51 protein-coding genes and 1 pseudogene (1 of these 52 running past the window's edge) are annotated in these 57,671 nt (G+C 62.1%); 49 read left to right on the top strand and 3 right to left on the bottom strand.

What is annotated here, in order from left to right:
• From F6X61_RS15220 to flgA, 3 genes are all read right to left on the bottom strand, one after another.
• Positions 1–369, bottom strand: partial view of a flagella synthesis protein FlgN gene (locus F6X61_RS15220; RefSeq protein ID WP_153787310.1) — the 5' portion only. The gene continues 99 nt to the left of window position 1, outside the view; the window shows 369 of its 468 coding nt (coding positions 1–369); it begins with the start codon at positions 367–369; the stop codon falls past the left edge of the window.
• A gap of 47 nt (positions 370–416) precedes the next feature.
• Positions 417–728, bottom strand: a complete 312-nt coding sequence (gene flgM, locus F6X61_RS15215; protein ID WP_153787309.1) for a flagellar biosynthesis anti-sigma factor FlgM — start codon at positions 726–728, stop codon at positions 417–419.
• Between the two features lie 175 nt (positions 729–903).
• A complete protein-coding gene (gene flgA / locus F6X61_RS15210) occupies positions 904–1,653 on the bottom strand; it encodes a flagellar basal body P-ring formation chaperone FlgA (RefSeq protein ID WP_153787308.1) in 750 nt (249 codons plus the stop codon).
• A gap of 63 nt (positions 1,654–1,716) precedes the next feature.
• On the opposite strand from flgA, the gene F6X61_RS15205 reads away from it, so the two are divergent.
• From F6X61_RS15205 to F6X61_RS14965, 49 genes and pseudogenes are all read left to right on the top strand, one after another.
• The gene (locus tag F6X61_RS15205) at positions 1,717–2,646 is read left to right on the top strand and encodes a chemotaxis protein CheV (RefSeq protein ID WP_153787307.1); all 930 of its coding nucleotides are present in this window, start codon (positions 1,717–1,719) and stop codon (positions 2,644–2,646) included.
• Between the two features lie 51 nt (positions 2,647–2,697).
• Complete coding sequence (cheR, locus tag F6X61_RS15200; protein ID WP_153787306.1) at positions 2,698–3,525, top strand: protein-glutamate O-methyltransferase CheR; 828 nt, start codon at positions 2,698–2,700, stop codon at positions 3,523–3,525.
• Between the two features lie 271 nt (positions 3,526–3,796).
• Positions 3,797–4,204 carry a flagellar basal body rod protein FlgB gene (flgB, locus tag F6X61_RS15195; protein WP_125464992.1) on the top strand — a complete coding sequence of 136 codons (408 nt, stop codon included), beginning with the start codon at positions 3,797–3,799 and terminating at the stop codon, positions 4,202–4,204.
• 2 nt (positions 4,205–4,206) lie between these two features.
• Positions 4,207–4,650: a flagellar basal body rod protein FlgC gene (gene flgC, locus F6X61_RS15190; RefSeq protein WP_110991889.1), complete on the top strand. Its 444-nt coding sequence runs from the start codon at positions 4,207–4,209 to the stop codon at positions 4,648–4,650.
• Positions 4,651–4,663: 13 nt separating this feature from the next.
• Complete coding sequence (gene flgD, locus F6X61_RS15185) at positions 4,664–5,362, top strand: flagellar hook assembly protein FlgD (RefSeq protein WP_153787305.1); 699 nt, start codon at positions 4,664–4,666, stop codon at positions 5,360–5,362.
• Positions 5,363–5,392: 30 nt separating this feature from the next.
• A complete protein-coding gene (gene flgE, locus F6X61_RS15180; protein WP_153787304.1) occupies positions 5,393–6,715 on the top strand; it encodes a flagellar hook protein FlgE in 1,323 nt (440 codons plus the stop codon).
• Positions 6,716–6,779: 64 nt separating this feature from the next.
• Entirely contained in the window at positions 6,780–6,974 is a 195-nt protein-coding gene (locus F6X61_RS15175; protein ID WP_153787303.1) for a hypothetical protein, read from the top strand.
• A 162-nt stretch (positions 6,975–7,136) separates the two neighbouring features.
• Positions 7,137–7,877, top strand: coding sequence for a flagellar basal-body rod protein FlgF (flgF, locus tag F6X61_RS15170; protein WP_153787302.1), 741 nt, complete (start codon positions 7,137–7,139; stop codon positions 7,875–7,877).
• A gap of 48 nt (positions 7,878–7,925) precedes the next feature.
• A complete protein-coding gene (gene flgG / locus F6X61_RS15165) occupies positions 7,926–8,711 on the top strand; it encodes a flagellar basal-body rod protein FlgG (protein WP_153787301.1) in 786 nt (261 codons plus the stop codon).
• A gap of 79 nt (positions 8,712–8,790) precedes the next feature.
• Positions 8,791–9,486 carry a flagellar basal body L-ring protein FlgH gene (flgH, locus tag F6X61_RS15160; RefSeq protein ID WP_125464986.1) on the top strand — a complete coding sequence of 232 codons (696 nt, stop codon included), beginning with the start codon at positions 8,791–8,793 and terminating at the stop codon, positions 9,484–9,486.
• Positions 9,487–9,498: 12 nt separating this feature from the next.
• Positions 9,499–10,608 carry a flagellar basal body P-ring protein FlgI gene (locus F6X61_RS15155; RefSeq protein ID WP_153787300.1) on the top strand — a complete coding sequence of 370 codons (1,110 nt, stop codon included), beginning with the start codon at positions 9,499–9,501 and terminating at the stop codon, positions 10,606–10,608.
• An 11-nt stretch (positions 10,609–10,619) separates the two neighbouring features.
• Entirely contained in the window at positions 10,620–11,795 is a 1,176-nt protein-coding gene (gene flgJ / locus F6X61_RS15150) for a flagellar assembly peptidoglycan hydrolase FlgJ (protein ID WP_153787299.1), read from the top strand.
• Positions 11,796–11,805: 10 nt separating this feature from the next.
• A complete protein-coding gene (gene flgK / locus F6X61_RS15145) occupies positions 11,806–13,845 on the top strand; it encodes a flagellar hook-associated protein FlgK (protein WP_153787298.1) in 2,040 nt (679 codons plus the stop codon).
• Positions 13,846–13,857: 12 nt separating this feature from the next.
• Positions 13,858–15,420 (top strand): flagellar hook-associated protein 3, encoded by a 1,563-nt coding sequence (locus F6X61_RS15140; RefSeq protein WP_153787297.1) that lies wholly within the window; start codon positions 13,858–13,860, stop codon positions 15,418–15,420.
• 269 nt (positions 15,421–15,689) lie between these two features.
• Positions 15,690–16,619 carry a ketoacyl-ACP synthase III gene (locus F6X61_RS15135; protein ID WP_153787296.1) on the top strand — a complete coding sequence of 310 codons (930 nt, stop codon included), beginning with the start codon at positions 15,690–15,692 and terminating at the stop codon, positions 16,617–16,619.
• A gap of 243 nt (positions 16,620–16,862) precedes the next feature.
• Positions 16,863–18,275: a flagellin gene (locus tag F6X61_RS15130; protein WP_153787295.1), complete on the top strand. Its 1,413-nt coding sequence runs from the start codon at positions 16,863–16,865 to the stop codon at positions 18,273–18,275.
• 75 nt (positions 18,276–18,350) lie between these two features.
• A complete protein-coding gene (locus tag F6X61_RS15125) occupies positions 18,351–18,704 on the top strand; it encodes a flagellar protein FlaG (RefSeq protein ID WP_153787294.1) in 354 nt (117 codons plus the stop codon).
• An 83-nt stretch (positions 18,705–18,787) separates the two neighbouring features.
• A complete protein-coding gene (fliD, locus tag F6X61_RS15120) occupies positions 18,788–20,173 on the top strand; it encodes a flagellar filament capping protein FliD (protein ID WP_153787293.1) in 1,386 nt (461 codons plus the stop codon).
• 128 nt (positions 20,174–20,301) lie between these two features.
• The gene (gene fliS / locus F6X61_RS15115) at positions 20,302–20,703 is read left to right on the top strand and encodes a flagellar export chaperone FliS (protein ID WP_153787292.1); all 402 of its coding nucleotides are present in this window, start codon (positions 20,302–20,304) and stop codon (positions 20,701–20,703) included.
• Positions 20,704–20,722: 19 nt separating this feature from the next.
• A complete protein-coding gene (gene fliT / locus F6X61_RS15110) occupies positions 20,723–21,019 on the top strand; it encodes a flagellar protein FliT (protein WP_153787291.1) in 297 nt (98 codons plus the stop codon).
• 166 nt (positions 21,020–21,185) lie between these two features.
• Positions 21,186–22,661, top strand: coding sequence for a transcriptional regulator FleQ (gene fleQ / locus F6X61_RS15105; RefSeq protein WP_153787290.1), 1,476 nt, complete (start codon positions 21,186–21,188; stop codon positions 22,659–22,661).
• Between the two features lie 319 nt (positions 22,662–22,980).
• Complete coding sequence (rfbF, locus tag F6X61_RS15100; protein WP_153787289.1) at positions 22,981–23,751, top strand: glucose-1-phosphate cytidylyltransferase; 771 nt, start codon at positions 22,981–22,983, stop codon at positions 23,749–23,751.
• Positions 23,733–24,809 carry a CDP-glucose 4,6-dehydratase gene (rfbG, locus tag F6X61_RS15095; RefSeq protein ID WP_178125825.1) on the top strand — a complete coding sequence of 359 codons (1,077 nt, stop codon included), beginning with the start codon at positions 23,733–23,735 and terminating at the stop codon, positions 24,807–24,809. Before rfbF ends, rfbG begins: the two co-directional genes overlap by 19 nt.
• A complete protein-coding gene (gene rfbH, locus F6X61_RS15090) occupies positions 24,802–26,124 on the top strand; it encodes a lipopolysaccharide biosynthesis protein RfbH (protein ID WP_153787288.1) in 1,323 nt (440 codons plus the stop codon). Before rfbG ends, rfbH begins: the two co-directional genes overlap by 8 nt.
• Positions 26,124–26,816 carry a sugar phosphate nucleotidyltransferase gene (locus tag F6X61_RS15085; RefSeq protein WP_153787287.1) on the top strand — a complete coding sequence of 231 codons (693 nt, stop codon included), beginning with the start codon at positions 26,124–26,126 and terminating at the stop codon, positions 26,814–26,816. Before rfbH ends, F6X61_RS15085 begins: the two co-directional genes overlap by 1 nt.
• A complete protein-coding gene (locus F6X61_RS15080; protein WP_153787286.1) occupies positions 26,813–28,177 on the top strand; it encodes a CBS domain-containing protein in 1,365 nt (454 codons plus the stop codon). Before F6X61_RS15085 ends, F6X61_RS15080 begins: the two co-directional genes overlap by 4 nt.
• Positions 28,174–30,072: an N-acetylneuraminate synthase family protein gene (locus F6X61_RS15075; protein WP_153787285.1), complete on the top strand. Its 1,899-nt coding sequence runs from the start codon at positions 28,174–28,176 to the stop codon at positions 30,070–30,072. The genes F6X61_RS15080 and F6X61_RS15075 overlap by 4 nt, the downstream gene beginning before the upstream one ends.
• A 26-nt stretch (positions 30,073–30,098) precedes the next feature.
• Entirely contained in the window at positions 30,099–31,904 is a 1,806-nt protein-coding gene (locus tag F6X61_RS15070) for a thiamine pyrophosphate-binding protein (protein ID WP_256671369.1), read from the top strand.
• Positions 31,901–32,659 carry a TylF/MycF/NovP-related O-methyltransferase gene (locus F6X61_RS15065; RefSeq protein WP_153787284.1) on the top strand — a complete coding sequence of 253 codons (759 nt, stop codon included), beginning with the start codon at positions 31,901–31,903 and terminating at the stop codon, positions 32,657–32,659. Before F6X61_RS15070 ends, F6X61_RS15065 begins: the two co-directional genes overlap by 4 nt.
• Entirely contained in the window at positions 32,649–33,707 is a 1,059-nt protein-coding gene (locus tag F6X61_RS15060) for an FkbM family methyltransferase (protein WP_153787283.1), read from the top strand. The genes F6X61_RS15065 and F6X61_RS15060 overlap by 11 nt, the downstream gene beginning before the upstream one ends.
• A 70-nt stretch (positions 33,708–33,777) precedes the next feature.
• Positions 33,778–34,764: a hypothetical protein gene (locus F6X61_RS15055; RefSeq protein ID WP_178125824.1), complete on the top strand. Its 987-nt coding sequence runs from the start codon at positions 33,778–33,780 to the stop codon at positions 34,762–34,764.
• Positions 34,755–36,035 carry a hypothetical protein gene (locus F6X61_RS15050; RefSeq protein ID WP_153787282.1) on the top strand — a complete coding sequence of 427 codons (1,281 nt, stop codon included), beginning with the start codon at positions 34,755–34,757 and terminating at the stop codon, positions 36,033–36,035. Before F6X61_RS15055 ends, F6X61_RS15050 begins: the two co-directional genes overlap by 10 nt.
• The gene (locus F6X61_RS15045) at positions 36,035–36,949 is read left to right on the top strand and encodes a hypothetical protein (RefSeq protein WP_153787281.1); all 915 of its coding nucleotides are present in this window, start codon (positions 36,035–36,037) and stop codon (positions 36,947–36,949) included. Before F6X61_RS15050 ends, F6X61_RS15045 begins: the two co-directional genes overlap by 1 nt.
• Before the next feature lie 92 nt (positions 36,950–37,041).
• Positions 37,042–38,361, top strand: a complete 1,320-nt coding sequence (locus tag F6X61_RS15040; protein ID WP_153787280.1) for an FkbM family methyltransferase — start codon at positions 37,042–37,044, stop codon at positions 38,359–38,361.
• A 62-nt stretch (positions 38,362–38,423) separates the two neighbouring features.
• A complete protein-coding gene (locus tag F6X61_RS15035) occupies positions 38,424–39,485 on the top strand; it encodes an NAD(P)-dependent oxidoreductase (RefSeq protein ID WP_153787279.1) in 1,062 nt (353 codons plus the stop codon).
• A gap of 49 nt (positions 39,486–39,534) precedes the next feature.
• The gene (locus tag F6X61_RS15030; RefSeq protein WP_256671368.1) at positions 39,535–44,691 is read left to right on the top strand and encodes a glycosyltransferase; all 5,157 of its coding nucleotides are present in this window, start codon (positions 39,535–39,537) and stop codon (positions 44,689–44,691) included.
• Positions 44,692–44,935: 244 nt separating this feature from the next.
• Positions 44,936–46,153, top strand: a complete 1,218-nt coding sequence (locus F6X61_RS15025; protein WP_153787278.1) for a PAS domain-containing sensor histidine kinase — start codon at positions 44,936–44,938, stop codon at positions 46,151–46,153.
• A complete protein-coding gene (locus F6X61_RS15020) occupies positions 46,153–47,529 on the top strand; it encodes a sigma-54 dependent transcriptional regulator (RefSeq protein ID WP_153787321.1) in 1,377 nt (458 codons plus the stop codon). The genes F6X61_RS15025 and F6X61_RS15020 overlap by 1 nt, the downstream gene beginning before the upstream one ends.
• Positions 47,530–47,635: 106 nt before the next feature.
• Entirely contained in the window at positions 47,636–47,968 is a 333-nt protein-coding gene (gene fliE, locus F6X61_RS15015) for a flagellar hook-basal body complex protein FliE (protein ID WP_110991860.1), read from the top strand.
• A gap of 15 nt (positions 47,969–47,983) precedes the next feature.
• On the top strand, positions 47,984–49,762 hold the full coding sequence (fliF, locus tag F6X61_RS15010; protein ID WP_153787277.1) for a flagellar basal-body MS-ring/collar protein FliF: 1,779 nt from the start codon (positions 47,984–47,986) through the stop codon (positions 49,760–49,762).
• On the top strand, positions 49,755–50,774 hold the full coding sequence (gene fliG, locus F6X61_RS15005) for a flagellar motor switch protein FliG (RefSeq protein ID WP_110991858.1): 1,020 nt from the start codon (positions 49,755–49,757) through the stop codon (positions 50,772–50,774). Before fliF ends, fliG begins: the two co-directional genes overlap by 8 nt.
• Before the next feature lie 133 nt (positions 50,775–50,907).
• The gene (gene fliH / locus F6X61_RS15000; RefSeq protein WP_153787276.1) at positions 50,908–51,681 is read left to right on the top strand and encodes a flagellar assembly protein FliH; all 774 of its coding nucleotides are present in this window, start codon (positions 50,908–50,910) and stop codon (positions 51,679–51,681) included.
• Positions 51,671–53,026, top strand: coding sequence for a flagellar protein export ATPase FliI (gene fliI / locus F6X61_RS14995; protein WP_153787275.1), 1,356 nt, complete (start codon positions 51,671–51,673; stop codon positions 53,024–53,026). Before fliH ends, fliI begins: the two co-directional genes overlap by 11 nt.
• A gap of 6 nt (positions 53,027–53,032) precedes the next feature.
• Positions 53,033–53,485 (top strand): flagellar export protein FliJ, encoded by a 453-nt coding sequence (gene fliJ / locus F6X61_RS14990; RefSeq protein ID WP_110991855.1) that lies wholly within the window; start codon positions 53,033–53,035, stop codon positions 53,483–53,485.
• A 120-nt stretch (positions 53,486–53,605) separates the two neighbouring features.
• Positions 53,606–53,911 carry an STAS domain-containing protein gene (locus tag F6X61_RS14985; RefSeq protein ID WP_110991854.1) on the top strand — a complete coding sequence of 102 codons (306 nt, stop codon included), beginning with the start codon at positions 53,606–53,608 and terminating at the stop codon, positions 53,909–53,911.
• Positions 53,912–53,919: 8 nt separating this feature from the next.
• A complete protein-coding gene (locus F6X61_RS14980; protein WP_153787274.1) occupies positions 53,920–55,611 on the top strand; it encodes a fused response regulator/phosphatase in 1,692 nt (563 codons plus the stop codon).
• Positions 55,612–55,664: 53 nt separating this feature from the next.
• On the top strand, positions 55,665–56,012 hold the full coding sequence (locus F6X61_RS14975; protein WP_153787273.1) for an Hpt domain-containing protein: 348 nt from the start codon (positions 55,665–55,667) through the stop codon (positions 56,010–56,012).
• 73 nt (positions 56,013–56,085) lie between these two features.
• Positions 56,086–57,423 (top strand): flagellar hook-length control protein FliK, encoded by a 1,338-nt coding sequence (locus F6X61_RS14970; RefSeq protein ID WP_153787272.1) that lies wholly within the window; start codon positions 56,086–56,088, stop codon positions 57,421–57,423.
• 151 nt (positions 57,424–57,574) lie between these two features.
• Positions 57,575–57,671: pseudogene (locus tag F6X61_RS14965) on the top strand (flagellar basal body-associated protein FliL); the annotation flags it as partial.

Here is a 57,671-nt window from a genome sequence, read left to right as displayed (position 1 = left end):
GTTGGCCGTGGCACGCTGCTGTATCTGGATGACCTGGCCATTGGTCTCGTTGGCCTTCTGGCAGGCGTCCATCAATGCGCTGAGCGCATCGAGCCGTTGCAGCAGGGCCTCGCCATTGGGCGACTGTGCGGCCAAGGCTTGTACGCCTGCACGATCGGTGCTCAGACCGATGTCGTGCAGCAACTGGCTGCGTCGGCGACCCTGCTGCTCGAGCAAGATGATCAACGACTGCTTGCGGGCCAGGATCTGTTCCAGCAGCGGCATGTCCCGCCCGTGCAGGGCGATCGTCTCGCTCTGGAGCAGGTCGAGCAATTCCTGCGTTGGCGCGATGTCGTTTTCGATCAGTTGCAGCAGAGTGATGTCGTGCATGGCTAACTCTTGGCGTGTTGCGTCCTTGAAGTCAGCGCGCCTGGAGGTTAGCGCTGGGCTTCGAAATCAAGCAGTTTACTGGCGACGCGGTCGGCGTCCACCTTGTAGCTGCCGTCCGCGATCGCTTGTTTCAACTCGGCCACACGGGCGCTGTTGACGATCGGCTGGTCGCGCAGACTGTCGCTGATCTTCTGCAGCTGCTGGGCTTCTGGGCTGAAGTGTACCGCTTCACCACTGGCATTGGCGCTGGGCGCTACGCTGCTGGCGTCGGCTTTGTCGACGTTGCCAGGCGCGGCATTGCCGCGAACGCCACCCGTGCTGGGCGGAGAATTATTCACACGACTGAAGTCGATGACCATGATCAAAACCTCTGGGTATTTGTACGCATACCCTGTTTTCGGCCAACCCGAAAAAAACTTTAGGCAGGAATGCAGTGCTGTCTGGCAGCACGCTTGCGCAACCCGATTCCGACACAGTTTAGGGGGAGCGGTTCCCTGCCGCCAGCCTTCTGTCGTGATCCGGCGGTGAATATTGCTACATGGCCACCTCGACCTGCCCAGGCCCTGTGACCCGCGCTTTCACCACGCGCTTGGAGTTCAGGTTGCGTACCCGGATCTGTTCCTGCAGGCCGCCTTTGCTCAGGGCTTCGCCTGGCATGCGCACGCTGAGGGTGCCGCTGCGCGCGACAATCACCACGTGATCGCCTTTGCGCACCAGCTCCGCCTGCTCCAGGTGTTGCTGGGTCAACACCTGGTCAATCACGGTGGGGCGCAGCAGCTTCATGCCCACTGCCTGGTCCATTTGCGTCAGATAGCCTGGGCCCAGCGTGCCGACATCGCGTTCGCGCAGGGCAATATCGCCTTCGCCGACCACGCTTTCGCGCTTGAGCGGCCGCGTCATCACCACCACGTCGCGCAGCAGCCGTACCTGGGCGGGCACGAAAATGGTCCACGGGGCCGTGCCATCGCAGCGCACCTTTACCGTGACTCGGCCCAGCGGGGTCGGGCTTTCCAGTGAAGCGTCAAGTTGCTGGCTGCACAGCGGCATGCGCAGGCGCGGGTCGAGCCTGTTGACCTGGATCTCGTAGCGGCCGCTGGTCTGGGTGGTCGCCAGATAATCTTCCACGGTGAACTCAAGAAACCCTTGGGTGACACCGATAAGCTGTTCAGGCAAGGTAAAAGCATCCGCCAGCGTGCGAACACCGGGTGCCATGAGGCACAGGGTGGCCAGCGAGCCGGTCAGCAGGCGCGTCAGTCGTCGGGAAAATGTCGTTTTCGTGTACATGGCGCTCAAAAAAGCAAAGCCCGTGCCGATTTGGTATTCAGGCAATCGTTGGAGGGGTCCGGCATGGCTGGAGTGATGGATTCGGTCAACCAGCGCACGCAGCTGGTGGGGCAGAATCGCCTGGAGCTGTTGTTGTTTCGCCTCAATGGCGACCAGCTCTACGGCATCAATGTATTCAAGGTCCGGGAGGTGTTGCAGTGTCCGGATCTGACGGTGCTGCCCAAGTCGCATTCGGTAGTGCGTGGGGTGGCCAACATTCGCGGGGCGACCATCCCGATCCTGGACCTGTCGATGGCGACGGGCTTGCCGGGGTTGAAGGAAGATACGCGTAACAGCTTTGTGATCATCACCGAGTACAACACCAAGACCCAGGGCTTTTTGGTGCACTCGGTCGAGCGCATCGTCAACATGAACTGGGAAGAGATCCATCCACCACCCAAGGGGACCGGGCGCGATCACTACCTGACCGCGGTCACCCGGGTCGACAATCGCATGGTCGAGATCATCGACGTGGAAAAGGTGCTGGCGGAAGTGGCTCCGTCGTCCGAGTCGGTGTCCGAGGGCGTGATCGATGCCGAGGTGCAGGACAAGGCCGTGCTGCTGCGGGTGCTGACCGTCGATGATTCGTCGGTGGCGCGCAAGCAGGTCAGCCGCTGCCTGCAGACTGTCGGTGTCGAGGTGGTTGCGCTCAACGATGGTCGTCAGGCGCTGGATTACCTGCGCAAGCTGGTCGATGAGGGCAAGCGGCCGGAGGAGGAATTCCTCATGATGATCTCGGATATCGAGATGCCGGAAATGGACGGCTACACCCTGACGGCCGAGATTCGCAGCGATCCGCGCATGCAAAAGCTGCACATCGTCCTGCATACTTCGCTGTCCGGGGTCTTCAACCAGGCCATGGTCAAGAAGGTCGGGGCCGATGATTTCCTGGCCAAGTTCAAGCCGGACGACCTTGCCCAGCGGGTAGTCGACCGGATCAAGGCGACGCATTGAAACGGCCGGGGCCAGTCCCCGGCGCTAGCGATTTAGAAAGAGGCGGCAGCATTGTCTACGGGTAATTTGGATTTCGAACAGTTCCGGGTCTTCCTGGAGAAAGCCTGTGGCATCCTGCTGGGCGAGAATAAGCAGTACCTGGTCTCCAGCCGTCTCAACAAGTTGATGGAGCAGCAGGGCATCAAGTCGTTGGGTGAGCTGGTGCAGCGCATCCAGTCGCAACCGCGGGGTGGTTTGCGCGAGCAGGTGGTCGATGCCATGACCACCAACGAAACCCTGTGGTTTCGCGATACCTACCCCTTCGAGGTGCTCAAGAACAAGGTCATCCCCGAGTTCATCAAGGGTAACCCTGGCCAGCGCCTGCGTATCTGGTCGGCGGCCTGCTCGTCGGGGCAGGAGCCGTACTCCATCTCCATGGCCATCGACGAGTTCGAGCGCGGCAACCTTGGCCAGCTGAAGATGGGCGCGCAGATCGTTGCCACTGACCTGTCCGGCTCGATGCTCACCAACTGCAAGACCGGCGAATACGACAGCCTGGCCATCGCCCGCGGCCTGTCGCAGGAGCGCCTGCAGCGTTACTTCGACCCCAAGGGGCCGGGGCGTTGGGCGGTCAAGGCGCCGATCCGCAGCCGTGTCGAGTTCCGCTCGTACAACCTGCTGGACAGCTATGCGCCCCTGGGCAAGTTCGACATCGTGTTCTGCCGTAACGTGCTGATCTACTTCTCGGCCCAGGTCAAGAAGGACATCCTGCTGCGTATCCATGGCACGCTGAAGCCTGGTGGCTATCTGTTCCTGGGTGCATCCGAGGCGCTCAACGGATTGCCGGATCACTATCAGATGGTCCAGTGCAGCCCGGGCATCATCTATCAGGCCAAGTAACGCCTGAGGCGGTAAACCAAGGCCGGTGTCGTGAGACACCGGCCTTTTTCATGGGCGCGGCAAATGACGTCAATTTTTTGGATTGCCGCTTTTGCCGGGCGGCAATTGCCGCTTGCCTGCTGCGCGGCGGAAGCGATTTGCCGCTTTTCTGGCAATGGCGGCATGCCGAAAAGCCCTGGGGCCCAGTGAATGCGGGGCTTTGCAAAGCTGGCATAGGCCTTGCTAAAGCTTAGCCAACGAAATTCTGGTCACCTATGAAGGTTTCCCTGATATGAGCATCAGCTTCGACAAGGCGCTCGGCATACACGAAAAGGCATTGGGCTTCCGCGCCCAGCGTGCCGAAGTGCTGGCCAACAACATCGCCAACGCCGATACGCCGAACTACAAGGCGCGTGACATGGACTTCTCGTCGGTGCTCGCTGCCGAGGCCGACAAGCAGCAGAAAGGGCGCATCGCCCTGGACCGCACCAACAATCGGCATATCGAGGCCGAAGGGCTGGCAATGGCCGACGACACCCTGCAGTACCGTACCCCGATGCAGCCGTCGATCGACCAGAACACCGTCGATGCCCAGATCGAACAATCGAACTACACAGAGAACGCGATCGGCTTCCAGGCCAGCTTCACGTTGCTCAACAGTAAATTCAAAGGGCTGGTATCGGCCCTGCGCGGAGAGTGACCATGTCCCTTGCCAGTGTTTTCAATATCGCCGGTAGCGGCATGAGCGCGCAGAACACGCGCCTGAACACCGTTGCCTCGAACATCGCCAACGCCGAGACCGTCTCCTCGAGCATCGACCAGACCTACCGTGCACGCCACCCGGTGTTCGCCACCACCTTCCAGAACGCCCAGGCCGGCACCAGCCAGTCGCTGTTCGAAGACCAGGGCGAGGCCGGGCAGGGCGTGCAGGTCAAGGGCATCATCGAGGACCAGAGCAACCTCGAAGCGCGCTACGAGCCGAACCATCCGGCGGCCAACAAGGACGGCTACGTCTACTACCCGAATGTGAATGTGGTCGAGGAGATGGCCGACATGATCTCCGCCAGCCGCGCGTTCCAGACCAACGCCGAGCTGATGAACACCGCCAAGAACATGATGCAGAAAGTGCTGACCCTGGGTCAGTAAGCTCGGAGCCGCCATGACCACAACCAATACCAGTAACGACGTCGGTAGTGCCTACCTGAAGTCGTTGCAGAAGACCGACAGCAAGAACAGCAGCACGACCGGTCAGGCCGGCAGTGCGCTGGGCAAGGATGCGTTCCTGCAGCTGCTGGTGACGCAGATGAAGAACCAGAACCCGCTCGATCCGCAGGAGAACGGCGAGTTCGTCGCGCAGCTGGCGCAGTTCAGCAGCCTGGAAGGTATCCAGTCGCTGAACGATTCGGTCAACGGGATCCTGACCGGCATTGGCTCGTCCCAGGCGTTGCAAGCCACCTCGCTGGTCGGCCGCTCGGTGATCGTGCAGACCGACAAGGCCGTGGTGGACACCACTTCCAGCTTCAACGGCCAGGTCGTGGTGCCGCAGAGCATCAGTGACGGCAAGGTCACCATCAAGGACAAGGACGGCAACGTCGTCAAGACCATCCAGCTGGGCTCGCAGAAGGCCGGTACCGCCGACTTCATCTGGGATGGCACCAATGAAAAGGGCGAGAAAGTCGCCCCGGGCACCTACACCTTCGCGGCCGAGACCACGGTCGAAGGCAAGGCCAAGACGCTGTCCACCTTGCTCCCGGCAAGGGTCAACAGTGTCAGCTTCCAGAACGGCAGCGAGATGATGCTCGACCTGGCCGGCATCGGCAAGATCGGCATCTCCAAAGTCACCAGCATCGGAATCTAACGCCGCAGAATCGGCACAAGGAGCGAGTCAATGTCTTTCAATATCGGCCTGAGCGGTCTCTACGCGGCGAACAAGGCTCTGAACGTTACCGGCAACAACATTGCCAACGTCGCCACCACCGGTTTCAAATCGTCGCGCGCCGAGTTCGCCGACCAGTATTCGCAGTCGATCCGCGGTACTTCCGGCGGCAAGACCCAAGTCGGCAGCGGCGTGAAAACCATGGCCGTTTCGCAGATGTTCAACCCGGGCAACATCAATGGCACCGGCCAGGCGCTGGACATGGCCATCGACGGTAACGGTTTCTTCGCCCTGAGCGACAACGGTTCGCGCATCTATACCCGTGCCGGCGCCTTCTACAGCGACAAGGACGGCTACGTCGTCAACTCCAGTGGTGCCAACCTGCAGGGCTATGCGGTGGACGGCAATGGCAAGGTCGTCAAGGGCGTGCTGACCGATCTGAAGATCGATACCTCGAACCTGTCGCCCAACCCGACCGGTCGTGTGTCCGAGACCGTCAACCTGAACTCCAGCGCGATCCAGCCGAGCGTGGCGCCGTTCGATCCGGCCAACGTCAACAGCTACAACTACACCTTCAATACCGACGTTTACGACAGCCAGGGTAATGCGCACCAGCTCAACCAGTACTTCGTCAAGGATGCAGGTACCAACTCCTGGACCATGTACACCACCATCGACGGTCGCAACCCGGCTGACCCGACCTTGACCACGCCGCTGATCAACAAGCTGCCGTTCAAGACCGACGGCACCCTGAATACCGCCGGCATGACCGCAGGTGCGGTGCCGGGTGGCTTGACCATCGGTGCCGACAAAACCTTCCAGCTCACCGGCTGGGTGCCGGCCGAGAAGAACGCGGCGGGCGCCTGGGTTGCCAACGGCGCCACCGCACGCACGGGTGGCGTCACCCTCGATATGCTGGCTACCACCCAGTACAACGCGGCGTCGGCCACCACTGCCAAGAGCCAGGATGGCTATGCCACCGGTGAGCTCGCCGGCCTGACCGTCGACCAGAGCGGCAACCTGTTCGCCAACTTCACCAACGGCCAGGACAAGGTCATCGGCCAGGTGGCGATCGCCAACTTCGCCAACCTGCAAGGCCTGACCCCGGTGGGCGGCACGGCCTGGAAAGAGTCCTACGCTTCGGGCGTGCCGATCATCGGCGAGCCGGATACCGGTACCCTGGGCCGTATTGCCGGCAGCTCCCTGGAAGACTCCAACGTCGACCTGACCGGCGAGCTGGTCAACCTGATCAAGGCGCAGAGCAACTACCAGGCCAACGCCAAGACCATTTCCACTGAAAGCACCATCATGCAGACCATCATCCAGATGACCTGATGATCGTGGTTGGGCAAAGCCCCTGCTTGCAGGGGCTTTTTCACATCTGGCGGAGGGTGATGCCATGAGGAGAGTGTCGAGGATTGCAGGGTTGCTGCTGGCGCTGCTGGTTGCGTGCTCGCTGCAGGCCGCGCCAGCGCCCTGGTACCAGTGGCAAAGCCTGGCTACCGGGCGCTACCTGTGTTCGGCAACCAATCCGGGTGACGGCTGGAAGCTGCACTCGGGGCCTTACACCAATGGGGCATGCCGCAATGACTGATTCGGCGCTTGCCGCCAGCGGCAAAGATTCGCCGACAAACTGACGCTCAGCAGGCCTGCGCGGCCTTGAAAGCCCCGTATTGAAAGGCTTTGCCAGTGTGGTTCGATAATTGCTTAAGCCTTGCCAACGACAGCGCGGCAAGGTTCGCGCAGAGGAGATGCTGTGGACAAGATGCTTTATGTGGCCATGACCGGTGCCAGCCAGAACGCGCTGGCGCAGAAGGCGCATGCCAACAACCTGGCGAACGTTTCCACCAATGGTTTCCGGCGTGATCTGGAGCAGGCGCGTTCCATGCCGGTATTCGGTGACAGCTTTCCGGCGCGTGCCTTCGCCATGAGCGAGCGGCCGGCCACCGACTTCACCGGCGGTGCCCTGGTGGAGACCGGGCGTGACCTGGATGTGGCGGTCAGTGGCCAGGGTTTCATTGCCGTGCAGGCACCCGATGGCAGCGAGGCCTATGTGCGTACCGGCAGCCTGAACATTGACGCCCTCGGTATTCTGCGTGCCGGCAACGGCATGCCGGTGATCGGCAACGGCGGCCCGATTGCTGTCCCGCCTGAGCAGAAAGTCGAGGTCGGCGAGGATGGCACCATCAGCATCCGCGCCATGGGTGAAGACCCGCGGGCGCTGGCGCAGGTCGACCGGATCAAACTGGTCAATCCGGACATCAAGGGCCTGACCAAGGGGCTCGACGGCATGATCCACACCAGCAATGGCCAGCCCGCCAATGCCGACGTCAATGTTCGCGTGGTTTCCGGGTTCCTTGAGTCGAGCAACGTCAATGCGGTCGAGGAAATGACCTCGGTGCTGGCGCTGTCGCGGCAGTTCGAACTGCACGTCAAGATGATGAACGCAGCCAAGGAAGGCGACGAAGCCATGGCTCGGGTTTTGCAAATCGGCTAATCACATTTGAACGGGTGCCGTAAAACAGGCGCACGAGGAGAACACTAGATGCTTCCGGCTCTTTGGGTCGCTAAAACCGGCCTGTCCGCCCAGGACACCAACCTCACGGTCATTTCCAACAACCTGGCCAACGTCTCGACCACGGGCTTCAAGCGCGACCGCGCCGAGTTCCAGGACCTGCTGTACCAGATCAAGCGCCAGCCTGGCGCGCAGTCCACTCAGGACAGCGAGCTGCCTTCGGGCCTGCAGGTCGGTACCGGTGTGCGCATCGTCGGCACCCAGAAGAGCTTCACCGCCGGCAGCCTGCAAACCACCGAGAACCCGCTGGACATGGCGGTCGATGGCCGCGGCTTCTTCCAGATCCTGCAGCCCGATGGCACGGTGTCGTATACCCGTGACGGCACCTTCCACCTGAATTCCGACGGCCAGATCGTCACTGCCAACGGTTTCGCCCTGGAGCCGGCCATCGTCGTGCCGCCGGACGCCCAGACCTTCACCGTCGGCCGCGACGGCACCGTGTCGATCACCACGGCCGGCAACCCGGCAGCGCAGATCATCGGCAACATCCAGACCGCCGACTTCATCAACCCGGCCGGCCTGCAGGCGATCGGCGGCAACCTGTTCCTCGAGACCGCCGCCAGCGGCGCGCCGCAGGTCGGCACCCCAGGCCTGAACGGTTTCGGCACCACCCAGCAACAGACCCTGGAAAACTCCAACGTCAGCACCGTCGAAGAGCTGGTGAACATGATCACCACCCAGCGGGCCTACGAGATGAACTCCAAGGTCATCTCCACTGCCGACCAGATGCTGTCGTTCGTCACCCAGCAGCTGTAAGCCATGACGGCCCGCCAGTGCGGGCCGTTTGAACATCCGTTGGCTGTTGCCGCGGCCGTTACACCACGAGGTAAGCGTCATGAATCGTCTGTTGTCCGTTTTCGCCCTGGGGGGGGCGGTGTTGCTGGCCGGTTGCGTCGCGCCGACGCCCAAGCCAAACGACCCGTACTATGCGCCGGTGTTGCCGCGCACCCCGTTGCCGGCAGCGGCCAACAACGGCTCGATCTACCAGGCCGGTTTCGAGCAGGGCCTGTATACCGATCGCAAGGCGTTCCGGGTCGGTGACATCATCACCATCACCCTCAACGAACGCACCTCGGCGAGCAAGAACGCCGGCTCGCAGATCCAGAAGAACAGCAAGGCCGATATCGGCCTGACCTCGTTGTTCGGCACCATCCCCAACACCAACAACCCGCTGGGCAGCGGCGACCTCACCCTCGAGGCCGGTTACAGCGGTGACCGCACCACCAAGGGCGACAGCAAGGCGACCCAGGGCAACACCCTGACCGGTTCGATCACTGTCACCGTCGCAGAAGTGCTGCCCAACGGGATCATCGCCGTACGTGGCGAAAAGTGGATGACGCTGAACACCGGCGAAGAGCTGGTGCGCATCGCAGGCCTGGTGCGTGCCGATGACATCGCCACCGACAACACCGTGCCGTCCACTCGCGTGGCCGACGCGCGCATCACCTATTCGGGCACCGGCTCGTTCGCCGATGCCAGCCAGCCCGGTTGGCTGGACCGTTTCTTCATCAGCCCGCTCTGGCCCTTCTGAGTACGGATGACCATGTTCAACGCTAGGCGGTTGATTGCCGCGACACTTCTTCTGTCCTGTGCGTTCGGCGCCCACGCCGAGCGCTTGAAGGACATCGCCAGTATTTCCGGCGTGCGTGCCAACCAGCTGATCGGTTACGGCCTGGTGGTGGGGCTCAACGGTACGGGCGACCAGACCACCCAGACCCCGTTCACCCTGCAGACTTTCAACAACATGTTGTCGCAGTTCGGTATCAAGGTGCCGGCGGGCTCGGGCAACGTGCAGTTGAAGAACGTTGCCGCAGTGTCGGTACATGCCGACCTGCCGGCCTTCGCCAAGCCCGGCCAGGTGGTCGACATCACCGTGTCGTCGATCGGTAACTCCAAGAGCCTGCGCGGCGGCAGCTTGTTGATGACCCCGCTCAAGGGTATCGACGGCAACGTCTATGCCATCGCCCAGGGCAACCTGGTGGTCGGCGGTTTCGACGCCGAAGGCCGGGATGGCTCGAAGATCACCGTCAACGTCCCGTCGGCTGGCCGGATTCCGGGCGGCGCGAGCGTCGAGCGTGCAGTGCCGAGCGGTTTCAACCAGGGCAACAGCCTTACGCTGAACCTCAATCGGCCAGACTTCACCACGGCCAAGCGCATCGTCGACAAGGTCAACGAACTGCTCGGCCCAGGGGTGGCCCAGGCCCTGGATGGTGGCTCGGTGCGGGTGACCGCGCCGATGGACCCGAGCCAGCGTGTCGACTACCTGTCGATCCTGGAAAACCTCGAGATCGACCCAGGCCAGGCTGTGGCCAAGGTCATCATCAACTCGCGTACCGGCACCATCGTGATTGGCCAGAACGTCAAGGTGTCGCCGGCGGCGGTTACCCACGGCAGTCTGACCGTGACCATCACCGAAGACCCGATCGTCAGCCAGCCGGGGCCGTTCTCCAATGGCGAGACGGCGGTCGTGCCGCGTTCGCGGGTCAATGCCCAGCAGGAAGCCAAGCCGATGTTCAAGTTCGGCCCGGGTACCACCCTGGATGAAATTGTCCGTGCGGTGAACCAGGTCGGCGCAGCGCCAAGCGACCTGATGGCCATCCTTGAAGCCCTGAAGCAGGCCGGCGCGTTGCAGGCCGACCTGATCGTGATCTGAGGACGCCTGGGATGAATCCGAAAAGCCTGGTTTCCGGCCACGTCGACAGCGGCGCTTACACCGACCTCAATCGCTTGAGTTCACTCAAGCACGGCGATCGCGACAGCGAGGCCAACATTCGCAAGGTGGCCCAGGAATTCGAGTCGCTGTTCATCAGCGAGATGCTCAAGGCTTCGCGCAAGGCCAGCGATGTGCTGGCCGACGAAGAAAACCCGATGAACAGCAATACCACCAAGCAGTACCGTGACATGTACGACCAGCAGTTGGCCGTGAGCATGTCCCGCGAAGGGGGCGGCATCGGCCTGCAGGATGTGCTGGTGCGCCAGCTGAGCAAGCGCACGGCCAGCACGGTCAATAACAGCCCGTTCCCGCGTAGCGATGGGCCGGCCCCGGTGTTGTGGGGTGGCCGGGCGGCTGAGTCTGCGCGGGTCGAACAGCCCGCTGCCGGGCGTAACGATGTGGCGGCTCTCAATTCGCGGCGCCTGGCCTTGCCAGGCAAGCTCACCGACCGTCTGCTGGCCGGTATCGTGCCTTCCTCTGCCACCGGCGATGCGGCCCAGCATGCGCCGTCGCTGGCCGGCGTCGCCCGCGGCGACTGGCAGCCGGCGCGGACCTATGCCGCGCCCGCCGAGGGCATGCGTATCGTCGGGCGTGCGGTGGCCCAGCCGCCGCTGGCGCCCAACAAGGCCTTCGGCAACAGCGATGCCTTCGTCAGCACCATGCTGCCGATGGCCGAGCAGGCGGCCAAACGCATTGGCATCGATCCACGTTACCTGGTGGCCCAGGCGGCGCTGGAAACCGGTTGGGGCAAGTCGGTCATGCGCAACCCTGACGGCAGCAGCAGCCACAACCTGTTCGGCATCAAGGCCACCGGCAATTGGCAGGGTGGAGAGGCGCGGGCGATCACCAGCGAGTTCCGTGGCGGTCAGTTCGTCAAGGAGACCGCGGCATTCCGCTCGTACGACTCGTACCAGGACAGCTTCCACGACCTGGTCAGCCTGTTGCAGAACAACAGTCGCTATAAAGATGCGGTCGGTGCAGCCGATAACCCAGAACAGTTTGCAAGAGAGCTGCAGAAGGCCGGTTACGCAACCGACCCGGACTATGCCCGCAAGATCATCAGCATCGCCCGGCAACTGCAGCCCACCCAGCAATACGCCATGGCAGGCACTAACTCGAATCTATAAGGATTGAACCATGTCTCTGATCTCAATCGGGCTGTCCGGCCTGAGTGCCAGCCAGGCGGCGCTGTCGGTCACCAGTAACAACATCGCCAACGCTGCGACCTCCGGCTACTCGCGCCAGCAGACCGTCCAGGTCTCGGGCCCTTCGCACAACATCGGCTCGGGTTTCATCGGTACCGGTACCCAGCTGGCGGATGTGCGCCGTGTCTACAACGCCTACCTGGACAACCAGCTGCGTACCGCGACCTCGCTGAGCACCGATGCGGCCACCTACCTTGATCAGATCGGCAGTGTCGACAAACTGCTGGGCGACAGCAGCACCGGTATCAGCTCGGTGCTGACCGCATTCTTCTCGGCCTTGCAGACCGCGGCGGCCAAGCCCGGCGACGTGGCGTCCCGCCAGTTGCTGCTGACCCAGGCGCAAACCCTGAGCAACCGTTTCAATTCCATCTCCAGCGAGTTGAACAAACAGAACGAAAGCATCAACAGCCAGCTCGATACCCTTGCCGGCCAGGTCAACAAGCTCACCTCGAACATTGCCGACCTGAACAAGCAGATCACCCAGCTGTCGGCGTCCGGCGCCACGCCGAACACCCTGCTGGATGCGCGCAGCGAAGCGGTGCGACAGCTCAACGAGCTGGTGGGTGTCACCGTGCAGGAGCGTGACGGCAACTACGACGTGTACCTGGGTACCGGCCAGTCGCTGGTCACCGGCAACCGGGCCAACACCCTGACCGCCGGGCCGAGCACCGCCGACAAGAGCCAGTACAGCCTGCAGGTCAACTACCCGACCTTCTCGTCGGATGTCACCTCGGTCATCACCGGCGGGCAGATCGGCGGCCTGTTGCGCTATCGCCAGGACGTGCTCAACCCGTCGATGAATGAACTGGGGCGTGTGGCCCTGGTGGTGACCGACAGCATCAACAGCCAGCTGGGGCAGGGCCTGGACGCCAATGGCCAGTTCGGCAGCGCACTGTTCTCCAGCATCAACAGTGCCGCGGCGATCAGCCAGCGCAGCCTGGGGGCCACCGGCAACAGCGCCGGTTCCGGCAACCTGGACGTGACCATTGCCAACAGCAGCCTGCTGAGCACCCATGACTACCAGGTCACCTTCACCAGTGGCACCCAGTACAGCGTGCGTCGCTCCGACGGCACCGACATGGGCAGCTTCGACCTGAGCACCACGCCACCGCCGGTCATCGACGGCTTCACCCTGAAGCTCAACGGTGGCGGCCTGGCGGCTGGCGACAGCTTCAAGGTGATCCCCACCCGCGCGGCGGCGGGCTCGATCAGCACAACCCTCACCGATGCCAACAAGCTGGCGTTCGCCGGGCCGATCAATGCCACCATCGGCAGCGGCAACGACGGGACCGGCACCATCAGCCAACCGAATCTGGGGGCCAAGCTGGATATCTACGGCGGTGCCGACACCGCGTTGATCCAGGATTCGATCAAGCACTCGATGCCGGTACGCATGGTGTTCAGTGCGGCCAGCGGCGGCACCCAGGGCTACACCCTGTTCGATGCCAAGGGCAACAGCATCGGTACCGGCACCATCGTGCCGGGCCAGGAGAACAAGCTGACCATCAACGTACCGATGGTCGATGCTGCCGGGGCGCCCATTCTCGATGGCAGCGGCAACCCGCGCTCGTTCAGCCTGGAGACCTCGGTCGGCGGCAGCCCGGCGGAGGATGACTCGTTCAGCATGGGCTTCAACGTCAACGGCAAGTCCGACAACCGCAATGCCCAATCGCTGCTCGACCTGCAGACCAAGGCTACGGTCGGTGTCGATTCCGGTGGCGGCAGCAGCTTCACCTCGGCCTATGCCTCGATGGTGGAGCGGGTCGGTGCCAAGGCCAACCAGGCAGAGATCGATACCACGGCAACCAAGGCCGTGTACGACTCGGCCAAGGAAGCCCGCAACGGGGTTTCCGGTGTCAACCTGGACGATGAGGCGGCCAGCCTGATCAAGTTCCAGCACTACTACACCGCATCTTCACAGATCATCAAGGCGGCGCAGGAAACCTTCGCCACCCTGATCAACGCATTGTAAGGAGTAGCCATCGTGCGTATTTCCACTGCTCAGTTCTATGAGTCGAGCGCTACCAGCTACACCAGCAACTTTGCCAACCTGATGAAGGTCAAGCAGCAGATCGATACCGGCGTGCGCATCCAGTCCGCCGGTGACGACCCGGTCGGCGCCGCGCGCCTGCTGCTGCTGCAGCAGCAACAGGCCCTGCTCAAGCAGTACGACGGCAACATGACCACGGTGAACAACTCGCTGCTGCAGGAAGAGAGCGTGCTGGCCACCATCAACGACGCCATGCAGCGCGCCAGCGACCTGGCCATTCGTGCAGGCGGCGCCGGGATCAGTGCGGCCGACCGCACCTCCATCAGCAGCGAGCTCAAGGAGATCGAGGCGAACATCTTCGGCCTGCTCAACTCGCGCGATGCCAACGGCGACTACATGTTCGGCGGCACCAAGACCTCGTCGCCGCCCTATGTGCGCAACGCCGACGGTACCTACAGCTACCAGGGCGACCAGACCCAGCTGAGCCTGCAGGTGTCCGATACCTTGAAACTGGCGACCAACGACACTGGCTTCAGCATCTTCGATTCGGCCAAGAACAAGAGCCGTACCGAGTCCGCCCTGGTGGCGCCGCCGGTCGATGATGGTCGTGTCGCGGTCTCGCCGGGCCTGCTGACCTCGAGCAGCGCGTACAACAGCAACTTCAATGCCGGCCAGCCGTACAAGGTCACCTTCACCAGTGCCACCCAGTACACCGTGACCGATGCCCTGGGTAACGACATCACTGCCGAAACCCCGACCAATGGCACCTTCGACAGCAAGGCCGAGGGCGGTAACCGCATCGCGTTCCGGGGTGTCGAGTTCGAGATCACCGTCACGCTGCAGGAAGGCGATGACCCCAATGCTGCCGTCGCCGGCCATGAGTTCTCCTTGCAGGCGCGTCCCGACTCCCTGACCACCGTCCGTGGCGCCGGCAACCCCTCGAGCGCGCAGATCACCAGTGGTGCTGTAACCGACCAGGCGGCCTACCGCAGCGCGTTCCCCGACAGCGGGGCGGTGATCAAGTTTACCGGTGCCAACACCTATGAGCTGTATGCGCAGCCCTTGACCGCCGACAGCAAGGTGGTGGCCAGCGGTACCTTCACCGCACCAGCGCTGACGGTGGCAGGTGTCACCTATCAGGTGTCCGGCACGCCGCAGGCGGGTGACCAGTTTGCGGTCAATGCCAACACCCACCAGAACCAGAGCGTGCTGGAGACCATCAGCCAGCTGCGTACCGCGCTGGATGCGCCGGGCACCGGTGATGCGGCGAACACCGCGCTGAAGAACTCCATCGCTTCGGCGGTCGCCAACCTGGCCAGTGCCCGCGAGCAGGTCGATATCACCCGCGGCTCCATCGGTGCGCGCGGTAACTCGCTCGATATCCAGCGCCAGGAAAACACTAGCCTCACCACCGCCAACAAGGCGACCCAGGACGCCATCGGCAACACCGACATGGCTGATGCGTCGATCATGCTGGCGCTGCACCAGGCCATGCTGCAGGCTTCGCAGCTGAGCTTCACGCAGATCTCCAAGCTGAGCCTGTTCAACCAGATGTAATTGACCAGGTGTCCAAAAGCCCCGGCCAGCCCCGTGCTGCCGGGGCTTTTTTGTGCCTGGGGAACGGCGCTGAGGGGCGGTTGGCAATAAATGAGTGTGACCAATGAGTCAAATCGCGCATCTTCCCTGTATTCTATGCGGCAGCTGCTGCAGCAATTTGTTACCGGTTCGCCAGCGACCAGCCTGATGTCGGCTTGTCACGGATCCGGTAGTGGGCGCCCTCAATTCACCGAGTGGCGGTCTTTGCCTGTTTTCATTGGGAAGCCAGAATGATTGGCATCAAAAGCATCGCGAGTTACGTGCCCACCGCTGGCCTGGACAACTACGTTCAGGGTGCGAAGTTTGGCAAGGACGAAGAGTTCATGTTCGGCAAGATCGGCGCGTCGTTCCTGCCGCGCAAGGCCGAAGAGCAAGAAACCTCCGACCTGTGCGTCGAGGCTGCCCGGGCCTTGTTCGCCAGCAATCCCGAGCTCGATCCGCAGTCGATCGATGTGTTGATCGTGGTCACCCAGAACGGTGACGAAGAGGGGCTGCCGCACACCGCGGCCATCGTCCAGCACAAGCTGGGCCTGTCCACCCGGGTGGCGGCGTTCGACGTTTCGCTGGGCTGCTCCGGCTACGTCTACGGCCTGTACGCGATCAAGGGCTTCATGCAGGCGGCGGGGCTGAAGAACGGCCTGCTGATCACCGCCGACCCGTATTCGAAGATCGTCGACCCGGAAGACCGCAACACCACCATGCTGTTCGGCGATGCCGCCACCGCCACCTGGATGGGCGAGGACGCGGTATGGCAACTGGGCGAGGCGCGTTTCGGTACCGACGGTTCCGGTGCCGAGCACCTGAAGGTCACCAACGGCAATTTCTTCATGAACGGCCGCCAGGTGTTCAACTTTGCCCTGGTCAAAGTGCCGGCGCACCTGCATGAGCTGCTCGAAGCCAGTGGCCTGCAGTCGGCCGATATCGATGCCTTCTGCATCCACCAGGGCAGCGCGGCGATCGTCGATGCGGTGGCGCGACGCTTCGAAGAGCAGCATCCGGAGAAGTTCGTCAAGGACATGCTCGAAACCGGCAATACCGTCTCTTCGAGCGTGCCGCTGCTGCTGCAGAAGCACATGCTCGACAGCAGCTGGAAGCGCGTGGCCATCAGTGGCTTTGGCGTGGGCCTGTCGTGGGGCTCGGCGATTCTCTATCGCGGCTGATCCGACGCGGTCAAAAAAAGCGCCTGGCGTATTCCGCCAGGCGCTTTTTTTTGCCTTCGAATCGGTGTTGAGAAGCCATAACCCCCTGATTTCTTAGGGGTGGCAGCGTGATGGCATTTTTTTTTTGCAAATGCCCTCAAGCAACCCCCGCAAACGACGATAAACATTACGAAGGTTCTCTAGGCCATACCCGGCGGATGCCAGGGCCGGAAGCCGCAGTACCCATCCAACGAGGATTTCGTCATGGCTTTAACTGTAAACACCAACATTGCTTCGGTTACTACTCAGGTTAACCTGAACAAGGCCAGCACCGCCCAGACCACTTCGATGCAGCGCCTGTCTTCCGGCCTGCGCATCAACAGCGCCAAAGACGACGCTGCCGGCCTGCAGATCGCCAACCGTCTGACCAGCCAGATCAACGGCCTGGGCCAGGCAGTGAAGAACGCCAACGACGGTATCTCGATCGCCCAGACCGCCGAAGGCGCGATGCAGGCTTCGACCGACATCCTGCAAAAAATGCGTACCCTGGCTCTGTCCTCGGCTACTGGCTCCCTGAGCGCCGACGACCGTAAGTCGAACAACGACGAATACCAGGCTCTGACTTCCGAGCTGAACCGTATCTCCGCTACCACCACCTTCGGTGGCCAGAAGCTGCTGGACGGCTCGTACGGCACCAAGGCCATCCAGGTCGGCGCCAACGCCAACGAAACCATCAACCTGAGCCTGGAAAACGTTGCTGCCAGCAACATCGGTTCCCAGCAGGTCAAGTCCACCGCCATCGCCCCGAGCGCGAGCGGCCTGGCTGCTGGCAGCCTCTCCGTAACCGGCAACGGCCAAACCGCCACTGTCGCCTACGCTGCTGGTGCCTCCGCCAAGCAGATCGCCAGCGATCTGAACGGCTCGATCGGTGGTCTGACTGCAAACGCCAGCACCGAACTGCAACTGGACGTTACCGCTGCTACTCCAGCCAACTTCAAGCTGTCTGTCGGTTCCAGCGGCACTGTTGACTTCGTGGGCGTGACTGACAAGGCCGGCCTGGCCGACCAGCTGAAATCCAACGCTGCCAAGCTGGGTATCAGCGTCAACTACGACGAAGTCAAGAAAACCCTGAGCATCAAGTCGGACACCGGTGAGAACATCAGCTTCTCGGGTGCTGACGCCAACGCCCAGGCCAACATCTCGATCGCTGCCAAAGACGGCTCCGGCAACTTCGCTACTCCTGCTGCTCTGGGTGCTGCTGCCATCGTCGTCACCGGTCAGGTCTCGCTGGACTCGGCCAAAGGCTTCTCGCTGGGCGGCGCTACTGCTCTGTTCGGTGCTGCAACCGTTACCTCGGCCAAGACCACCATCTCGCAAACCGACGTCACCGACGCCACCAAGGCCCAGAACGCCCTGGCCGTCATCGACAAGGCCATCGGTTCGATCGACAGCGTCCGTTCGGGCCTGGGTGCTACCCAGAACCGTCTGACCACCACCGTCGACAACCTGCAGAACATCCAGAAGAACTCCACCGCTGCCCGTTCCACCGTGCAGGACGTGGACTTCGCTTCGGAAACTGCAGAGCTGACCAAGCAGCAGACCCTGCAGCAGGCTTCGACTGCGATCCTGTCGCAGGCTAACCAGCTGCCATCCTCGGTCCTGAAACTGCTCCAGTAATTCAGGCGCCTGAGTAAGAGGTGGAAGGGCGCGTTTACGTGCCCTTTCACCTTTTTGACATGAGGAGTTCGAAGCATGGACATGAGTGTCAAGTTGAACCAGATGTACCCTTCGATGCCGCCCCAGGCTGCAGCGACGGCCAAGGACCCGGTGGTGGCGCCTGTCAAGGTGCAGGAGGCTGCGCCTTCTGAAGACAAGCCGCACACCCGTGAGGACCTGGAGAAAGCGGTGGGCGATATTCGTGATTTCGTCCAGTCGAGCCAGCGCAAGCTGGACTTCTCCATCGATGATTCAACCGGCCAGGTAGTGGTCAAGGTCATCGCCACCGAATCCGGTGACGTGATCCGCCAGCTGCCGTCGGAAACCGCGCTGAAGCTGGCACAAAGCCTCAGCGAAGCTGGCAGCCTGCTGTTTGACGGCAAGGCATAGGCTGGCATGATTTTTGTTGCTGTCGGTCATTTGATGGATTTATCCGCCAAGGATCCGGCAGCTACTGAACAAGGAGAGCAATGATGGCAGGTACAACAGTCAGCGGTATCGGATCGGGCATCGATACCCAGGCGATTGTGAAGTCTCTGGTGGACGCGCAAAAGGCGCCGAAGCAGACACAGATCAATACCCAGACACTGAAGGCAACCACCACGTTGTCCTCTATCGGCAAGATCCAGGCAGCACTGGATGCCTTCCGTGGCGCCCTGACCAGCATGACCACCGGCAACAGCTTCGGTGGCCTGAGCCTGAAGTCCTCGGATGAAAAGGTTGCGACCATCACCGCAGGGGCGGGCGCAGCCAACGGCTCCTTCAACCTGGTGGTGACCCAGCTGGCGTCGGCTTCCAAGGTCTCCACCAAGGTGTACGCCGGTGGCGCGACCAGCGTGGTCAACGCCGGTACCAGTACGACCAAGCTGACCATCACCCAGAACGGCAAGGCTCACGACGTGAGCATTCCCCCTGGGGCCACGCTGCAAGACGTGCGTGAGAACATCAACAGCCAGTTCGGCACGGCGGGCTTCAGTGCCAACATCCTGACCGATGCCTCGGGTTCGCGCCTGGTCATTACGTCCACCAAGATGGGCGAGGGCTCCGAGATCACGCTGGGCGGGAACTCGGGTGTCGACCTCGGGTATACCGAGGTGGATAAGCCCAAGAACGCCGAGTACACGCTCGATGGCATCGCCATGACGTCCAAGAGCAATGACATCACCGATGCGGTGAGTGGGCTGAACATCAAGCTGGTGGGCAAGTCGCCGGAAGATACCAAAGGCAATATCACGCCAACCACGCTTTCGCTGACCACCAGTTCGATTGCGTTGAAGTCTGGCCTCAAGGGCTTCATCGATACCTACAACGCATTGATCAAAGTGGTCAACGCAGAGACCAGGGTCACCAAGAATGCCGACGGCAGCGTGACTGCGGCGGCCCTTACCGGTGATGCATCCATGCGTGCGCTGATGACCTCCATCCGCGAAGAAATGAATGCGCTGTCCGGCAACGGCACCTTGAAGTCGCTTGCTGCGTTTGGCGTCACTACCGCCCAGGACGGCGGCTCGCTGAGTCTGGACGACAAGAAGTGGGACAAAGCCGCTGCCACCAACGCCGCTGACCTTACCAGCATCTTCAACGGCAAGGACGGCCTGATTGCGCGCCTGCAGAATGTCACCGAGCCCTACGCCAAGGCCGCCACCGGCACCCTGGCCGAGCGCAGCAAGACCCTGACCGAAAGCCTGACCAAGCTCAAGTCCGAACAAGACACCTTGGACACGCGCATGGAGGCCTTGCAAAAGAGCCTGCAGGACAAGTACAACAACATGGATACCCTGGTCACCCAGTTGCGCCAGCAGCAGAACAACGTGCTGGGCACGCTCAACGCCCTGAACAACGCCAAGAGCGACAAGTAATCAGTGATGGATGCGAATGGCCGGGCCTGATGCCCGGCCTTTTTGCACCGGCCGGTAAAGTTTTGACCTTCCGGCCCGATACAGGGACTATCGAACCTTAAGTTTTTTGCCCGTTACGAGGTCGCAAGATGAATCCCATGAGAGCCCTTCGTCAGTACCAGAAGGTCAATTCCCATGCCCAGATTTCCGAAGCCACACCCCATCGCCTGGTGCAGATGCTGATGGAAGGTGGCCTCGATCGCATGGCCCAGGCCAAGGGCGCGCTGGCCCGCGGCGACATCGCCGAGAAGGGCCTGATGCTGGGCAAGGCCATCGACATCATCATCGGCCTGAATGACGGCCTGGATGCGCAGAAAAGCCATGATCCAGCGTACATCGAGCAGCTTTCCAGCCTCTATGCCTATATGACCAACCGGTTGATGCAGGCCAATATCGACAACGACCCGGCCATCATCGACGAAGTCGCGCAGTTGCTGATCACTGTCAAAAGCGGTTGGGATGCCATCGCCGACGCGCAACCGGCCGAATGAGTCGGTAGGAGAGAGCAAGGTGAATTGCGAGCTGCAACGATTCGACGAAACCCGTGAGGCTCTGCTGGCCGCCCTGGGCGCGCGCGACTGGGACGCGATCGGCAAGCTCGATGAGAGCTGCCGTGGCTGTATCGACGACATGCTCAAGGCGCCGGAGCTGGACGAAGCGGTGGTCAAGGCGCGCCTGGAAGACTTGCTGCAGGTCTACCGCGAACTGCTCGACGTCACAATGGGCGAGCGCCAGGCCATCGCCGATGAAATGACGCAGATCAATCAAGCAAAGAATGCGTCGAAGGTTTACCATTTGTTCAGTTAAGATGCACCGAACTGGGGAAAAGGCGCCATAAATTTGACTATGCAGGCCTTTTTGACTTAACTAGTGGCTGTTTTCGAATTTCAGACGTCCGAACACTGACCATTCAGTCGGGATGATGTCGCGCACGCCCGCCGGGCGCCGATATGACTAGGGAAGTTGCTATTGCATGTGGCGTGAAACCAAGATTCTCCTGATCGATGACGACAGCGCTCGCCGCCGCGATCTGGCGGTGGTCCTGAACTTTCTCGGCGAAGAAAACCTCCCGTGCTCCAGTGATGACTGGCAGCAGACGGTAGAGTCCCTTGCCTCCAGCCGCGAAGTGCTGTGCGTGCTGATCGGGGCGGTGAAGTCGCCGGCCAGTGTGCTGGGGCTCCTTAAGACAGTGGCCGCGTGGGATGAGTTCCTTCCGGTGCTGTTGCTGGGTGAAATTTCTTCTGCCGAGTTCCCCGAAGAGCTGCGCCGTCGCGTGCTGTCCAACCTCGAGATGCCGCCGAGCTACAGTCAGGTGCTCGATTCGCTGCACCGCGCCCAGGTGTACCGCGAGATGTACGACCAGGCCCGCGAGCGCGGCCGCCAGCGCGAGCCCAACCTGTTCCGTAGCCTGGTGGGCACCAGTCGTGCCATCCAGCATGTGCGGCAGATGATGCAGCAGGTGGCCGATACCGACGCCAGCGTGCTCATCCTCGGCGAGTCCGGCACCGGCAAGGAGGTGGTGGCGCGCAATCTGCACTACCACTCCAAGCGCCGTGAAGCACCCTTCGTGCCGGTCAACTGCGGGGCGATTCCGGCAGAGCTGCTCGAAAGCGAACTGTTCGGCCACGAAAAGGGCGCCTTCACCGGGGCCATCACCAGCCGTGCCGGGCGTTTCGAGCTGGCCAACGGCGGTACGCTGTTCCTCGACGAAATCGGCGACATGCCGCTGCCCATGCAGGTCAAGCTGTTGCGGGTGTTGCAGGAGCGCACCTTCGAGCGTGTGGGCAGCAACAAGACGCAAAGCATCGATGTGCGCATCATCGCTGCGACCCACAAGAACCTCGAGAGCATGATCGAGGACGGGACCTTCCGCGAAGACTTGTATTACCGGCTGAACGTGTTCCCCATCGAGATGGCGCCATTGCGTGAGCGGGTTGAAGACATTCCGCTGCTGATGAACGAGCTGATCTCGCGCATGGAGCACGAGAAGCGCGGCTCGATCCGTTTCAACTCCGCCTCGATCATGTCGCTGTGCCGGCATGGCTGGCCGGGTAACGTGCGCGAGCTGGCCAACCTGGTGGAGCGCATGGCGATCATGCATCCGTATGGGGTGATCGGCGTGTCGGAGCTGCCGAAGAAATTCCGCTACGTCGACGACGAAGACGAGCAGTTGGTGGACAGCCTGCGCAGCGACCTCGAAGAGCGCGTGGCGATCAACGGCCACACGCCGAACTTCTCCAATCACGCGATGCTGCCGCCAGAGGGCCTGGACCTCAAGGACTACTTGGGCAGCCTTGAGCAGGGTCTGATCCAGCAGGCGCTGGACGATGCCAATGGTATCGTTGCGCGCGCGGCTGAACGTTTGCGTATTCGTCGCACCACCCTGGTCGAGAAAATGCGCAAATACGGCATGAGCCGCCAGGGCGGCGAGGACCAGGCGGAGGATTGACGCCCGGTATCCCGATCTTTTCGCGAGCTTGCCCGCGAAAAGATCGGTAAAGGTAGCCTGCATACCCATCTGCGCCGCGACCGTCGGCAGCAATCGATTCTGTGCCGCTTGGCCGTGCGAGAGAGCACGACGCCCCAGGCCGAGCCGCGCTCGCAGAGCTGCTCAAGCGGCACTGACACTCATTAAAAAGTCCGCAGGGACAAAACCGATTCCGCAGCGTCCGCTGTCTTAAAGCAGGCATGCGTTTTGCTTTGGCTAGCATAAAGGGCCAGGGGACAGTTTTTTGTCACCCCTCCGACCAATGCGGACCAACAGCATAATGAAAGCAGTCATTCTGGCCGGTGGGCTGGGCACACGCATCAGCGAAGAATCCCACCTGCGCCCCAAGCCGATGATCGAGATAGGCGGCAAACCGATCATCTGGCACATCATGAAGATCTACTCGCACTACGGTATCAACGACTTCGTCATCTGCCTGGGCTACAAGGGCTACGTGATCAAGGAGTATTTCGCCAATTACTTCCTGCACATGTCGGACGTGACCTTCGACATGGCGCAAAACCGCATGGATATCCACAACCGCCATGCCGAACCTTGGCGAGTGACGCTGGTGGATACCGGGGAAAACACAGCCACCGGTGGCCGCCTCAAGCGTGTCCGTGAGTACGTTGGCGATGAAACCTTTTGCCTGACTTACGGCGACGGTGTGTCCGACGTCGATCTCCCGCGACTTATCGACTTCCACCGGCAGCACGGCAAGCTGGCCACGGTAACCGCCGTGCAGCCGCCGGGGCGTTATGGCGCGCTGGATGTGCAGGGCGAACAGGTACGCGGCTTCCAGGAAAAACCGTTGGGAGACGGTGGCTGGATCAATGGTGGCTTCTTCGTGCTCGAACCGGCCGTGCTCGATTACATCGAGGGCGATGCCACCACCTGGGAAAACGAACCCATGCGTCGTCTGGCCGAGGACGGCCAGCTGATGAGCCACCTGCACCGTGGTTTCTGGCAACCGATGGATACTCTGCGTGATCGCATGCTGCTCGAAGCGCACTGGAAGAACGGCGAAGCCGCATGGCAGCTATGGCGCTGAATCCGGCATTCTGGGCGGGGCGCCGAGTCCTGCTGACCGGGCATACCGGCTTCAAGGGCGGTTGGCTGGCCGTATGGCTGCGCCAGCTGGGCGCCGAACTGCGCGGCTTCGCCTTGCCTGCCGCAACCACGCCATCGCTGTGGCAGGTTGCGCAGTTGCAACAGCAGGTGCCCGGTGATTTCGCCGATATCCGTGATGCCTCGGTCCTGGCCCGAGCCCTGCAGGATTTCCAGCCCGAACTGGTGCTGCACCTGGCGGCTCAGCCACTGGTGCGTGAATCCTATCGTGCGCCTGCGGACACCTACGCAACCAATGTCATGGGGACGCTCAACCTGCTCGAAGCGGTGCGCGCCACGCCCTCCGTCCGTGCTGTGCTGGTGGTGACCACAGACAAATGCTACGAGAACCGCGAGTGGCCCTGGCCCTACCGGGAGCAGGATGCCCTGGGCGGCTTCGATCCCTATAGCAGCAGCAAGGCCTGTGTCGAGCTGCTGTGCGCGAGCTACCGCGACTCTTTCCTGCGCTCCTCTGGCGTTGCCCTGGGCACTGCGCGTGCGGGCAACGTGCTGGGTGGCGGGGATTGGTCTGCCGAACGCCTGTTGCCGGATATCTTTCGTGCCTGGCAGGCCGGTCAAGAGGTGACCTTGCGTTATCCCGATGCGACGCGACCCTGGCAGCACGTGCTCGACCCGCTGATGGGCTACCTGCAGCTGGCGCAGGGGCTGCTCACCGATGCCGAGCAGCATGCCGCAGCCTGGAACTTCGGCCCTGACAGCGCCGGGCTGGCCACCGTCGGCGAGATCGTCGAACGCCTTGCCAGCCGTTGGCCAGGCGAGGCTCGCTGGTCGGTTGCCAGTGATGCCCAGCCGCACGAAGCCGGTCTGCTGGCCCTGGACTCCAGCAAGGCGCGGCAAAAGCTTGGCTGGGCGCCGCGCTGGTCGCTGGATGACACCCTGAAACATACCCTGGACTGGCATCTGGCCTGGCGCGCAGGGCGTGACATGAACATCGTTACCCGCGAGCAGCTCGCGGTTCACCAAGGCGGAACCCATGAGTGACAGTACGGCGCAGCAGTTGCGCCAACAGATTGCCGAACTGGTCGGGCGTTACGCCGAGCTGCAGATGGCACCCAAACCCTTCGTGCCCGGGCAGAGCAGCGTTCCGCCTGCCGGCAAGGTGATCGGTGCGGGCGAACTGCAGGCCATGACCGAGGCCGTGCTGGATGGCTGGCTGACCACCGGGCGCTTCAACGAGGCGTTTGAAAAGCGCCTGGGCAAGTACCTGGGGCGCCGCTGCGTGCTCACCACCAACTCCGGCTCGTCGGCCAACCTGCTGGCGTTTTCCGCCCTGACCTCGCCACGCCTGGGTGAGCGAGCGATCAAGCCTGGCGACGAGGTGATCGGCGTTGCCGCCGGTTTCCCGACCACCGTCAACCCGATCCTGCAGTTCGGCGCGGTACCGGTGTTCGTCGATGTCGAGATGGGTACCTACAACATCAACCCGGCGCTGATCGAAGCGGCCATCGGTCCGAAGACCAAGGCCATCATGCTGGCCCATACCTTGGGCAATCCCTTCGACCTGAGTGTCATCCGCGCCCTGTGCGACAAGTACGGTCTGTGGTTGATCGAAGACTGCTGCGATGCCCTGGGTTCCACTTATCAGGGGCGCATGGTCGGCACCTTCGGTGATATCGGCACCCTCAGTTTCTACCCGGCGCACCACATCACCATGGGCGAGGGCGGAGCGGTGTTCACCGACTCCCCGTTGCTCAAGCGCATCATCGAGTCGTTCCGCGACTGGGGCCGCGATTGCTATTGCCCGCCGGGCGAGGACAACACTTGCAGCAAGCGTTTCTGCTGGCAGCTGGGTAGCTTGCCGGAAGGCTACGACCACAAGTACACCTACTCGCACCTGGGCTACAACCTCAAGATCACCGACATGCAGGCCGCATGCGCGCTGGCGCAGATGGATCGGGTCGACGATTTCGTTGCCGCGCGCAAGCGCAACTTCGCCTGGCTCGGCGAGCGCCTGGCCGGTTGTGCGGACAAACTGATCCTGCCGCAGGCCACCCGCGAAAGCGACCCTTCCTGGTTCGGCTATCCGATCACCTTGCGCGATGGCTGCGGCGTAAAGCGCGTCGAGCTGTTGCGCTACCTGGATGAGCAGGGCGTGGGTACACGCCTGCTGTTCGCCGGCAATCTGACCCGCCAGCCCTACATGCAGGGGCAGCAATACCGGGTGGCCGGCGAGCTGCCGGTAACCGACAAGATCATGAACGACACGTTCTGGATCGGCCTCTGGCCGGGTTTGAGCGACGACCATCTGGAGCATGCGGCGCGCAGTATCGAAACCTTCCTGCAGAGGCTGTGCTGATGCGCGCCTATGTCCTGTGTGGCGGTTTCGGTACACGCCTGCGCAGCGTCACGGACGCGCAGAAGGCCCTGGTACCCGTTCACGGTGAGCCCTTTCTGGCGCGCGTATTGAGCCAGCTGGCCAGTGCCGGCATCAGCGAAGGCGTGCTGTGTGCGCATTACCGCGCCGAGCAGGTGGCCGAGCAGCTTGCCGAGTTGTCTCGCCATGCGCAGCTGCCACTGTCGCTGGTGGTGGAGCAGAGCCCACTGGGCACGGGCGGCGCACTGCTCAATGCATTGCGTGAGCAGCCTGCTCAGGGGCGGTATCTGGTACTCAACGCCGACACCTTTGTGGACGCGCAAGGTTATCGGCAGATGCTGCTGAGCGAAGGCAATGCCGTGCTGGCTGCGCGGGTCGATGACCGCGGCCGTTATGGCAGCCTGGCGCTCGATGCCACGGGGCATCTGGCTGGCTTGCGGGAAAAGGGCCTGCAGGGGCCCGGCCTGATCAACGCGGGGGTTTATGCCTTCACCGCGCCGGCCTTCGCCGACATTCCCGTTCGCGCGTGCTCCATGGAGCACGATCTGTTGCCCGGGTTGCTCCAGCGAGAGACCGTATCCGTTGTCGATTACAGCGGGCGCTTTATTGATATCGGCACGCCAGAATCGCTCGCGCGCTACACCGACGAATTTTTTCCGGATTTATCGCTATGAGCCTGCTGGTGCAGAACCTGAGCATTGGCGAACGCCAGAGCATTCTTGATGCGGTCAAGTGCATCGAGGCAGGCGCCTTGCAGATCGCCTTTGTGGTGGCCGACGATCAGCGTTTGCTGGGTGTGGTCACCAACGGTGATGTACGTCGCCACCTGCTGCAGGGCGGCCAGACCGACCTGCCGGTAACCACCTGCATGAACAGCCATTACCGCGCCGTTCAGGCTGGTGCGTCGCGCGAGGAGTTGCTCAAGGCATTCGACCTTGGTTTCAACGCCATCCCGGCCGTGGATGAGCAGGGGCGCCTAGTCGAGGTCTACACCCGGCTGATGGCAGCCAGCCCGGAAGTGCCGGTGCTGGCACGGGCACGTGCGCCGGTACGCATGAGCTTCTGCGGCGGCGGTGCCGACCTGACCTATTTCTTCATCGACCACCCGGCAGCGGTGCTCAGCTGTACCGTCGGGCTCTATGCCCATGCCACCCTGGTTCCCCGGGGCGACCGCGGCATCCGTATTTTCTCCGAGGACCTGGGGCGGGAGGAGGACTACGACTCCCTGGCCGATCTGCTGGCCGCCAGTGAAAAAAGCCTGTTGGCGACCATCGTTTCGGTGATCAAGCCGCAATACGGCTTCGACCTCTACCTGCGCTCGGACTTTCCGGTGGGCTCCGGGCTGGGTGGCTCTTCCGCTGCGACCACGGCCACCATCGCGGTATTCAATGAACTGCGCCAGGATCGCTGGAGCACTTACGAGATCGCCGAACTGGCGTTCCAGGCCGAGCGCCTGTGCTTCGGTATCGCCGGTGGCTGGCAGGACCAGTACGCCTCGGCGTTCGGCGGCTTCAACCTGATCGAGTTCGAGAACCAGCGCAACCTGGTGCACCCGATTCGCCTGGAAGAGGCGATCCGCAATGAGCTGGAATCCTGCCTGGTGTTGTGCGACACCGGCATTTCCCACGACTCCGGCCGTCTGCATGATCTGCAACGCGAGGAGATGCAGGCTGAGTCCTCGCAAACCGACCTGCTGCACGCCAGCGTGGCGCTGTGCCGGCGCATGCACCGCTATCTGATTCGCGGTGAGCTGCGCGATTTCGGCCTGTGCCTGGACGAAGCCTGGCGTCTGAAAAAGCGCTTTTCCTCGGCCATCAGCCATGGGCGCCTCGACGAGATCTACGCCGCTGCACTGGCGGCCGGCGCGCTCGGCGGCAAGCTGCTCGGCGCCGGTGGCGGTGGGTTCTTCCTGTTCTACGTACAACCCCAGCATCGCCAGCGGGTGGTGCATGCGGTGCGCGCACTGGGCTGCCAGACTCAAGGCTTCCGCTTCGAGTCCTGCGGTGTTACTTCCTGGCGGACGAAAATCCAATGACCCCAATTATTCTCGATGGCATCGCCCTGGGTGGCGAGCGTGTCTATGTCATCGCCGAAGCCGGCAACAACCATAACGGCTCGCTGGCATTGGCCAAGCAACTGGTGGATGCCGCCATTGCGGCGGGCGCCGACTGCGTCAAGTTCCAGTTGCGCAACCGCGAGGCGCTGTACCGGCGCAAGGCCGATGGCTCGCGTGCCGAAGACCTCGGCGTGGAGTACATCCAGGACCTGCTGGACAAGGTCGAACTGAGCCTTGACGAGCATCGCCAGCTGCGCGCCTACTGCGCGCAACAAGGCATCACCTACCTGTGTACCCCCTGGGATGAACCCAGTGTCGATGCCTTGGCCGCGTTCGACGTGGCGGCGCTGAAAATCGCCTCGGCGGACCTCTGCAACCCCTACCTGATCGCCAAGGCCGCCAGCCTGGGCAAACCGCTGATCCTGTCCACCGGCATGTCCTTCGAGCACGAAATCATCCGTGCCATCGAACAGCTCAATGCCCTGGGCACGCCCTTCGCGCTGCTGCACTGCAACAGCGCCTACCCGGCGCCGGAAGGGGATATCCAGCTCGGCTATCTGCGCCGCTTGCAGCAGCTGCACGGCCTGATCGGCTACTCCGGCCATGAGCGCGGCATCGCCATTACCCTAGGTGCCGTAGCCCTGGGTGCCAAGCTGGTGGAGCGCCACATTACCCTGGACCGCAACATGGAAGGCCCGGATCACCTGGCCAGCCTGGAGCCTGCCGAATTCCGCCAGCTGGTGGATGGCATCCGCCAACTGGAGCTGGCGCTGCCCTGGCAAGGTCCTGGCCGTCATGCCAGCCAAGGGGAATTGCTGAACCGCGAGAACCTCGGCAAGAGCGTGATCGCTGCATGCGAGATCCCCCGTGGTGCAGTCCTGGAGCCGGGTATGCTGCGCATCGCCAGCCCTGGCCAGGGCCTGGCGCCATACCGGCTGCCGGAGCTGCTGGGCAAGCCAGCCCAGCGCGACATCGCCCAGGGTGATTTTCTGTTCGAGAGCGACCTGCAGGAACAGCCTGCCGAGCAGAAGCTTGCGTTCGACATGCCGATTCGTTGGGGGGTGCCGGTGCGCTATCACGACTTCCTCGATTACCGTCGGCGCATCGAGCCGGATCTGTTCGAGTTTCACCTGTCCTACCGCGACCTCAGCCTGAAACCGCAGCCCTTCCTGGCCCAGGTGGAATGCTCGCGCCTGGTGGTTCACGCCCCGGAGCTGTTCGAGAACAGCGAACTGCTGGACCTGGTGGCGGACGACCTGGCCTATCGCCGGCGCTCTATCGACAACCTGCAGCGCGTGGTCGATGCCACCCTGCAGATCGGCGAGTTCTTCCCCGCAGCCGATGCCCGGCTGATCGTCGCCAACATCGGTGGTTTTTCTGCCGACGCGCCACGCCCGCTGGCCATGCGCCCCGAGCTCTACGAGCGTTTCCATGACGCCTGTCGCCAGGTGGACTTCGCCGGCACCGAGCTGATCCCGCAGAACATGGCGCCGTTCCCCTGGCACTTCGGCGGTCAGCGCCACCAGAACATTTTCATGATGCCCGACGAACTGGCGGCCCAGGCCCGCGAGCATGGCCTGCGCCTGTGCCTGGACCTGTCGCACCTGCAGATGACCTGCTTCCACTTCGGCCTCGACTTCCAGGCCGCACTGGCGCTGCTGCTGCCGCACTCGGCGCACCTGCACGTGGCGGACGCCAAGGGCACCAACGGCGAAGGCGTGCTGATGGGCACCGGCGACATCGACTGGCCGGCCAGCTGGGCACAGATTCGCCAACATCCCGAGGTCAGCTTCATTCCTGAAGTCTGGCAAGGGCACAAGGATCATGGGGCCGGCTTCTGGTCGGCACTGCAGTATTTGACGCGGCTTGCTTAAGTGCCGGTTTCGAGGGGGAATTCAAGGTGACACAGACTATCCGTGTAGCGGACTACATCATGGAGCGCCTGGCGCGTCTGGGCGTGGGGCAGGTCTACTTCCTGCCTGGCGGCGGTGCCATGCACCTCAACGACGCGTTGGGGCGCCACCCTGAGCTTGAGCCGGTGCTGTGCCTGCACGAGCAGGCGGCGGCGATTGCCGCTGAAGCCGCCGGCAAGCTCACCGGTGGTCCGGCGGCGTGCATGACCACCTGCGGCCCGGGCGCGACCAATACGGTTACAGCAGTGCTCGGTGCCTGGCTGGACTCGACACCGGTGTTCTTCGTGTCCGGCCAGGTCAAAAGTGCTGACCTCAAGGCCGGTACTGGCTTGCGCATGCTGGGCGTGCAGGAAGCCGACATCGTTTCGATTGTCGAACCGATCACCAAGGCGGCGGTCACCCTGACCGACCCCGAGGCGGTAGCCGAGGTCTTCGACCAGCTTGAACATGCCGCGCTCAGCGGCCGTCGTGGCCCGGTGTGGCTGGATGTACCTCTGGATGTGCAGGCTGCCCGGATCGACCCCGCGACCTTGCGCCGGGCGCAGTTGCCTGCGGCCAGCGAGCAACCGGACATCAGCGCGGCGGTTGCGCAAACCTTGAGCTTGCTGCGCCAAGCCAAGCGCCCGGGCATCATCGCCGGTAGCGGCATTCGCATGGCGGGTGCGGTTGAAGCTTTCAACCAGTTGATCGAAGCCGCAGGCGTACCGGTCATGCCGACCTGGCTGGCCATGGACATCATCGAAGACGAGCATCCACTTTACGGTGGCCGTCCTGGCTCCATTGCACCGCGCTGGGCCAACTTTGCCCTGCAGAACTGCGACCTGCTGATTGTCCTTGGCTCGCGTCTGGATATGGCCTTGACTGCCTACAACCATGCCCACTTCGCGCCCTATGCGAAGAAAGTCGTGGTGGATATCGACCCGGCGGAAATCGCCAAGCTGCAGATGCCCATCGAGGTCTCGGTAGTCTCCGACGTCAAACCCTTCATCGAAGCGTTGGCTGCGCAAATCGGCCGTGATCGCCTGCCGTCCTACGCTGACTGGCTGGCGCGCATCGCGCAATGGCGGGAGCAATACCCGCTGCTGCAGAGCGAGCACGCCGACGACAGCCAGGGCGTGAGCATGTACTACTTCACCGACCAGTTGTCCTCGCTGCTCAATGAAGGTGACGTGATCGCGCCGGGCAGTTCAGGTTTCGCCTCCGAGTTGTTCCTGCTCAATCTGCGCCTCAAGAAGGGCCAGCGTTGCTTCCACAACCGTGGCACGGGCTCGATGGGTTTTGGCATCCCGTCGGCAATCGGCGCGTGCCTGGCCTCCGGGCGCAAGCCGACCGTCTGTGTTGAAGGCGACGGTGGCTTGCAGTTGAACATCCAGGAGCTGGCGACCCTGGCCGCGCAGAAGCTGCCGGTCAAATGCTTTGTCATCAACAATCAGGGCTATGCCTCGATTCGTGCATCGCAAAGTGCGCATTTCAAGCTGCTGGTCGGTGCCGATGCCACCAGCGGCCTGCAACTGCCGGATCTGGCCCAGCTGACCAGTGCCTATGGCGTGGGTTACGCGCGCATCGAGTCGCATGCCGACCTGCAGGCCAACCTGCAGGCTGTGCTGGAGCGCGATGGCCCGGTGATCATCGAGGTGCTGGTCCAGGTCGAAGAACCACGGATACCGCGTGTCATGACCCGCATGGATGAAAACGGCAAGCCGGTAACCGGTGCCCTGGAAGACTTGTATCCGTTCCTCAGCAGCGAAGAGCTGGCGCAGCAGATGGCCGTTTCCCTGGAAGCCCAGGCATGAAAGTGTGGCTCAAGCGCCGCTTGACCGGGTTGTGCTACGGCTACCTGCGTAGCCAGCGCGACTGGGCGCATGAAAAATCGCCGCGGGTGCGTCATGCCCGCGTGCTGCCCATGGCCAGCCACGCGCCCTGGGTCAATGACAGCGCGTTTCTGAAGACTTACGAGAGCGTGCGTCAGCACACGCTGGTCGACATCATGCGCTTGTACGAGCTGTGGACGCTGGCGCGTCAGCTGGAGCACGTCGAGGGTGATTTTCTCGAGGTTGGCGTGTGGCGCGGTGGCTCGGGGTGCTTGCTGGCAATGGCCGGCCAGCGTGAGGGGCGTAGCGTGTTCTTGGCTGATACCTTCACTGGCGTAGTCAAGGCCGGGGCACACGACACCCGCTACAGCGGTGGCGAGCATGCCGACACCGACGTCGGTCTGGTCCTGGAGTTGGCCAAGCGCTGCCAAGTGGCAGATAGCGTGCGCGTACTGGTCGGCATGTTCCCAGAGAGCAATGCCGAACGGGTCAGCGACAGGCTGGCGTTGCTGCATATCGATGTGGACGTTTTCGAGTCCGCCCGCGATGTATTGCTTTGGGCTGCCCCCAGGCTTGTGCGCGGCGCCGTGGTGGTGTTCGACGATTACGGGTTCTACGGCTGTGAAGGGGTAACGCGCATGGTCGATGAGTTCGTCGCGCAGAACAGCGGATATCGCTTCCTGCACAACCTCAATGGGCATGCCGTGCTGATCAAGGTAGCGGACCATGGCGAATGAGTTCGGCTACGACCACCTGCTGATCTACGGGGCCAGGCTCGCCGGGCGGCGTGTACGGGACTATCTGGCTGCTCGTGGGCAGCGCGTGGATGCTTTTCTCGATCGCGATGAAAGCCTGGCTGAAGTGGACGGAGTACCGGTCTTCAGCGCTCAGGGCTGGGCTGCCAAGCATGACCCGGCCAAAGCCTGTGTGTTGATCGGTGTGTTCAACGCCCATGTGGATACCAAGACCATTTTCGATGATCTGGAGGCTTTGGGGTTTGGCCGTCTGGTCAGCCTGGTCGAGTTCGTACGCCTTTATCCAGAAGACCAGCCATTTCGTTACTGGCTGGTTGCCCCCGGCTTCTATGAACAGCATGCATCGCGTATTGCAGCGTTGCGCGTTGCGCTTGAGGATGAAGCCAGCAAACAGCTGCTGGACGCGATAGTCGAGTACCGCACCCTGGGTGATCCGCGTTGCCTTCCTGCGGTCACAGGCCAGCAGTATTTCCCGGCAGACCTGCCGCGCTTGCCGGAACCACTGCGCTTTATCGATTGCGGTGCCTACGTCGGCGACACCGTTGAGGAATTGCTGGCTGCCGGGTTTGCCTTTACCAGCCTTGCGACATTCGAACCGGATCTGGATAACTACCGCCAGCTGACGGCGCAGCTTGGCAAGGTGCCGGGCGCGATTCATTTTCCTTGCGGCGTGTCGGACAGCAACCGCTTGAGCGGATATGACCCCAGCCTGGGGGCGGGTGGCCACCTTGTCGAATCTGGCGGCAATCCGGTGTGCTGTGTGCGCCTGGATGATGCCTTGCCAGGGTTCGCGCCGAACTTCCTCAAGATGGATATCGAAGGCGAAGAGCCGGCAGCGCTGCGAGGCGCGCAGGCGCTGCTGCGTGCCCATCGCCCGCACCTGGCCATCAGCATCTATCACCGTGCGGAACATCTCTGGGAAATAGCCGAGCAGTTGCAAGGCTATGAGTTGGGCTACCGCTTCTATCTGCGCTGTCACTCGCCCAGTAGCTTTGATGCAGTGCTCTACGCGATACCTGGAAAGCCGTGAGCAGCATCTCTGCTTTTTCATCAGCGAAATGCCTGGCGGTCGCTTTGCAAGGAAATTGGACGTGCGGTCAATGAATAAACCTTCGACGATAGACGAGCCCGTCGTCATCTACGGTGGCGGTCAGATAGGTGTTGGTTTTTGCCGGCGCTTGCTGCAAGGCGGCGTGAATGTTCGCGCCATCATCGATCGCAATCCGCAGGGCGTAACGAATGCGCCGGTCCCGGTGATGACGGTGGAGCAGTGCATTCAAAGCAATGGCAATGCGCTGGTGTTCGTGGCGATAGGCAATGGCCTTGCCCACCCGGCCATTGCACGTGCCTTGCACGGCGTTGGCTACAAGAGGGTCTTGCACCTGCCCGTGTTTCTTCGCGGGGAAAGGGCGGCGGCCATGACGCAGGCGTGGAACGCATTTTATTCGGGTGATTATGCAGTGCCGTTCTGCAGTGTCGACGAACTGTACACCGTACGTGCCGGCGACTACCTGTTGGGCGCGTTTTCAGATTATGTGACGGCCATCGTGCACAAAGATGATGTCTACACCGTAAGGCGATCCTACGAAGGCATCGAGCACGATTACGCTGATTACTTTAAATGGCAAGGCCAGGAACAGGACGTTATCGACAAGGCGACCAATGTCCGGCTGGATGATCCGGCGGTCAAGGCGCTACTGCCTTGTGATGAATTGTTTACCCAAGAACAATTGGATTTCTATCGCGCGAAAACCTTCTTTGATATGGGCCACTATTATCGCGAGGCGGCGTCCGTCGCGGTGTTTGATGGTGTCTTGCATCGCTTCAATATCCTCGATGGCTCTCACCGCGCCTTCTATCTGGAGCGTCAGGGCTTCGATGGTATCCCGCTGAAAATGAAGCGCGCGGAATGGGACGCTTATTTCAGAGAGCGCCAGGCGCAGGCGCTGATGGATCATTGCAGGCAGTTGCAGTCGCTCCCGGCAGTCGTCAAGCATCCTGCTTTCATGTCATTCCCGGTACTCGAGCGTGAGCCAGACGCCGAGTTCCTGCGCCTGCTCGAGGGGGTGTGCCCGCCATGCTGTTGACTGCTGATACGCCGATAATCCTGTACGGTGCTGCCCATCGTGGAACGATGGTTTCGCGCTATCTGAAGGGGCGCCTTAACGTTGTTGGCTTTATCGACAAGCGTGCTGCCGAGATAACCCATCACGAGGGGCTGCCGGTCAGCTGTGTCGCCGATGCAGATAAAACGGCACTCGTCATCGTCTGTGTAAACAACATTTTTGAACACGAAAGCATTGCACTGAGTCTGGCGGCAGAGGGGTTCGAGCGGGTTGTCTTTTGCCCTGTAAACGGGTCCAACATGGCGTGGCGATCCGCTGAAGAGCGGACGCAGATGGCAAGTGTTCACAACGCTATCATCGACGAGCAGCTGGCCTTGCCCGTCGAAGTTCCCGCTTTGCATGGGCTGTTTCGTCCGGAGTACAAGGATGATGCGCTGATCAGTGCCGAAGACGCTGAGGTGCTGGCGTGGATACCCGCCTGGTTGGTCTGTGCACGCCGAAACGGCAATGGGCTGTTCAAGGACAGCCCGGTGTTTACCCTGTTCCCCTACCTGGAGCTGTTCAAGTGGTTCGATGGCGAGGCTGACGCAACCCCGAACCATTACATGGACCTCTACTGTCGCAACGCGGCCGATCAATTCGGTATCGCGCAAACAGACGCGTGGGTGGAAAACGTGCTCAGAAGCCGCAGGCAGGTGTATGAGCGCATGCGGCAAACCGAATCCGTCGATCCCTTGTTCTTCTTGAATCATGCGGTCAAGGCGGATTGGAACAGTGATGAAAGTCACTTCAACATGGACAGCGGCAAGCACCGTGCAGCGTTCCTGATCCATCGCAAGCGCTCACTGGTTCCGCTCAAACTATCCAATGCGGACTATGAGGCCTACCTCAATCGGCCCGCGTTGAAGGCACTGATCGATTGCATGCTGCGATCCAGCATCACCGAACTGCCTTATCCCGTGATGCATTCGTACTTTCTGAGAGTCCCTTACCGGGCAGAAAGTGCTTTTTATGAGACGTTGCTGAAGTCATGCCGTGCCCTCGTGCTGAAGAATTTCAGCGAGACCGGCAGGGTTAGCCTTGGCGGCGTTCGACTGCGGGTAGAAAGCGCGGATCTTGAGCCATTGGCACAAGCGTTTGCCGTGCTGGGTTGTTCAGTTCACCACACTTATCAAGCAAGCGAGTTTGACCGAGCTGTCAGGGATTTGTATCGCATTTCCGATCGCTTCGCCCGGGCGGGCCATGTGCCGGCGGCGTGTGACTTTGTACTGGATGAGTGGGTGGCTCGATAATGCGTGCGCAACTGATTGATGTGTGTGCGAAGCCTGACTTGCAGGAGCAGGTGGACGATGTCATTGAGCGAATGGAGCGGCACTGTCCAGTGCGCATCCTGTGCTACTCGCTGATGGGCTCCATTCCCCTTGGTATGGGGAATGCTTCGTCTGATTATGATTTGCTGGCATTTTACCAGCCGCAGAAAGTAATAAGTCCAGATCAGTACGATGTGATCAATAACAAGAGCCCTCTGCTGGGGGCGGCGCATCTTGCCGGGCAGGTGAATTTGCTGCTGGCTGACAGTGAGCTGTGTTCGTCGCGCTTTGTGGAGATGCCTGAGGCGGTTTTTTCTCGAGACTATCCTCATCACCTGAATTCGCTGACAGTTCATGATCGTGCGTTTGATATTTCCGTGGTGCCTGGTGACACCTCGCCCAAGGTGGCCTCGATTTTTTCCGATATGTTTTATTATGGCGGCGGTGTGTTGACCGATCGCCTGGGTAGCGTTCGAGATAATTTTGCGCAGATGAAACACTTTCTTCGCGTCTACGACTTTTGCAAGCGCCGGTTTGTGACTACCTATGGACGGCTTCAGTACTACCTTGTCGAGCCGGGTAACGTCAGGCTGCGTACCTATTTGCAAAGTATCAACGATATATTGGCCATTGAGTATGCGCTCGATCGCCTCGATGTGCCGCCGGCAGATGTTTCGGTGATGTTGAATTATCTTGATGATGCGCAGGTGCTGGATATTGCCCGGCACTATGTCGAGATTAACAGCAGCACCACGATGGCAAAGGAAAAGCTACTGCTTGATCCAAACCCGATCTTGAATCAATGGATCTCCGAGAGGCTGGAGCGGATAAGGCCACGCTTGGTGGCGTTGTACCCGCACCGCGCAGATGCACTGTTCAACGTCGTTATTGATTGACTAGGGCGAGCGCGTTGTTTTGGGTGCTTGGTTTGATTTTTGTTGCAGGATGGCAGTCCCCGGTCATTCTGATCTGTTAGGCAGGTAATAAGATGAATGCTGGCTTGTCCTCGCTCGGTGCCGATTTTTCGCAGATGCAGAAAGATTGCCTCTATTCCTTTGCACTTGCGTCAGGCCAGCGTGTGCCGGTTTGCTGGTCGGAAGCGCTTCTGCGTGATGCTCAAGACCGCATCGTGGTCAGGCACCCCTCAAGGCTGGAGGCTTTATCACGCCTTGATGACTACCCCAATATCAAGCGCTTGCTGGACTCGCAGACTGGCCTGGCCGATTTGGCGGAGTTCAAGCGCCAGGCCCGCGACTGCCTGAATGAAGGGTTCTATATCTTTGGCGCCTTCAAGGTCGGTTTGCGCGTGGCGCGTCACGCGCAATTGCGGGGTGTTGAGGTCAAAGGGTTTCTCGACAATGACCGCGCCAAGGACGGTAGTTCATTGGAAGGGCTTTCGATCTCTCATCCTTCCAGTCTTTCGCTTGAAAATGCTGTCGTCGTTGTTGCCAGTGGCAGGCATGGCAACGCCATCTCCAGGCAATTGAGTCAGGTGCCGGGGATTCGTCTGGTCAACATGCACGAGTTTCTGTACGCACTTGATGGCCCGGGGCCGGGCTTGGGTTGCGAGCAGTTTTCAAGTTTTGTCGAAGCGCCGTTGCGTGACCCTTGGCGCTTCATCTCTGCTTTCTTGTGTCTGGATGATGAACCGTCACGTAAGGTGTTCGATGCGTTGATCGGCATGCGAATTCGCCTGTCTATCGCCTCTGCAGAGCAGGCCAAGTCGCCTTGGGATGAAGAGTATTTCGACAAGGCATTCGTACGGCCCGAACAAGCAGCGCGCTTTGTGGACGCCGGTGCAGCAGCTGGCGATACCCTGCATCGCCTGGAGAAGCATTTTGGGCCAGTCGAGCAGGCCTGGCTGTTCGAGCCCGAATTACCGGCGTACTACGAAGCGCTCAAGAGTGTCGCCGATCGCCCTGATGTATGGCTGTTCAATATGGGGCTGGACGCAGTGCCCAGTCGAGCTGTCTATCAGCCGGAGTTGACGTATGACATTGCCGGCGAGTTGAGCAGCGATGTGCCCGCAAACATCACCTCTTTCATTCAGGGCGTGCCTCTGGATGCCGTGGTGCCGGGTAAGGTTGGCTTGTTCAAGCTCGACATCGAGGGCATGGAAGCCTCTGCCTTGCGGGGCGCACGTACGATCATCAAGCGCGACAAGCCTGTGTTGGCTGTCTGTGCCTATCATCGTTCCGACGATTATTGGTACTTGATGGATGAAGTGCAGTCCATCCGCGGCGACTACAAAGTGGGCATTCGTTTATACGCGGACATTCTAGAAGACATCACCTTGTATTTTTATTAGGGCAGTGGGCTGCGGCGGCATTTCCATTCCTCGTTCCAAATACCCATGAGTTCCTGACGCCAATGCCTAGTTTTTCCTTGCATTCACCCATTATCAGCCGCGCGTTGCAGGCCATTCCTTCCACCCTGGGCTTGCACAACGCGCTGGCTGGGCAGCATGTGCTGGTCACCGGCGGTACAGGTTTCTTTGGCTTGTGGTTGTTGGCCTTGTTTCAACAACTGAACCAGCAAGGCGCAGGGGTGACGGTCACTGTTCTGTCACGCAACCCATCGCGATTTCTGGAGGCACAGCCCTGTTACCGTGATTGCGCCTGGCTGCATTGGGTCGGTGGTGATGTGCGTGATCTGCAGGCCGTTCCTGGGCAGCCAGTGAACCTGATCATTCATGCGGCAACCGATACGTCCTCGGCGGCCCATGGCAAGCCGTTGGAAATCTTCGACACCATCGTCGCTGGCGCGCGCCGGGTACTCGACTTGGCGGTGCGCACCCGGGCACGCGTGCTCCTGACGGGCTCGGGCGCACAGTATGGGGCTTTGCGGGCTGGGGCAGATCATGCTGCCGGGATCGCCGAGGGCTTCGCTGGCGCTTGTGCCAGCAACAGCGCAGGGAGTGCCTATGCCGAAGGTAAGCGGGCCCAGGAAACCTTGGGCGCGATTTATGCACAGACCCACGGCATTGACGTAATCATGGCGCGTTGCTTTGCCTTTTCCGGGCCAGGTCTGCCGCTCGATGGCCATTTTGCCATTGGCAACTTTGTTCGTGATGCCCTGTGTGCGGATCAGGTCGAGATCCGCTCTTGCGGCACTGCAGTGCGTAGCTATCTGCACGGTGCAGACCTGGCCGCCTGGCTGCTGGCGTTGCTGGTGAACGGCAAAGCCGGTGAAGCCTACAACGTGGGCTCCGATCAGGCGATCAGCATTGCCGATCTGGCGCATCGCGTTGTCTCGCGAGTGGCGCCAGGCAAACAGGTGCGGATCATGGGGCGTACCGAAGGTGCGGCCCCTTCGTTTTATGTACCGGATATCAGCCAGGCCCGCGAGGCGGGGCTGGATGTCTGGACCACCCTGGATCAGTCGATCGACAGCATGGCTGTCTGGGCGAAATCCATGGGTTATGGCATTTGAATTTCAACGAGGCTGCGTGTGAGCGAGGCCGTGACAGAGGGGATGCGTGATGGATTGGGCCTCAATTGCAGGCGGTAGTTGCCAGGGTGCGCCTTGGCGAGTGGGTATCGCCGGGGTTCAGCTGGGGCAGGAGCACAAGGCATTTCTCATCGGCGATGAGCAATGGCAGAAGCTGCAGACCCTGATTCCTCTTGGCCCGTTGCAGGCCTACGGTAACGCCAACGGCCTCGTCTTCGAGCGAATCGCTGTATCAGACGTCGCCGGTCACTACGACAGTGTGCTTCTGATTGAGCAGGCTTATTCAAGCACCCAGGTGCTGACTTTATCCTCTGGCACGCGCAGCTATCTGATGCGGCTGGAGAGCTCCGTCGATGGCTCGCAGTTGCTCGAGCAGTTCGACAGGGTATTTTTACCTGCCCAAGAGGCTTTCACAGGCCAGCATCTGGTGCGACTCAATCAGCCGCTGGAGCTGCCGCTTGCTGAATTGGCCCCGCGCCCGGCTTTCAAAGGCAAGGCCAGTGTGCTTGGGCGCGACGATATCGAGTTGCAGCGAGCACACTTCGCGCTGTGCGATCATGAGCCCGAATTAGCTGATTGGTTGTCCCCGCAGTGGCAGTCTTGCCTGTTGTCGGGCACCGTGCCTGTGCATACCGCAGCCACTTCGCTGCCAGCGTGGTTTCCGCGTGATTGCTATGTAGACGGCAGTGTATTTAGCAATAGAGCAGACTTGTTCGCCTTCCTTGATGGCATGGCATGGGCGGAATACGAGGCACTGGCAAGTCGCCTGCGCTCGTTTCTCATGCAGGGCAGTGCTCGGCCGGATGAGCGTATTTACCCTTATACCGTCGATTTCTGGATCAATGCGCTGACGTCGGGCATTGCGCTGGACGCCTCTGAGGTTCGTGGTGTTGCGCCGTTGTTGAGCGTCGTTATCCCGGCCTATAACTATGGTCGGTATTTGGGGCAGGCGGTACGGTCCGTATTGGATCAGGGTGTCGAGGGCATTGAAGTCCTGGTTGTGGACAATGCTTCGACGGACAACACGCAATCGGTCATGGCCGAGTTTTCGTCTGATACGCGGGTGCGCTATATGCGCAACCGACGAAACTTCGGGGCCGGCAACAGTTCCCAGAATGGCTTTTGGGTCGCCAAAGGCAAATACATAGTTTTATTCATGGCCGACGATTATATGAATCCCGGTCATGTCATGCGCCTGCTGCCTGCTCTGGAAAGCAATGCCGATCATGCCCTGGGTTACAGCCCGATCTGTTGGGTTGATGAGCAGGGTGATCCTGTAGAAGGGCCAAGCCACCCCGGTCACCGCAGTGAAGATTACACGGGCGGGCGTAATGAGGTTGCGGACCTGCTGATTTACGACAGCTATATCACCCCCTCTGCGGCCATCATTCGCAGGGACGCCTTTTTCAAGGCGTGGCGTCGTGATGTCAGAATTCGCGGGTCTGGTGACTGGCAGCTCATGGTTCAGCTTGGGGAGCTGTTCCCTGACTTTGTTTTCACCACCGTGCCGGGTGTGAGCTATCGCGTTCATGCGGCGCAGCACTCCCATGAGTTCTATGTCTCTTCGGCGCCGCTGGAAGGGCATACCTGTATTCTCGAGGGCGTACTCGAACGTGGCAATGAGGGTCGCCTGAAAGGCTATGAGCGTGAGGTTGCTGCGCATCTCAAGCGCAGGCTGACGCTTTATCCGCACGAGCAGGATACTGCGTTGGGCAAACGGGTACGGCAATTGTGTGGGCGCCTGCAAGCCCTGGCTGAAGACGCTGAGCGAGCGATGTTCTCCATCATCGTCACCACGTATAACCGTCCAGAATTGCTCAGGGATGCGCTGAACAGCATTGGCCGGCAGTCCTTCAAGGACTTCGAAGTCATCCTGGTCAATGACAACGGCGATCCGGTCGAATCACTGCTGGCCGAGTGCGATTTTCCTGTCACCTATATTCGCCAAGGCCGAAATCGCGGTCCAGCCGCTGCCCGCAATACCGCCTTGCGATTAGCCCGTGGCCGCTACGTCGTCTATCTGGACGATGACGACTTGTATCTGCCCAACCATCTCGAAGCATTGGCTACCGCGCTGGCTGACCACCCCGACACCGTTGTGTATACGGATGCGGTGCTCGTTGAGGAAACGATAACGGCGGGCAAGCGCAGCGAAGTGGCGCGTGAGCAGCGCTATCCCCACGAGGCGTACTCCAGGGAGCGCTTGCTGGTTAACAACTATATTCCGGTCAACACCTTTGCCTGCCCTCGTGCGCTTGCCCTTGCGGTGGGCGACTTCGACGAGTCGCTGGCCGGCTTGGAGGATTGGGATTTCCTCATGCGCTTGAGCGCTCGAAGCGCATTCCATCATATTCATTGCGAGACAGTGGAAGTCCGCATGCGCCGGGATGTCAGTGCACCTGCACGGCGTTCGGAACAGGCACTCAAAGATTACCCGGCGCTTTACCGCGAGTTGTATGCGCGCCATAGCGACTATGGTAGCGAAGAAGTCAAGCGCGGGCGCCAGCAAATGCTGGAGCATCTGGGTGAAAAGCCCAAGGCGGCGACACTCCAGGACTGGCTGGGTGCACGCGTTCCGGATGCCGCGCAGAGTCGTCTGATCGAACAGCGTCTGCAAGCGCATCAGGGCGGTCCGGTGATCGGGATTATCGTCCTGGACGCTGATGGCCACCTGGATGCATTGAATGCCTCAGTGCAAAGCTTGAGTCGCGAAAATTGCCTCTATGCCACGCTGAAAATCATCGCATTGACAGCAGGGGAGGCGCCCGCGCCTGCGCTGCAGAACAACCTGCATTGCCTGCATCTGACTGAGGCCAGCCTGAGCGATCAGCTCAACCAGGTGGTTCAGGCAGGTGAGTTCGACTGGTTCATGCTGGTTGAGGCGGGCAGTGAGTTCACTGCGAGCGGCTTGCTGATTGCCGCGCTTGATCTGTTGGCAGCGCCAGGCTGTCGGGCAGTTTACGGTGATGAAGCTTTGCGTGCCGATGGAGCGGCAATCGGCGCTGCGCTGCGTCCTGATCTCAACCTTGATCTGCTGCTCAGTTTCCCGGCGAGCATGTCGCGCCACTGGCTGTTCAACCGCCAGGTGTGGCTGGAAATGGGTGGGTTCCGCCAGGAGGCGGGCCAGGCTATCGAACTGGATTACATCCTGCGCCTGATCGAGGCGGGCGGTTTCGAGGGGCTGGGGCATATCAGCGAGCCGTTGTTGATCAGCAATGCCCCGTCGCTGCGCGACTGCCCGGATGAGCGCGAGGTCATCCAGCGTCATTTGCATGCGCGCGGTTTTGCCCAGGCTCGCGTCGAGTCTCGTTTGCCCGGGCGTTATGAACTCGTCTACGGCGCTTCCGGCGACGTATCGATCAGCATCCTGATCCTGCTCCAGGGCAACAGCGCGGAGCGGGCGCAGCGTTGCATGGAAACCATTCTGGAGAAGAGCACCCATCGAAATTACGAGGTGCTCCTACTGGCGTCGAATGATGCCGGCCCTGCGGTGAGCAGCTGGCTTGATGGCGTTGCCCAGCTCGGTGTCGATAGCATTCGTTGCATGCGTTTCCCTGCCGGCATGGCACCGGTGCGCATGCGCAACCAGGCCGCCGCGCAGGCCCGTGGTGACTTCCTGCTGTGGCTGGACGAAGGCGCTGCCGTGCTTGATAACGATTGGTTGCAGCAGATGCTCAACCACGGCATGCGCCAAGAAGTCGGCGTAGTGGGGGCCAAGCTGGTGGGCGGGGAGGCTACCATCAGCCACGCCGGTTTCGTGCTCGGTCTGAACGGGCCGGTTGGCGAAGCCTTTGCCGGCCAGTCGATGGATGCCCCCGGTTATATGCAACGCCTGCAGATCGACCAGAACTACGTCGCGGTCAGCGGCAAGTGTCTGCTGATAAACAAAGGGCTGTTCCACGAGCTGGGCGGTTTCGACGAGACGCCTGAGCTGCAGCGTTGGGCGGATGTTGATCTGTGCCTGCGTCTGCATCGTGCCGGCTACCTGAATGTCTGGACGCCGCGTGTGCAGATGCTGCTCAGCGAGGATGCCGCAACGCCGGCCAGCATCGAGCAAGAAGATGCCTTGTATGCCCGCTGGTTGCCTGCACTGGCGCGAGATCCGTTCTATAACCCGAACTTCTCGCTGTCTTGCGCCAATGGCTTCGGCCTGGAGTGCGCCGAGCTGAGCTGGCGACCGTTGTCGTCCTGGAAGCCGCTTCCGACGATCCTGGCCCACGCGGCGGATGATGGAGGGTGTGGCAATTACCGGGTTATCCAGCCGCTCGATGCGCTCAAGCGCGAGGGGCTGGCCGAGGGGCAGCTGTCCTGGGCTCACCTGACGCCGGCTGAACTTGAGCGTTACCAGCCGGACAGCATCGTGCTGCAGCGCCAGATCGGCGACCAGCAGATTGAGCACATGCGTCGGATGCACGCGTTTTCACGGGCGTTCAAGGTCTTCGAGCTGGACGACTATTTGCCTAACCTGCCGCTCAAGAGTGTGCACAGGGCGGACATGCCCAAGGATATTTTGCGCGCCCTGCGCCGCGGCCTGGCTTATGTGGACCGCTTCGTCGTCTCTACGCAGCCGCTGGCCGAGGCCTTCGCTGGTCTGCATGGCGACATCAGGGTGGTGCACAACACATTGGATGGCCGCTTCTGGAAAGGCCTCGAAGCCCAGCGTCGGCAGTCGCGCAAACCGCGTGTTGGCTGGGCGGGTGGGGCGAGCCACTCCGGCGACCTGGAAGTCATCGCCGACGTAGTCAAGGAATTGGCCAACGAGGTGGAGTGGGTGTTCTTCGGCATGTGCCCGGATAAGCTGCGGCCCTATATCCATGAGTTCCACGAGAGTGTTTCGCTTGAGAATTACCCGAAGACACTGGCCAGAATGAATCTGGACCTGGCCCTGGCGCCCGTGGAACAGAACCTGTTCAACGAGTGCAAGAGCAACCTGCGCCTGCTGGAGTATGGCGCCTGCGGTTTCCCGGTGATCGCCAGCGACCTGCGTTGCTACCAGGGCTACAACGACTTGCCGGTGACCTTGGTAAAGAACCGCTTCCGTTCCTGGGTGGAGGCCATTCGCATGCACATCAGCGATCTGGATGCCACGGCGAAGGCGGGCGATGCACTGCGCAATGCAGTGCTGGGTGGCTGGATGCTCGAAGGCGACAACCTGAGTAACTGGCACAAGGCCTGGCTGCCGGACTGAGCCGCGCTTGAGGCCCTCGCGCTTTCCGGCGAGGGCCTTGCGGTACGCCTGTTGCGGCCTCTTCGCGGGTGAACCCGCTCCCACAAGCAGAGTGCAGGTCTTGCGTTCTGCGCGGTCAGGTGGGAGCGGGTTTACCCGCGAAGAGGCCGGTGCAGTCTCCGCAAATCCCCATCTCCGGCACGGCTATTGCTTCACCGCTGGCAACATACCGTTTTTATGACGGTTAGCCACGCGAGAGAGCACGATGCCCCAGGCCGCCCAAGTAACTCGAGCCCCCGATCAGCAGGGGCGGACCCCGGTCGAGCAGGACAGCCGCCAGGGTATCGAGCAAGCCTTTGCCCTGTTCAATCAGGTGTCCAGTCAGCTGAGCCAGTCCTACAGCATGCTCGAAGCCCGGGTCAGCGAACTCAAGGGCGAGCTGGCAGTGGTCAGCGCCCAGCGCATCGACGAACTCAGCGAAAAGGAACGCCTGGCCAACCGTCTGCAGAACTTGCTGGACCTGTTGCCCGGTGGGGTGATCGTGATCGACGACCAGGGCCTGGTGCGCGACGCCAACCCGGCCGCCTGCGAGCTGCTCGGCGAGCCATTGATCGGCCAGTTGTGGCGCCAGGTGATCGCCCGCAGCTTTGCCCCGCGCAAGGACGACGGCCATGAAGTTTCGCTGCGCGATGGCCGCCGCCTCTCGATCGCCACTCGCTCGCTGGATGCCGAACCCGGCCAGTTGGTGCTGCTCAATGACCTGACTGAAACCCGTCGCCTGCAAGACCAGCTGGCGCGCCATGAGCGGCTGTCCTCCCTGGGGCGCATGGTCGCCTCGCTCGCGCACCAGATCCGCACGCCGCTGTCTGCGGCCATGCTCTATGCCAGTCACCTGGCCGATAGTGAAAAAGACCTGTCGGTGGAAACCCGTCAGCGTTTTGCCGGCAGCCTCAAGGAACGCCTGCATGAACTGGAGCATCAGGTCCGCGACATGCTGGTGTTCGCCCGTGGAGAGCTGCCCCTGGTTGACCGGTTGACGCCCAAGGCGTTGTTCCAGGCGCTGCAGCAGGCGGCCCAGGTCCATGTTCAGGGCCATGCGGTGCGTTGGCAGTGCGACACCCACCTGGGTGAGTTGCTGTGCAACCGTGACACCTTGGTCGGTGCCTTGCTCAACCTGATCGAAAATGCCTTGCAGGCCAGTGCCGAGCCGGCGCGGCTCAAGGTGCACCTGTATCGCCGCGGGCAGAGCCTGCACCTGAGTGTCAGCGATGCTGGCTGTGGCATCCCGGCAGAGCTGCTGGCGCGGCTGGGTGAACCCTTCCTGACCACCAAGTCGACCGGTACCGGGCTTGGCCTGGCAGTGGTCCAGGCGGTGGTGCGGGCGCACCAGGGCAGTTTGCACCTGCGCTCCAGGCCTGGACGTGGCACCCGTGTTCGCGTGGAGTTGCCGCTGATCGTTGCTGCTGCGGGGGAGGGTGCGTGATGGAGATCAAAGTGCTGCTGGTCGAAGACGACCGCACCCTGCGCCAGGCGCTGGCGGACACGCTCGAGATCGGCGGCTTCGCCCATCACGCCGTCGGCTCGGCGGAAGAGGCGCTGCACGCCGTGGCCCGGGAGCCCTTCAGCCTGGTGGTCAGTGATGTGAACATGCCGGGTATGGATGGCCATCAGTTGCTGGCGCAATTGGGTCGCAATCACCCGCAACTGCCGGTGCTGCTGATGACTGCCCATGCGGCGGTCGAGCGCGCGGTTGACGCGATGCGCCAGGGAGCGGTGGACTACCTGGTCAAGCCGTTCGAGCCCAAGGCGTTGCTCAGCCTGGTCGAGCGGCATGCCGCCGGCCAACTCGGCGCAGGCGACGACGCGGGGCCAGTGGCCTGCGAGCCGGCCAGCCGACAGTTGCTGGAATTGGCGGCGCGGGTTGCGCGCAGCGACTCGACCGTGCTGATCTCGGGCGAGTCCGGCACTGGCAAAGAAGTGCTGGCGCGCTACATCCACCGGCAGTCGCCGCGGGCAGAAGCGCCGTTCGTGGCGATCAACTGCGCGGCAATCCCCGACAACATGCTCGAGGCCACGCTGTTCGGCCATGAAAAGGGGGCCTTCACCGGCGCCATCGCGGCTCAGGCCGGCAAGTTCGAGCAGGCCGAAGGCGGCACCTTGCTGCTGGATGAAGTGTCGGAAATGCCGCTGGGGTTGCAGGCCAAGCTGTTGCGCGTGTTGCAGGAGCGCGAGGTCGAACGCGTCGGCGGGCGTAAGCCCATCGCCTTGGATATCCGCATTCTCGCCACGACCAACCGTGATCTGGCGGGTGAGGTGGCGGCGGGGCGCTTCCGCGAAGATCTTTACTATCGCCTGTCGGTATTCCCCATGGCCTGGCAGGCCCTGCGCGAGCGCCCGGCCGATATCGTGCCGCTGGCCGAGCGCCTGCTGGCGCGCCATGCCCGCAAGATGTGCCATGCCCAGGTGCGCTTGTCTGCCCAGGCGCAGGCTTGCCTGCAGGCCTATGCCTGGCCGGGCAACGTGCGTGAGCTGGACAACGCCATACAGCGCGCGCTGATTCTGCAGCAGGGTGGTGTGATCGAGGCGGCGGATTTCTGTCTGGCCGGCGCCATTCCGTTGTCGCCTTCGAGCGAGGCCACTATTGTGCCATCATGCCTGGAAACAGGCGCCGAGGCGGGTGGATTGGAGGGCGACATGCGGCGTCACGAATTCCAGATGATCATCGACACCTTGCGCGCCGAGCGCGGGCGTCGCAAGGAAGCTGCCGAACGCCTGGGCATCAGCCCGCGTACGCTGCGCTACAAGCTGGCGCAGATGCGTGACGCAGGGTTCGATGTCGAGGCCAGCCTGTTCGGCTGAGGCGTTGATTTGAAAGGTTTGCGGGCTGTCTGGCACTGCTCTTGCTAGTTTCAGCCCATTCGCTGCATGAGTGTCAAAAAAATGCGGCCGCCGGAGAGAGAAGTCCATGACCCAAGGTGTTGAATTCAATCGTCTGATGCTGGATATGCGTGCCATGCAGGCCGATGCCATGTCCATGCCCAAAGCGGCTGCCGCCCCTGAGCTGGCGCCTGGGCAAAGCAGTTTTGCCGACATGCTCGGCCAGGCCATTGGCAAGGTGAGCGAGACGCAGCAGGCCTCCACTCAACTGTCCAACGCTTTCGAAATCGGCAAGAGCGGCGTCGACCTGACAGATGTGATGATCGCTTCGCAGAAGGCCTCCGTGTCGTTCCAGGCACTGACCCAAGTGCGTAACAAGCTGGTGCAAGCGTACCAGGACATCATGCAGATGCCGGTTTAAGGCGAGAGTTGATTCATGGCCGAAGCAGTCGTCGATAACGCCCCCGCAAAAAGCGGCCCGCCAGCAGCCAAGCCGCCGCTGTTCGGCCTGTCGTTCCTGGAAAACATCTCGCAGATGCCCATGCTGCGTCAGGTTGGCCTGCTGGTCGGCCTGGCCGCCAGCGTGGCCATCGGCTTCGCCGTGGTGCTCTGGTCGCAGCAGCCGGACTACCGGCCGCTGTACGGCAGCCTGGCGGGCATGGACACCAAGCAGGTCATGGATACCCTGGCCTCTGCCGATATCCCCTACACCGTTGAGCCGAACTCCGGCGCGCTGTTGGTCAAGGCCGACGATCTCTCCCGTGCGCGCCTGAAGCTGGCCGCCGCCGGCGTAGCGCCAAGCGACGGCAACGTCGGCTTCGAACTGCTCGACAAGGATCAGGGCCTGGGTACCAGCCAGTTCATGGAGGCCACCCGCTACCGTCGTGGTCTTGAAGGTGAACTGGCGCGCACCGTGTCCAGCCTCAACAACGTCAAGGCTGCCCGCGTGCACCTGGCCATCCCGAAAAGCTCGGTGTTCGTGCGTGACGAGCGCAAGCCAAGCGCCTCGGTGCTGGTCGAGCTGTATCCAGGGCGCGCCCTGGAGGCCGGCCAGGTCATGGCCATCGTCAACCTGGTGGCCACCAGCGTTCCGGAACTGGACAAGTCCCAGGTGACCGTGGTCGACCAGAAGGGCAACCTGCTCTCCGACCAGTTGCAGGACACCGCGCTGACCATGGCCGGCAAGCAGTTCGACTACAGCCGCCGCATGGAAGGCATGCTCACCCAGCGCGTGCATAACATCCTGCTGCCGGTTCTGGGCAACGACCGCTACAAGGCCGAAGTGTCGGCCGACGTCGACTTCAGCGCCGTCGAGTCCACCTCCGAGCAGTTCAACCCCGATCAACCGGCGTTGCGCAGCGAGCAGTCGGTCAACGAACAGCGCGCCAGCAGCCAGGGCCCGCAAGGCGTGCCAGGTGCGCTGAGCAACCAGCCGCCGGCAGGCGCCAGTGCGCCTGAGAATGCCACGGCTGCTGCAACCCCCGCCGGCGCCATCCAGCCCGGGCAGCCGCTGGTGGATGCCAACGGCCAGCAGATCATGGACCCGGCCACCGGCCAGCCGATGCTGGCGCCGTACCCGTCCGACAAGCGTCAGCAGTCGACCAAGAATTTCGAACTGGACCGCTCCATCAGCCACACCCGTCAGCAGCAGGGTCGGCTGTCCCGCCTGTCGGTGGCAGTCGTAGTGGATGACCAGGCCAAGGTCGACGCCGCCACCGGCGAGACTACTCGCACGCCCTGGGGTGCCGAGGACCTGGCGCGCTTCACCCGCCTGGTGCAGGACGCGGTGGGCTTCGATGCCAGCCGTGGCGACAGCGTCACCGTCATCAACGTACCGTTCGCCGCCGACCGTGGCGAGCAACTGGTCGACATTCCGTTCTACTCGCAGCCGTGGTTCTGGGACATCGTCAAGCAGGTGCTGGGCGTGGTGTTCATCCTGGTCCTGGTGTTCGGCGTGCTGCGTCCGGTGCTCAACAACATTACCGGTGGCGGCAAGCAGGCTGCCACAGACAGCGACATGGAGCTGGGCGGCATGATCGGTCTGGATGGCGAACTGGCCAACGACCGCGTCAGCCTGGGTGGCCCGACAAGCATTCTGTTGCCGAGCCCGAGCGAGGGTTACGAGGCACAGCTCAACGCAATCAAGGGCCTGGTGGCCGAAGACCCGGGCCGCGTGGCCCAGGTCGTGAAAGAGTGGATCAACGCCGATGAGTGACAACCGAGCCGTTACCGCCAAGCTGAGCCGCGTCGACAAGGCGGCCATCCTCCTGCTGTCGCTCGGCGAGACCGACGCCGCACAGGTCCTGCGCCACATGGGGCCGAAGGAAGTGCAGCGGGTCGGTGTGGCCATGGCGCAAATGGGCAATGTGCACCGCGAGCAGGTCGAGCAGGTGATGAGCGAGTTCGTCGAGATCGTCGGCGACCAGACCAGCCTGGGCGTGGGTTCCGACGGCTACATTCGCAAGATGCTCAATCAGGCACTGGGTGAGGACAAGGCCAACGGCCTGATCGACCGCATTCTGCTCGGTGGCAACACCAGCGGTCTGGACAGCCTCAAGTGGATGGAGCCGCGTGCCGTGGCCGACGTCATCCGTTTCGAGCACCCGCAGATCCAGGCCATCGTGGTTGCCTACCTCGACCCTGACCAGGCCGGCGAGGTGCTGAGCAACTTCGACCACAAGGTGCGCCTCGACATCGTCCTGCGCGTGTCGTCGCTCAATACCGTACAGCCTGCGGCGCTCAAAGAGCTCAATCAGATTCTCGAGAAGCAGTTCTCCGGCAACTCCAACGCTGCCCGCACCACCTTGGGCGGCATCAAGCGTGCTGCCGACATCATGAACTTCCTCGACAGTTCGGTGGAAGGTGCGCTGATGGATGCGATCCGCGAGATCGACAGCGACCTGTCGGAGCAGATCGAAGACCTGATGTTCGTCTTCAACAACCTGGCCGATGTCGACGACCGGGGTATCCAGGCGCTGCTGCGCGAGGTGTCCTCGGATGTACTGGTGGTATCGCTCAAGGGCGCCGACGAGCGGGTCAAGGACAAGGTGTTCAAGAACATGTCCAAGCGCGCCTCGGAACTGCTGCGCGACGACCTGGAGGCCAAAGGGCCGGTGCGGGTCAGCGACGTGGAGACCGCGCAGAAGGAAATCCTCACCATCGCCCGACGCATGGCCGAGGCCGGCGAGATCGTGCTTGGCGGCAAGGGCGCCGAGGAAATGATCTAAGCCGCCGCTCCTGTGGGAGCGGGCTTGCCCCGCGAGGCGTCCGAGCCGGCGATTGAGGTTGCCAGGGCGGGCACAATCGCGGGCCAAGCCCGCTCCCACAGGGACCTGTCAAGGTTTTCGAGAAGCTCACAGCATGTCCACCACCGAACACCCCAGCGAACTGATCCGCGCCCGCGACCTCGAGGGCGTCGACGTCTGGGCGCTGCCCAGCTTCGATCCGGAGCCCGAACCCGAGCCTGAACCCGAGCCGGAAGTCATCGAGGAAGAGGTCGAGGAAGTGCCGCTGGAGGAAGTCCAGCCGCTCACCCTCGAAGAGCTCGAGGCCATCCGCCAGGAGGCCTACAACGAAGGCTTCGCCACCGGCGAGCGCGAAGGCTTCCACAGCACCCAGCTGAAGGTTCGACAGGAGGCCGAAGTGGCCCTGGCCGCCAAGCTGGCCAGCCTGGAGCAGGTCATGCTGCACCTGCTCGACCCGATCGCCGAGCAAGACACTCAGATCGAAAAAGGCCTGGTGCAACTGGTTGCGAACATTACCCGCCAGGTCATCGGCCGTGAATTGCGCAGTGATTCCAGCCAGGTTACCCATGTCCTGCGTGAAGCCCTCAAGCTGTTGCCGATGGGGGCAGACAACATCCGTATCCACCTCAATCCCCAGGACTTCGAACTGGCCAAGGCCCTGCGCGAACGCCACGAAGAAAACTGGAAGCTGCTGGAAGACGAGGCCCTGCTGCCCGGAGGCTGCCGGATCGAAACGGCGCACAGTCGCATCGATGCGACCATGGAAACGCGTATCGAGAAGGCCGTGGCGCAATTGTTCGACCAGTCCCATGACCAGTTCCTGCACCCGGCGGCGCCGGACATCGCGGTCGAGCTGGATGTGTCGACGGGTGGCACCGATGCGCCTTGACCGCACCAGCTTCGGCAAGCGCCTGGCGGGTTACAACGATGCGGTGCGCTTGCCCGACCAGCCGGTGGTGGAAGGCCGCCTGCTGCGCATGGTTGGCCTGACGCTCGAGGCGGAAGGCTTGCGCGCGGCCGTCGGCAGCCGCTGCCTGGTGATCAACGACGACAGCTATCACCCGGTACGGGTCGAGGCTGAAGTCATGGGTTTTGCCGGTAGCAAGGTGTTCCTGATGCCGGTAGGCAGCATTGTCGGCCTCGCCCCCGGCGCGCGCGTGGTGCCGCTGGACGACGGCGGCCGCCTGCCCATGGGCATGAGCATGCTCGGGCGGGTGCTCGACGGCGCCGGGCGGGCGCTGGACGGCAAAGGCGGCATGAAGGCCGAAGACTGGGTGCCGATGGACGGTCCGGTCATCAACCCGCTCAATCGCGACCCGATCAGCCGGCCGCTGGATGTCGGCATTCGCAGTATCAATGGCCTGCTCACCGTCGGCCGCGGCCAGCGTCTGGGGCTGTTCGCCGGTACCGGTGTGGGTAAGTCGGTACTGCTGGGGATGATGACCCGTTTCACCGAGGCCGAGATCATCGTGGTCGGGCTGATTGGTGAGCGGGGCCGTGAGGTGAAGGAGTTCATCGAGCACATCCTCGGTGAAGAGGGACTCAAGCGTTCCGTAGTAGTGGCCTCGCCGGCGGACGATGCGCCCTTGATGCGTCTGCGCGCGGCGATGTACTGCACGCGCATCGCCGAGTACTTCCGCGACAAGGGCAAGAACGTCCTGCTGCTGATGGACTCGCTGACCCGTTTTGCCCAGGCGCAGCGCGAGATCGCCCTGGCCATCGGCGAGCCGCCAGCCACCCGTGGTTATCCGCCTTCGGTGTTCGCCAAGCTGCCCAAGCTGGTGGAGCGGGCCGGTAATGGCGAGGCGGGCGGTGGTTCGATCACCGCGTTCTACACCGTGCTCTCCGAGGGTGACGACCAGCAGGACCCGATCGCCGACTCGGCGCGCGGTGTGCTCGACGGCCACTTCGTGCTGTCCCGGCGCCTGGCCGAGGAAGGTCACTATCCGGCCATCGACATCGAAGCTTCGATCAGCCGTGTCATGCCCCAGGTGGTCGACGCCGATCACCTGCGCCAGGCGCAGAAATTCAAGCAGCTTTGGTCGCGCCTGTCGCAGAGCCGTGACCTGATCAGCGTGGGCGCCTATGTCGCCGGTGGCGATCCGGAGACGGATCTGGCCATCGCGCTGCAGCCCAAACTGGTGGACTTCCTGCGCCAGGGCCTGCAGGAGAACGTCGGCATGGCGCAGAGCCGCGAACAGCTGGGCGCGATCTTCGTGCCGCCGGCAGGCTGATAGGCCATGGCCCAGCCTGGTCGAGCAGCGCGCCTGGCGCCCGTCGTGGATATGGCCGAGGAGGCCGAGCGCAAGGCTGCCCAGCGCCTGGGGCATTTCCAGCAGCAGGTGGTGCAGGCGCAGGCCAGGCTCGACGAGCTGGCGCAATTTCGCGAGGGTTATCAGGCGCAGTGGATAACCCGGGGCGGGCAGGGTGTCGACGGCAACTGGCTGCTCAATTACCAGCGCTTTCTCGGCCAGCTGGAAACCGCCATGACCCAGCAGCGCCAGAGCCTGAACTGGCACCAGAACAACCTCAACAACGCCCGCAACATCTGGCAGCAGGCCTATGCGCGGGTCGAAGGGCTGCGCAAGCTGGTGCAGCGCTATATCGACGAGGCCCGTCGGGCGGAAGACAAGCGTGAACAGCGGCTGCTCGACGAGCTGTCGCAGCGCTTGCCGCGGCACGGGCCGCTTTAGCGGCGGTCTCCAAGCCCATTGCGGGGCTTTGCGCATCCCGCTCATTGCGGTTTGCAGCATGGGCCTGTGGCTGCTAAACCTTCAGGAGCCGCATTCGCCATCATCGAAGGAATCGCTCGCATGGCAGTCGAAACCGATTTTTCACAGGAAGGGAAAAAGCTGACGATCAAGGTCAAGGGTCGCTTCGATTTCGGTAAGCATCAGGAATTCAGGGATGCTTACGAGCGTCAGCGCCTGCGGCCGGAGACGGTGGTCGTCGACTTGAAGGATGCCACTTATCTGGACAGTTCGGCGTTGGGCATGCTGCTGTTGCTGCGTGACCACGTGGGCGGGGACGACTCGGACATCCGCGTGGTCCATGCCAGCCCGGATGTGCGCAAGATCCTGGCCATCTCCAACTTCGACAAGCTGTTCGATATCGGTTGAGCGCGGCCATGCCTGCCGAACAGGCGTTGACCGTACTGGTCGCCGAGGACGGTGCCGCAGATCGTATGTTGCTGGCGCAGATCGTGCGGCGCCAGGGCCATGAGGTATTTACCGCCGAAAACGGCGAGCAGGCAGTGGCGCTGTTTGCCGAGCGCCGGCCGCAACTGGTATTGCTCGATGCCTTGATGCCGGTGATGGATGGCTTCGAGGCCGCGCGCCAGATCAAGGCACTGGCCGGCGAGGCGTTGGTGCCGATCATCTTCCTGACCTCGCTCAACGAAGAGCAGGCGCTGGTGCGCTGCCTGGAAGCCGGTGGCGACGACTTCATGGCCAAACCCTACAGTGCGGTGATTCTCGCCGCCAAGATACGTGCCATGGACCGCTTGCGGCGCCTGCAGGCCACGGTCCTGGCGCAGCGTGACGAAATTGTCCGGCATCACCATTACCTGCTCAACGAACAGCGAGTGGCCAAGGCTGTGTTCGACAAGGTCGCCCATTCCGGTTGCCTCAACGCATCGAACATTCGTTACCTGCAGTCACCCTACGCGCTGTTCAATGGCGATCTGCTGCTGGCGGCGTTCACCCCGGCCGGGGACATGCATGTGCTGCTGGGCGACTTCACCGGCCATGGCCTGCCGGCGGCGGTCGGCGCCATGCCCCTGGCGGAGGTGTTCTACGGCATGACCGCCAAGGGCTACGGGCTGGTCGAGACGCTGCGTGAAATGAACGCCAAGCTCAAGCGCATCCTGCCGGTGGACATGTTCTGTTGTGCGCTGCTGCTCAACCTGAGCTTTCAGCGCGGTACCGTGGAAGTGTGGAATGGCGGCATGCCCGATGGCTACCAGCTGTCCGCCGAGGGCGAGGTGCTGGCGGTGCTGCCTTCGCAGCATCTGCCGCTGGGTATCCTTTGCCCCTCGAAATTCGATGACACCACGCAGGTGATGCCCCTTGCCGTTGGCGAACGCTTGCTGTTGCTGTCCGATGGCGTGGTCGACAGTGGTGACGGGCAGGAGGGCTTGTTCGGCGTGCAGCGGCTGCGTGAGGTGCTGGCAGCCAATCGGCAGCCGGCGCACTTGCTCGATGAGGTCATGGGCGCGTTGCAGGCCTTCGGCGGGCAGTCGCGGGATGACATCAGCCTGTGCGACATTCGCATGCTGGCGCCAGAGCAGGTGGTGCCGCAGGCCATGGTCTATTCCGATAGCGGGCGCTCGAGCCCGCTGGAGTGGTCGTTGAACTTCGAGTTGCGCGGTGAAAGCCTCAGGCGCTTCAACCCGGTGCCTTACCTGGTGCAACTCTTGCTGGAAATCCACGGCCTGAGGCCGAGCAGCGGCAAGTTGCACAGCGTGCTCAGCGAGTTGTACTCCAACGCCCTGGAACACGGTGTGCTGGGGCTCGACTCGCGGCTCAAGTGCGACTCGCAGGGCTTTGCCGAGTACTATCGCCAGCGCAGTCAACGCCTGGCCGAACAGTTGCAGGGTTTCGTCGGTATCAGCCTGCGGGTGGAACCGCGCAGTGAAGGCGGCCGTCTGATGATCGAGGTCCGCGACAGCGGTGCAGGGTTCGATGTGGCCAAAGTGCTTGCCCGTCAACCGCACGAGCAGGGCTTGAGTGGCCGTGGCCTGAGCCTGGTGACCCGTCTGGGGCACCGCGCCCGCTGGCTGGAAGGCGGGCGATTGGCGCGAGTGGAGTTCGATTGGTGAGCCCGGGGTTCTCCGGGCTTGGATGTGACAAGGCTTGATCAGGGAGTGAGCAAGTGGTGGACATGCATATCGATCACAAGGTGCTGCATGACCTGCGTGAGGTCATGGAGGGTGGCTACCTGCAATTGCTGGAAACCTTCCTGGAAGACTCCGAGCGGCGCCTGAGCCAGTTGCACAAGGCCAGGGATGCCGCCGAGCTGGGCTTGGCGGCGCACAGCTTCAAGGGCAGCAGCAGCAACATGGGGGCTGTCGAGTTGGCGCGGCTTTGCCAGCAACTGGAGGAGCGCGCACGGCAGGTTCCGTTGTATGGCATAGAAGACCTGATCAACCGTATTGACCAGGAGTATCAGGCCGTCGAGCTGTTCTATCGCAGTGAAAGCCAACGCATTTCAACTGACTGAGGGTGTTCTGGCGCGAGTTTTGCCTGTCTTTGCCCATTCGATTTTTTTGAGTTTCGGCGCGGAGACCTTTTCTATGCCTGTCGCACCCAATCCATTGTTGCAAACTGGCCTTGCGAGCAGCGCCTCGCGCCCGACCGCCAGTGTGGCGGACAAATCGCCGAAGGCGGCGGATGGCCGGGGTGCCGGCTTCGATCAGGTGATGTCCAGGCAGGGCCGCGACAGCGTTCCCGCCCGTGACGACAAGGCCAGCCAAGGCCCTGCGCAAGCAACCGCCAGCAATAAGCCGGCGGCGGTGGCCGGCGGCAAGAAGGAGTCTGCCGCCTCGAAAGACGTTGCCGATGACGGCAATAACTTGCCAGCGACCCTCCCGGATGGCAGCGCCACAGCTGAAACCACCGATACCGCTGATACGACGATCATTGATGCCAGCCTGGTCGCAGGCCAGGTCACCGATGCCCAGCCGGGTGCCCAATTGATCCAGGCCCAGGCCGAGGTGGTCGCGCCGGTGTTGCAGGCAGCCCAGCAACCAACGCTGCAGCCTGCGCCGCCCGTGGCAGAGGCAAAGGTATCGGCACCGGTGGCCGAGTTCGACCCTGATGCCGACCCGCTCGCCGACATGCCGACCCTGCGTCTGGCCCTTGAGCAGAGCGCCAAGGCCCAGGGAACGACCTCGGCCCATGCCAGCACTGCACGCGCCGACACGAGTCAGCAACCTGCCGAGCCTGACCCGATTGCCGTCAATACCTTGGCGAATATGGTCGGCAAGGCGGAGCCCGAGCCCGGGCATGCCGAGCAGGGCGACAAGGCATTCGCCGGGCTGCTGGATAGCGGCCTCAAGGACCTCAAGGGCGCCAGCAGCGACACGCGCGTGGATGACTTTGCCGATCGCCTGGCCAACCTCACCCAGGCCGCTACCCCCAAGACCGCCAATGCCGTGCCGGTAACCCCCAGCCCGCTGCAACAGCCGCTGGCGATGAACCAGGGTGCCTGGACCGAGGGCCTGGTGAACCGCGTCATGTACCTGTCCAGCCAGAACCTCAAGTCGGCGGATATCCAGCTTGAGCCTGCCGAACTTGGCCGCCTCGACATCCGGGTCAATGTGGCGGCGGACCAGCCCACGCAGATCCACTTCGTCAGTGGCCATGCCGGCGTGCGCGAGGCCCTCGACAGCCAGGTCCATCGCCTGCGTGAGCTGTTCACCCAGCAGGGCTTGGCCCAGCCTGACGTGAGTGTTGCCGACCAGTCCCGTGGCCAGCAGCAACAGCAGGCCCAGCAGGACGCTTCGAACCTGTCCGGCGTGGCGGCCCGTCGTGCCGCTGCCGCGGGCGAGGGTGGTGAACTGGCCGATGCCGGCCAGCCGGTGGAGCAGCAGGTAGTGGTGGGCGACAGCGCGGTCGACTACTACGCCTGATGCTTTGCACGCCCCCTGTAGGAGCGGCCTTGTGTCGCGAACAGGCCGCTCCTACAAGGGGCGTGCGGCATGCTCCCGACAAATCTGGCATAACACTTGCTCAAGCCACGTCATCCTTCTTTGAAACCGCGATGGACGACGGATTATTGGCATGGCGAAGAGCGACGCAGTGAAAGACCCCGCCACTAAAGGCAAACTCAAGCTGATCCTGCTGCTGGTGCTGGCCCTGCTGCTGGCGGTCGGCCTGT

The sequence above is a fragment of the Pseudomonas sp. EMN2 genome, from assembly GCF_009650555.1.
In the GTDB taxonomy this organism is placed as follows: domain Bacteria; phylum Pseudomonadota; class Gammaproteobacteria; order Pseudomonadales; family Pseudomonadaceae; genus Aquipseudomonas; species Aquipseudomonas sichuanensis.
The sequence above is the reverse complement of the archived record's forward strand: the minus strand, read 5'-3'. Positions and strand labels throughout refer to the sequence as shown.

Coding starts and splice junctions, on each gene's coding strand:
- F6X61_RS15055 (WP_178125824.1), top strand. CDS start 33,778: ATGAATAAACCTTCGACGATAGACGAGCCCGTCGTCATCTACGGTGGC.
- fliE (WP_110991860.1), top strand. CDS start 47,636: ATGACCCAAGGTGTTGAATTCAATCGTCTGATGCTGGATATGCGTGCC.
- fliI (WP_153787275.1), top strand. CDS start 51,671: ATGCGCCTTGACCGCACCAGCTTCGGCAAGCGCCTGGCGGGTTACAAC.
- flgJ (WP_153787299.1), top strand. CDS start 10,620: ATGAATCCGAAAAGCCTGGTTTCCGGCCACGTCGACAGCGGCGCTTAC.
- flgH (WP_125464986.1), top strand. CDS start 8,791: ATGAATCGTCTGTTGTCCGTTTTCGCCCTGGGGGGGGCGGTGTTGCTG.
- F6X61_RS15080 (WP_153787286.1), top strand. CDS start 26,813: ATGAGCCTGCTGGTGCAGAACCTGAGCATTGGCGAACGCCAGAGCATT.
- F6X61_RS15025 (WP_153787278.1), top strand. CDS start 44,936: ATGCCCCAGGCCGCCCAAGTAACTCGAGCCCCCGATCAGCAGGGGCGG.
- F6X61_RS14980 (WP_153787274.1), top strand. CDS start 53,920: ATGCCTGCCGAACAGGCGTTGACCGTACTGGTCGCCGAGGACGGTGCC.
- fliF (WP_153787277.1), top strand. CDS start 47,984: ATGGCCGAAGCAGTCGTCGATAACGCCCCCGCAAAAAGCGGCCCGCCA.
- F6X61_RS15035 (WP_153787279.1), top strand. CDS start 38,424: ATGCCTAGTTTTTCCTTGCATTCACCCATTATCAGCCGCGCGTTGCAG.
- F6X61_RS15125 (WP_153787294.1), top strand. CDS start 18,351: ATGGACATGAGTGTCAAGTTGAACCAGATGTACCCTTCGATGCCGCCC.
- F6X61_RS15205 (WP_153787307.1), top strand. CDS start 1,717: ATGGCTGGAGTGATGGATTCGGTCAACCAGCGCACGCAGCTGGTGGGG.
- flgM (WP_153787309.1), bottom strand. CDS start 728: ATGGTCATCGACTTCAGTCGTGTGAATAATTCTCCGCCCAGCACGGGT.
- F6X61_RS14970 (WP_153787272.1), top strand. CDS start 56,086: ATGCCTGTCGCACCCAATCCATTGTTGCAAACTGGCCTTGCGAGCAGC.
- F6X61_RS15050 (WP_153787282.1), top strand. CDS start 34,755: ATGCTGTTGACTGCTGATACGCCGATAATCCTGTACGGTGCTGCCCAT.
- flgC (WP_110991889.1), top strand. CDS start 4,207: ATGTCCCTTGCCAGTGTTTTCAATATCGCCGGTAGCGGCATGAGCGCG.
- F6X61_RS15045 (WP_153787281.1), top strand. CDS start 36,035: ATGCGTGCGCAACTGATTGATGTGTGTGCGAAGCCTGACTTGCAGGAG.
- F6X61_RS15020 (WP_153787321.1), top strand. CDS start 46,153: ATGGAGATCAAAGTGCTGCTGGTCGAAGACGACCGCACCCTGCGCCAG.
- F6X61_RS15065 (WP_153787284.1), top strand. CDS start 31,901: ATGAAAGTGTGGCTCAAGCGCCGCTTGACCGGGTTGTGCTACGGCTAC.
- rfbF (WP_153787289.1), top strand. CDS start 22,981: ATGAAAGCAGTCATTCTGGCCGGTGGGCTGGGCACACGCATCAGCGAA.
- F6X61_RS15060 (WP_153787283.1), top strand. CDS start 32,649: ATGGCGAATGAGTTCGGCTACGACCACCTGCTGATCTACGGGGCCAGG.
- F6X61_RS15040 (WP_153787280.1), top strand. CDS start 37,042: ATGAATGCTGGCTTGTCCTCGCTCGGTGCCGATTTTTCGCAGATGCAG.
- flgA (WP_153787308.1), bottom strand. CDS start 1,653: ATGTACACGAAAACGACATTTTCCCGACGACTGACGCGCCTGCTGACC.
- flgK (WP_153787298.1), top strand. CDS start 11,806: ATGTCTCTGATCTCAATCGGGCTGTCCGGCCTGAGTGCCAGCCAGGCG.
- flgE (WP_153787304.1), top strand. CDS start 5,393: ATGTCTTTCAATATCGGCCTGAGCGGTCTCTACGCGGCGAACAAGGCT.
- F6X61_RS15130 (WP_153787295.1), top strand. CDS start 16,863: ATGGCTTTAACTGTAAACACCAACATTGCTTCGGTTACTACTCAGGTT.
- rfbH (WP_153787288.1), top strand. CDS start 24,802: ATGAGTGACAGTACGGCGCAGCAGTTGCGCCAACAGATTGCCGAACTG.
- flgB (WP_125464992.1), top strand. CDS start 3,797: ATGAGCATCAGCTTCGACAAGGCGCTCGGCATACACGAAAAGGCATTG.
- flgD (WP_153787305.1), top strand. CDS start 4,664: ATGACCACAACCAATACCAGTAACGACGTCGGTAGTGCCTACCTGAAG.
- rfbG (WP_178125825.1), top strand. CDS start 23,733: ATGGCAGCTATGGCGCTGAATCCGGCATTCTGGGCGGGGCGCCGAGTC.
- fliS (WP_153787292.1), top strand. CDS start 20,302: ATGAATCCCATGAGAGCCCTTCGTCAGTACCAGAAGGTCAATTCCCAT.
- F6X61_RS14985 (WP_110991854.1), top strand. CDS start 53,606: ATGGCAGTCGAAACCGATTTTTCACAGGAAGGGAAAAAGCTGACGATC.
- fliG (WP_110991858.1), top strand. CDS start 49,755: ATGAGTGACAACCGAGCCGTTACCGCCAAGCTGAGCCGCGTCGACAAG.
- flgG (WP_153787301.1), top strand. CDS start 7,926: ATGCTTCCGGCTCTTTGGGTCGCTAAAACCGGCCTGTCCGCCCAGGAC.
- fliD (WP_153787293.1), top strand. CDS start 18,788: ATGGCAGGTACAACAGTCAGCGGTATCGGATCGGGCATCGATACCCAG.
- F6X61_RS15155 (WP_153787300.1), top strand. CDS start 9,499: ATGTTCAACGCTAGGCGGTTGATTGCCGCGACACTTCTTCTGTCCTGT.
- F6X61_RS15075 (WP_153787285.1), top strand. CDS start 28,174: ATGACCCCAATTATTCTCGATGGCATCGCCCTGGGTGGCGAGCGTGTC.
- F6X61_RS15085 (WP_153787287.1), top strand. CDS start 26,124: ATGCGCGCCTATGTCCTGTGTGGCGGTTTCGGTACACGCCTGCGCAGC.
- F6X61_RS15175 (WP_153787303.1), top strand. CDS start 6,780: ATGAGGAGAGTGTCGAGGATTGCAGGGTTGCTGCTGGCGCTGCTGGTT.
- F6X61_RS15135 (WP_153787296.1), top strand. CDS start 15,690: ATGATTGGCATCAAAAGCATCGCGAGTTACGTGCCCACCGCTGGCCTG.
- fliH (WP_153787276.1), top strand. CDS start 50,908: ATGTCCACCACCGAACACCCCAGCGAACTGATCCGCGCCCGCGACCTC.
- F6X61_RS15030 (WP_256671368.1), top strand. CDS start 39,535: ATGGATTGGGCCTCAATTGCAGGCGGTAGTTGCCAGGGTGCGCCTTGG.
- fliJ (WP_110991855.1), top strand. CDS start 53,033: ATGGCCCAGCCTGGTCGAGCAGCGCGCCTGGCGCCCGTCGTGGATATG.
- fleQ (WP_153787290.1), top strand. CDS start 21,186: ATGTGGCGTGAAACCAAGATTCTCCTGATCGATGACGACAGCGCTCGC.